General features: G+C 49.4%; 52 protein-coding genes, 2 tRNA genes, 1 CRISPR repeat array and 1 riboswitch (1 of these 56 running past the window's edge). Of the genes, 44 read left to right on the forward strand and 10 right to left on the reverse strand.

The window, feature by feature from the left end:
• Positions 1–41 precede the first annotated feature (41 nt).
• The gene (locus WH37_RS09610) at positions 42–971 is read right to left on the reverse strand and encodes a tyrosine-type recombinase/integrase (RefSeq protein WP_269431293.1); all 930 of its coding nucleotides are present in this window, start codon (positions 969–971) and stop codon (positions 42–44) included.
• A 387-nt stretch (positions 972–1,358) separates the two neighbouring features.
• Between WH37_RS09610 and WH37_RS09615 the strand changes: the two genes are divergently transcribed.
• The gene (locus WH37_RS09615) at positions 1,359–3,347 is read left to right on the forward strand and encodes an AraC family transcriptional regulator (protein WP_052736907.1); all 1,989 of its coding nucleotides are present in this window, start codon (positions 1,359–1,361) and stop codon (positions 3,345–3,347) included.
• 464 nt (positions 3,348–3,811) lie between these two features.
• Here the strand turns inward: WH37_RS09615 and WH37_RS09620 are convergent, their stop codons facing one another.
• The gene (locus WH37_RS09620) at positions 3,812–4,213 is read right to left on the reverse strand and encodes a hypothetical protein (protein ID WP_052736908.1); all 402 of its coding nucleotides are present in this window, start codon (positions 4,211–4,213) and stop codon (positions 3,812–3,814) included.
• 241 nt (positions 4,214–4,454) lie between these two features.
• Here WH37_RS09620 and WH37_RS35485 point away from each other — a divergent pair, with 241 nt between their 5' ends.
• From WH37_RS35485 to WH37_RS35490, 3 genes are all read left to right on the forward strand, one after another.
• Positions 4,455–4,628 carry a hypothetical protein gene (locus WH37_RS35485; RefSeq protein ID WP_156182289.1) on the forward strand — a complete coding sequence of 58 codons (174 nt, stop codon included), beginning with the start codon at positions 4,455–4,457 and terminating at the stop codon, positions 4,626–4,628.
• 108 nt (positions 4,629–4,736) lie between these two features.
• Positions 4,737–5,912 carry a glycosyltransferase family 2 protein gene (locus WH37_RS09625; protein WP_052736909.1) on the forward strand — a complete coding sequence of 392 codons (1,176 nt, stop codon included), beginning with the start codon at positions 4,737–4,739 and terminating at the stop codon, positions 5,910–5,912.
• A 48-nt stretch (positions 5,913–5,960) separates the two neighbouring features.
• Positions 5,961–6,122, forward strand: coding sequence for a hypothetical protein (locus WH37_RS35490; protein ID WP_156182291.1), 162 nt, complete (start codon positions 5,961–5,963; stop codon positions 6,120–6,122).
• A 174-nt stretch (positions 6,123–6,296) separates the two neighbouring features.
• Here WH37_RS35490 and WH37_RS09630 read toward each other — a convergent pair.
• The 3 genes from WH37_RS09630 to WH37_RS09640 all read right to left on the reverse strand — a co-directional run bounded on the left by WH37_RS09630 (position 6,297) and on the right by WH37_RS09640 (position 6,779).
• Positions 6,297–6,370, reverse strand: a tRNA-Pro gene (locus tag WH37_RS09630).
• Between the two features lie 9 nt (positions 6,371–6,379).
• Positions 6,380–6,455 (reverse strand) — tRNA-Thr (locus WH37_RS09635).
• 114 nt (positions 6,456–6,569) lie between these two features.
• Complete coding sequence (locus WH37_RS09640; protein WP_046230376.1) at positions 6,570–6,779, reverse strand: YrzA family protein; 210 nt, start codon at positions 6,777–6,779, stop codon at positions 6,570–6,572.
• 163 nt (positions 6,780–6,942) lie between these two features.
• A riboswitch (cyclic di-GMP riboswitch) is annotated at positions 6,943–7,026 on the forward strand.
• 154 nt (positions 7,027–7,180) lie between these two features.
• Between WH37_RS09640 and WH37_RS09645 the strand changes: the two genes are divergently transcribed.
• The 5 genes from WH37_RS09645 to WH37_RS09665 all read left to right on the forward strand — a co-directional run bounded on the left by WH37_RS09645 (position 7,181) and on the right by WH37_RS09665 (position 12,159).
• Entirely contained in the window at positions 7,181–8,887 is a 1,707-nt protein-coding gene (locus WH37_RS09645) for a methyl-accepting chemotaxis protein (RefSeq protein WP_177217869.1), read from the forward strand.
• 167 nt (positions 8,888–9,054) lie between these two features.
• On the forward strand, positions 9,055–9,429 hold the full coding sequence (locus tag WH37_RS09650) for a GntR family transcriptional regulator (RefSeq protein ID WP_046230378.1): 375 nt from the start codon (positions 9,055–9,057) through the stop codon (positions 9,427–9,429).
• 19 nt (positions 9,430–9,448) lie between these two features.
• The gene (locus tag WH37_RS09655; RefSeq protein WP_046230379.1) at positions 9,449–10,147 is read left to right on the forward strand and encodes an ABC transporter ATP-binding protein; all 699 of its coding nucleotides are present in this window, start codon (positions 9,449–9,451) and stop codon (positions 10,145–10,147) included.
• A complete protein-coding gene (locus WH37_RS09660) occupies positions 10,144–10,887 on the forward strand; it encodes a hypothetical protein (protein ID WP_046230380.1) in 744 nt (247 codons plus the stop codon). Before WH37_RS09655 ends, WH37_RS09660 begins: the two co-directional genes overlap by 4 nt.
• A 102-nt stretch (positions 10,888–10,989) precedes the next feature.
• The gene (locus WH37_RS09665; RefSeq protein WP_143088350.1) at positions 10,990–12,159 is read left to right on the forward strand and encodes a sn-glycerol-1-phosphate dehydrogenase; all 1,170 of its coding nucleotides are present in this window, start codon (positions 10,990–10,992) and stop codon (positions 12,157–12,159) included.
• 213 nt (positions 12,160–12,372) lie between these two features.
• A CRISPR array of direct repeats spans positions 12,373–12,669; the repeat unit is 32 nt; unit sequence GTCGCACTCTGTGTGAGTGCGTGGATTGAAAC.
• An 870-nt stretch (positions 12,670–13,539) separates the two neighbouring features.
• Here WH37_RS09665 and WH37_RS09670 read toward each other — a convergent pair.
• On the reverse strand, positions 13,540–13,908 hold the full coding sequence (locus WH37_RS09670; protein ID WP_046230381.1) for a DUF6713 family protein: 369 nt from the start codon (positions 13,906–13,908) through the stop codon (positions 13,540–13,542).
• A 290-nt stretch (positions 13,909–14,198) separates the two neighbouring features.
• On the opposite strand from WH37_RS09670, the gene WH37_RS09675 reads away from it, so the two are divergent.
• The 13 genes from WH37_RS09675 (at position 14,199) to WH37_RS09735 (ending at position 27,490) form a co-directional block, all read left to right on the forward strand.
• Positions 14,199–15,608 (forward strand): sensor histidine kinase, encoded by a 1,410-nt coding sequence (locus tag WH37_RS09675; protein WP_046230382.1) that lies wholly within the window; start codon positions 14,199–14,201, stop codon positions 15,606–15,608.
• A 50-nt stretch (positions 15,609–15,658) separates the two neighbouring features.
• Positions 15,659–16,351 (forward strand): response regulator transcription factor, encoded by a 693-nt coding sequence (locus tag WH37_RS09680; RefSeq protein ID WP_046230383.1) that lies wholly within the window; start codon positions 15,659–15,661, stop codon positions 16,349–16,351.
• Positions 16,352–16,436: 85 nt separating this feature from the next.
• Positions 16,437–18,062 carry a DUF2339 domain-containing protein gene (locus tag WH37_RS09685; RefSeq protein WP_046230384.1) on the forward strand — a complete coding sequence of 542 codons (1,626 nt, stop codon included), beginning with the start codon at positions 16,437–16,439 and terminating at the stop codon, positions 18,060–18,062.
• A 197-nt stretch (positions 18,063–18,259) separates the two neighbouring features.
• A complete protein-coding gene (locus tag WH37_RS09690; protein ID WP_046230385.1) occupies positions 18,260–18,859 on the forward strand; it encodes a nitroreductase family protein in 600 nt (199 codons plus the stop codon).
• A gap of 203 nt (positions 18,860–19,062) precedes the next feature.
• On the forward strand, positions 19,063–19,737 hold the full coding sequence (locus tag WH37_RS09695) for a lytic transglycosylase domain-containing protein (RefSeq protein WP_046230386.1): 675 nt from the start codon (positions 19,063–19,065) through the stop codon (positions 19,735–19,737).
• 93 nt (positions 19,738–19,830) lie between these two features.
• The gene (locus WH37_RS09700) at positions 19,831–20,985 is read left to right on the forward strand and encodes a cysteine desulfurase family protein (protein ID WP_046230387.1); all 1,155 of its coding nucleotides are present in this window, start codon (positions 19,831–19,833) and stop codon (positions 20,983–20,985) included.
• A gap of 1 nt (position 20,986) precedes the next feature.
• Positions 20,987–22,216 carry a tRNA uracil 4-sulfurtransferase ThiI gene (gene thiI / locus WH37_RS09705; RefSeq protein WP_046230388.1) on the forward strand — a complete coding sequence of 410 codons (1,230 nt, stop codon included), beginning with the start codon at positions 20,987–20,989 and terminating at the stop codon, positions 22,214–22,216.
• A 176-nt stretch (positions 22,217–22,392) separates the two neighbouring features.
• The gene (locus WH37_RS09710) at positions 22,393–23,070 is read left to right on the forward strand and encodes a TerC family protein (RefSeq protein WP_046230389.1); all 678 of its coding nucleotides are present in this window, start codon (positions 22,393–22,395) and stop codon (positions 23,068–23,070) included.
• 202 nt (positions 23,071–23,272) lie between these two features.
• On the forward strand, positions 23,273–23,755 hold the full coding sequence (locus WH37_RS09715) for a hypothetical protein (protein ID WP_046230390.1): 483 nt from the start codon (positions 23,273–23,275) through the stop codon (positions 23,753–23,755).
• A 58-nt stretch (positions 23,756–23,813) separates the two neighbouring features.
• On the forward strand, positions 23,814–25,655 hold the full coding sequence (gene typA / locus WH37_RS09720) for a translational GTPase TypA (RefSeq protein ID WP_046230391.1): 1,842 nt from the start codon (positions 23,814–23,816) through the stop codon (positions 25,653–25,655).
• A 32-nt stretch (positions 25,656–25,687) separates the two neighbouring features.
• Complete coding sequence (locus WH37_RS09725; RefSeq protein ID WP_046230392.1) at positions 25,688–26,011, forward strand: YlaH-like family protein; 324 nt, start codon at positions 25,688–25,690, stop codon at positions 26,009–26,011.
• Between the two features lie 96 nt (positions 26,012–26,107).
• Entirely contained in the window at positions 26,108–27,199 is a 1,092-nt protein-coding gene (locus WH37_RS09730) for an LCP family protein (RefSeq protein WP_231594178.1), read from the forward strand.
• An 81-nt stretch (positions 27,200–27,280) separates the two neighbouring features.
• Positions 27,281–27,490 (forward strand): hypothetical protein, encoded by a 210-nt coding sequence (locus WH37_RS09735; protein WP_046230394.1) that lies wholly within the window; start codon positions 27,281–27,283, stop codon positions 27,488–27,490.
• Positions 27,491–27,493: 3 nt separating this feature from the next.
• Here the strand turns inward: WH37_RS09735 and WH37_RS09740 are convergent, their stop codons facing one another.
• Complete coding sequence (locus tag WH37_RS09740; RefSeq protein WP_046230395.1) at positions 27,494–28,084, reverse strand: YhcN/YlaJ family sporulation lipoprotein; 591 nt, start codon at positions 28,082–28,084, stop codon at positions 27,494–27,496.
• A gap of 117 nt (positions 28,085–28,201) precedes the next feature.
• On the opposite strand from WH37_RS09740, the gene WH37_RS09745 reads away from it, so the two are divergent.
• On the forward strand, positions 28,202–29,533 hold the full coding sequence (locus WH37_RS09745; protein WP_046230396.1) for a PhoH family protein: 1,332 nt from the start codon (positions 28,202–28,204) through the stop codon (positions 29,531–29,533).
• 41 nt (positions 29,534–29,574) lie between these two features.
• Here WH37_RS09745 and WH37_RS09750 read toward each other — a convergent pair whose 3' ends face one another.
• The gene (locus tag WH37_RS09750; RefSeq protein WP_046230397.1) at positions 29,575–29,859 is read right to left on the reverse strand and encodes a hypothetical protein; all 285 of its coding nucleotides are present in this window, start codon (positions 29,857–29,859) and stop codon (positions 29,575–29,577) included.
• Between the two features lie 137 nt (positions 29,860–29,996).
• Here WH37_RS09750 and WH37_RS09755 point away from each other — a divergent pair, with 137 nt between their 5' ends.
• On the forward strand, positions 29,997–31,271 hold the full coding sequence (locus WH37_RS09755) for an extracellular solute-binding protein (RefSeq protein ID WP_046230398.1): 1,275 nt from the start codon (positions 29,997–29,999) through the stop codon (positions 31,269–31,271).
• Here WH37_RS09755 and WH37_RS09760 read toward each other — a convergent pair.
• Both WH37_RS09760 and WH37_RS09765 read right to left on the reverse strand, forming a co-directional pair.
• Positions 31,266–32,363: a hypothetical protein gene (locus WH37_RS09760; protein ID WP_052736910.1), complete on the reverse strand. Its 1,098-nt coding sequence runs from the start codon at positions 32,361–32,363 to the stop codon at positions 31,266–31,268. The genes WH37_RS09755 and WH37_RS09760 overlap by 6 nt on opposite strands.
• Before the next feature lie 219 nt (positions 32,364–32,582).
• Positions 32,583–32,819: a DUF2626 domain-containing protein gene (locus tag WH37_RS09765; protein ID WP_046230399.1), complete on the reverse strand. Its 237-nt coding sequence runs from the start codon at positions 32,817–32,819 to the stop codon at positions 32,583–32,585.
• A gap of 364 nt (positions 32,820–33,183) precedes the next feature.
• Between WH37_RS09765 and WH37_RS09770 the strand changes: the two genes are divergently transcribed.
• From WH37_RS09770 to ftsA, 20 genes are all read left to right on the forward strand, one after another.
• A complete protein-coding gene (locus WH37_RS09770) occupies positions 33,184–33,837 on the forward strand; it encodes an RsfA family transcriptional regulator (protein WP_046230400.1) in 654 nt (217 codons plus the stop codon).
• Between the two features lie 98 nt (positions 33,838–33,935).
• Positions 33,936–34,943 (forward strand): ketopantoate reductase family protein, encoded by a 1,008-nt coding sequence (locus tag WH37_RS09775; RefSeq protein WP_046230401.1) that lies wholly within the window; start codon positions 33,936–33,938, stop codon positions 34,941–34,943.
• Between the two features lie 13 nt (positions 34,944–34,956).
• Positions 34,957–35,352 (forward strand): DUF3397 domain-containing protein, encoded by a 396-nt coding sequence (locus WH37_RS09780; RefSeq protein ID WP_046230402.1) that lies wholly within the window; start codon positions 34,957–34,959, stop codon positions 35,350–35,352.
• Between the two features lie 175 nt (positions 35,353–35,527).
• The gene (gene bshC / locus WH37_RS09785; protein ID WP_046230403.1) at positions 35,528–37,168 is read left to right on the forward strand and encodes a bacillithiol biosynthesis cysteine-adding enzyme BshC; all 1,641 of its coding nucleotides are present in this window, start codon (positions 35,528–35,530) and stop codon (positions 37,166–37,168) included.
• A 35-nt stretch (positions 37,169–37,203) separates the two neighbouring features.
• Positions 37,204–38,463 (forward strand): adenosylhomocysteinase, encoded by a 1,260-nt coding sequence (locus WH37_RS09790; RefSeq protein ID WP_046230404.1) that lies wholly within the window; start codon positions 37,204–37,206, stop codon positions 38,461–38,463.
• Between the two features lie 139 nt (positions 38,464–38,602).
• On the forward strand, positions 38,603–39,643 hold the full coding sequence (locus WH37_RS09795; protein ID WP_052736911.1) for a DUF4349 domain-containing protein: 1,041 nt from the start codon (positions 38,603–38,605) through the stop codon (positions 39,641–39,643).
• A gap of 189 nt (positions 39,644–39,832) precedes the next feature.
• Positions 39,833–40,270, forward strand: coding sequence for a division/cell wall cluster transcriptional repressor MraZ (gene mraZ, locus WH37_RS09800; protein WP_046230405.1), 438 nt, complete (start codon positions 39,833–39,835; stop codon positions 40,268–40,270).
• A gap of 77 nt (positions 40,271–40,347) precedes the next feature.
• Positions 40,348–41,298, forward strand: a complete 951-nt coding sequence (rsmH, locus tag WH37_RS09805) for a 16S rRNA (cytosine(1402)-N(4))-methyltransferase RsmH (protein ID WP_046230406.1) — start codon at positions 40,348–40,350, stop codon at positions 41,296–41,298.
• 20 nt (positions 41,299–41,318) lie between these two features.
• Entirely contained in the window at positions 41,319–41,720 is a 402-nt protein-coding gene (gene ftsL2, locus WH37_RS09810) for a cell division protein FtsL (protein WP_046230407.1), read from the forward strand.
• A gap of 9 nt (positions 41,721–41,729) precedes the next feature.
• Complete coding sequence (locus WH37_RS09815) at positions 41,730–44,003, forward strand: penicillin-binding transpeptidase domain-containing protein (RefSeq protein ID WP_046230408.1); 2,274 nt, start codon at positions 41,730–41,732, stop codon at positions 44,001–44,003.
• A 310-nt stretch (positions 44,004–44,313) separates the two neighbouring features.
• Positions 44,314–46,257, forward strand: coding sequence for a stage V sporulation protein D (locus tag WH37_RS09820; RefSeq protein ID WP_046230409.1), 1,944 nt, complete (start codon positions 44,314–44,316; stop codon positions 46,255–46,257).
• 99 nt (positions 46,258–46,356) lie between these two features.
• The gene (locus WH37_RS09825) at positions 46,357–47,847 is read left to right on the forward strand and encodes a UDP-N-acetylmuramoyl-L-alanyl-D-glutamate--2,6-diaminopimelate ligase (RefSeq protein ID WP_046230410.1); all 1,491 of its coding nucleotides are present in this window, start codon (positions 46,357–46,359) and stop codon (positions 47,845–47,847) included.
• Complete coding sequence (locus WH37_RS09830) at positions 47,844–49,301, forward strand: UDP-N-acetylmuramoyl-tripeptide--D-alanyl-D-alanine ligase (RefSeq protein ID WP_046230411.1); 1,458 nt, start codon at positions 47,844–47,846, stop codon at positions 49,299–49,301. The genes WH37_RS09825 and WH37_RS09830 overlap by 4 nt, the downstream gene beginning before the upstream one ends.
• A gap of 4 nt (positions 49,302–49,305) precedes the next feature.
• The gene (mraY, locus tag WH37_RS09835; protein WP_046230412.1) at positions 49,306–50,268 is read left to right on the forward strand and encodes a phospho-N-acetylmuramoyl-pentapeptide-transferase; all 963 of its coding nucleotides are present in this window, start codon (positions 49,306–49,308) and stop codon (positions 50,266–50,268) included.
• A 219-nt stretch (positions 50,269–50,487) separates the two neighbouring features.
• The gene (gene murD, locus WH37_RS09840; protein ID WP_046230413.1) at positions 50,488–51,933 is read left to right on the forward strand and encodes a UDP-N-acetylmuramoyl-L-alanine--D-glutamate ligase; all 1,446 of its coding nucleotides are present in this window, start codon (positions 50,488–50,490) and stop codon (positions 51,931–51,933) included.
• Between the two features lie 44 nt (positions 51,934–51,977).
• Positions 51,978–53,075 (forward strand): stage V sporulation protein E, encoded by a 1,098-nt coding sequence (gene spoVE / locus WH37_RS09845; protein ID WP_046230414.1) that lies wholly within the window; start codon positions 51,978–51,980, stop codon positions 53,073–53,075.
• A 170-nt stretch (positions 53,076–53,245) separates the two neighbouring features.
• Positions 53,246–54,151: a UDP-N-acetylmuramate dehydrogenase gene (gene murB / locus WH37_RS09850; protein ID WP_046230415.1), complete on the forward strand. Its 906-nt coding sequence runs from the start codon at positions 53,246–53,248 to the stop codon at positions 54,149–54,151.
• Positions 54,152–54,166: 15 nt separating this feature from the next.
• Complete coding sequence (gene murA / locus WH37_RS09855) at positions 54,167–55,453, forward strand: UDP-N-acetylglucosamine 1-carboxyvinyltransferase (RefSeq protein ID WP_046230416.1); 1,287 nt, start codon at positions 54,167–54,169, stop codon at positions 55,451–55,453.
• Positions 55,454–55,538: 85 nt separating this feature from the next.
• The gene (locus WH37_RS09860; protein ID WP_046230417.1) at positions 55,539–56,288 is read left to right on the forward strand and encodes a cell division protein FtsQ/DivIB; all 750 of its coding nucleotides are present in this window, start codon (positions 55,539–55,541) and stop codon (positions 56,286–56,288) included.
• A gap of 256 nt (positions 56,289–56,544) precedes the next feature.
• Positions 56,545–57,671 carry the 5' portion of a cell division protein FtsA gene (gene ftsA / locus WH37_RS09865; RefSeq protein WP_046230418.1) on the forward strand. 121 nt of this gene lie beyond the right edge of the window, so the window shows 1,127 of its 1,248 coding nt (coding positions 1–1,127); its start codon is at positions 56,545–56,547; its stop codon lies off the right edge, out of view.

The raw sequence follows: 57,671 nt of genomic DNA on the forward strand, positions 1-57,671 counted from the left end.
CAAAACCTCCAAATAATTTATAGTTATTAGGAGGTTTTTTCTCAGATTTCAAGGCTGTTTCTTGGGTTATATTTAGTTAGCACTTGTTTTTTACGTTCGATGGACACTTCGGTGTAGATTTCGGTGGTGCTGACGCTGGAATGGCCGAGTATTTCTTGGACGGAGCGCAAATCGGCGCCGTTATTGAGCAAGTGAGTAGCAAACGTATGACGCAAGTAATGCGGTGTTGCTTTTTCATTGATTTTCGCTATATCCCTGTACTTATAAAAAATATCCTCAATCGCATAGATGGATAAAGCATTGCCGTATTTGTTAATGAAAAAAGCTTTTGCTTTAGGTTCCAGCTGTGACCGAAGCGATAGCCAGCGCTCCAGCTTATGAATCACCTCATGGCTTGCTATGTAGAGCAGGCGTTCTTTTCGGCCTTTGCCGTAAATCAGCAGCGTTTGCTCTTGAAGATTAAGATCCTCAAGCTGAATGCCAACTAGCTCCCCAATGCGTATTCCTGTGGCAAATAGGAGCTCTATAATGGCGGAATTGCGGCTGCTCATAATTTTGCGATAATTAGTGCGCGGATTTAGCATTTCTTTCTCTGTCGTTTGTAGTAAGGTAGTCACATCTGCTATCGTTAAAGTTTTGGGAATCCGCTTTGAAAGCTTGAAGCTGGATCTGCCAATGGCACTAGGTAATTCAAAGGCAACACCTTGTGTAGTCAAATATTTGATAAAAGCTTTTATGGAAAAATGCTTACGTTTAATGCTCGTTTCTTTCATTTGCTTAGCCTGCAACGATTGGAAATACGAATTGACATGCTGGGGCTCGATATCGCCTTGAGCGGAATCGCTAATCCATTTAATGAGGTCGCTTAGATCATAATAATAGGCCTTTATCGTTTTGTCGGTTAAATTGCGTTCCATCTTAATTTGCTGCAAATAAGATTGTGCATAGGCAGATAGATCGGTGACGTTCAAAGTTGCATTCCTCCGCTAGTTGTCGATTTTGCTATTGTAACACCCCGCATAGCCTTCTGTCGTTTAGCCATAGGAATGTATCGCTCAAATCGGAAATTTAGCAGAGCAAGTAAAATAAATTCCTCCTGAAAAAAGGTATCTCCCCAGAAGCTTTCACTAGGGAAATGCCTTTTTTGTATATTCGTTTAATGCTTGTATAGCTTGACGATCCAAGGTGGACGAAAAAGAGAATATCTCTGGCTAGTGGGCAGCATGGGTAGGAGGTGCTATCGTTTTTGGCGGACGCTAGTGGTATCTCATTAATATCATTGCACATAAGAATCGTTATCAGTAGTATATAGGGAGAAGTCGAAAAATCATCGACGCAACGCAACGGGTGGTGACGGAGTGAAATTAAACGAACATATGTTAATTTGGACGTCTGCTTCAGTTAAACTGATGGATGTCAGACATATAAAAATAACCAGTGACGGTGAGCTCAGGTCATATCTGCTGCCTGCCAACGGGTTTCTTTTTGCTATTCGCGGTTCAGCACAAATTACGCTTGATGATGTGGATTATGCCGTGAGCGGCATGTTTGTGCTGCATGGCGGCAAAGGAATGTGCCTGGACATCCAGCCAAAGGAAGGGCGGTTCGAATATTATCTTATATTGTACAAAGCTTGGATTCCGCCACAAACAAGCCCTGAAATTCGCAGTATCATGACCGCGGGAAATCCTTTGCAGATTCAATACGGTTATGCTCCTTTGTATCCATTGTCATTGTATGACAAGCTGGAGCGAACGGCCCAAGAGTGGCTTACGCCTGGCGATCTCGAGCTGCTGCATGCAAGGACGTTGTTTTATCAATTTGTATATGAGCTTGTAAGCCAATTACGCGAACAGGATGTTCGAATCCTTCGGGCAGACCCGGCTGAGCAATTGCTAAAATATTTGCATGAGCATTATACTGAGCCGCTGACGATGGAATTGCTGGCATCGATGCTGGATTGCAGTCCTAGCCATTTATCGCGAATGTTCAAGCAACGCACGGCATGCAGCCCCATTGAATATATGATTCGCTTGCGGATTACCAGAGCCAAAAGCCTTCTTGAAAACACAGAAGCGACGCTGCAAGAAATAGCCTTGAACATCGGCTATACGGATGTGTATTATTTTAGCCGTATCTTCAAAAAACAAACCGGGCAGTCTCCCGTTCACTATCGTCAAACCTGTCATGATTCGAACACTAAGCAGCATAATCCATCCCTCATGCTAAGATCATCCATTGTTCCTAATAAGCTTAGACGGTATATTAATAAGCGCAGTGATAATCATTATCAATATACAAATAAGGGAGCTTTTGAATTGATCAGAAACAGGAAACAATCAACCGCGTTAACTCTGCTGCTTAGTTTTACTCTACTTCTAAGCGCATGCTCAGGGTCAGTGAACAATACCAATTCAGTTGCAAATTCTGGTTCAGCCTCGAGCGCAGCAGTCAGTGGAAGCAACGGACAGGCGGACACGAATCAGAATCCGACAGCTTCAGCAATGGTAACGTACACAGGAGCAGATGGCGAAGTCGAGATCCCCCGAAACCCGCAAAGAATAGTTGTTTTGACTCATGCCTACGTTGGATATTTCATGGCGCTTGGCATTAATCCGGTTGGAGCACCAACAATGACGATGGGAAATCCTTATTATAAAGGACAGATCGACGATGTAGAGGATATTGGGTCTCCGGGTGCTTTTGATGTTGAGAAGATTATCACCTTAAATCCGGATCTTATCATTGCCATTAAAGGTACAGATAAACTAGAAGAAATGAGTAAAATCGCGCCAGTCGTAACGATAGAATACGGTAAGAAAAACTATAAAGAGCAATTGCTTGAATTCGGCAAATTAACGAATCGTATAGATAAAGCCCAGCAATGGGTCGATGCTTGGGAAGAGAAAATTGCCGAACATAAACCACAGGTTCTAAAGGCAGTCGGTGACCAAACCGTATCTGTGCTAAGCCAGTATGATAAAAGTGTATATGTTTATGGTGAAGGCTATGGACGGGGAACGGAAATTTTATATGATGAATTCGGACTACAGGCCCCTCCAGCATTCGATCTGAAGCTTGGTTGGGCGGATATATCGCTTGAGAAGCTCCCCGAGTTTGCTGGCGACTATATCTTTACATCACCGGATGCGACCGGATCCGCAGATACAAGCCCTATGTACAATAGCGATTTGTGGAACGGACTTCCTGCAATTAAAAATAATCGGGTGTTTTATCTCGACAAAGATTCTGCAGCCTTCAACGATCCCATCACACTGGAAGCAATGCTGCCCATTATTGTCGATAGCCTGACTTCTGCTGCTGGGAGAACAACTGATCACAAATAATTAGAGCGGCTCAAAAATAACTGGGCTTGATGATGAGACAGCATATTGCTAGCGAAATCATAGTCAAAGCGATAAGAAATGGTGTTGCAGAGATTGCTTCTGCAACACCATTTCTCTGTTTCGGGCAATTCCCATATCGAAGCAACCAGCAACAGATTTGAAACCTTGATGCTTTTCCACATGAACCAGCAGTAGTCACTGGGCAACAACATCTTAAAATCATTGTTTGAATTTTGGAAGCTTACCGGTTTTAATCGTTTTGTCGGTCAAATGGCGTTCCATCTTGATTAGTTGCAAGTAGGACTGCGTGTAGGCAGATAAATCACTGACGTTTAGCGAAGGGGATGGGGGCAAAACGCTTAACAGATTGCGACCCTTTCACTTAAAAAAAGAAGGTATCTTCCCAAAAGCTTGCGTTAGGGGAGATACCTTCTTTCTCATCGTACAGCTATCAGTTTATTACCCTATCCTACTGTCGTCCTACCCCCAGAGCGGCTGCTCGAACGCTCTTTAATCAGGTCGGCCGTAAGCTGGCCCGGCAGGGTGAGCATTGGCACGCCGCCCCTGGGATGGGTGGAGCCGCCGACAAAATACAAATTGTCGAGCAGCTCGCTTTTGCTAGGGATTTTGAAGCCGCCGTTCAGCTTGCGGTCGGTTACGGCGCCATAGATGGAGTCGCCGTTTGCACCATATAGCTGCTCCAGATCATAGGCCCTCAGTCCTCGCCGGGCTTCAGCGGAGGAGCATGGGACAGCACGAATAAATTTTTCTGCCCCGCTGACGCTTGTGTAGCGTCGGAAATGCTGGATGCCCCGATGTAGACTGTAGTCGGTCGGATCTGGGAAAGGGATGCCGGTGACGAACACATCCTGAAACTCCTGCTCTGGGTTGCGCAAGAACAGGAAATTGTGGTGATGAAGCTGATCCTAGGTTTTGTCTATGCCGAGCAGCAGCACGAGGCCGGATACGGTTCTTCCTCCCTTTTTACTAAAAGCCAAATGTATATTTTTAAAAAATGGTTATATAAACGAAAAAGATGTTTTATAAAATACCGTATGGTTAATTAATATTTAGATAGCTTTGAATCTAGCAGGTGTTGGACTGCCTGTGCGGGACAGAATTCAACGTATCCGCTCGGTGCGCCAGCTGCTCGTCCGCGATTTGGCAAGTGGCTTGCCGCTGGCGGCTCAGCTTGAAACGGGAAGCTGCTCGATTAATGATGTTGTACGCTATATTGGCAACATGCACCTGCCTTTTGCCGCTCAAAGTCTGTCATGGTGAATGCTGGACGCAAAAGCTCGCAAATCAATTGGTTTCCTTATCGGGAGCACGCATTCAGCGGACTTAAGCAGACTATTAGATATATGTACGGGAGAAAGAAGGGAAGTTATGAGCCTCTCTATGATGTGGGCCGTTATCGGCTGGCTGTGTGGTTGGCTGCTGCAAAACCGGGTAAGCCGCCTGCCGGAATGGGACGTTCATGAGGTATATGAATGGAATGGGGTAAATGGTGCGAATGGAGCAGGCATGAAAAATATCGTTGCTCCGGCTCCGATCCCGCTCTCTGTCATTATTCCTGCGCGCAATGAAGCCGCTAATATCGGCAAGCTGCTGAACTCCTTACTTCAGCAGAAGCTGTCCAATGTAGAAATTATCGTTGTCGATGACGGCTCGGAGGATGCAACGGCCAGCCTTGCTGCTTCGAATGGCGCCTGTGTCGTTCCGACGGAAGAGCTGCCGGACGGCTGGATCGGCAAAAGCTGGGCTTGCTGGACGGGAGCCAAAACGGCGCAAGGCGAGCTGCTTGTCTTTCTGGATGCTGATGTAGAGCTGGCAGATGATGCTTTACAGCTGCTGGCAGCGAGCCAGCGGGTGAACGGGGGACTCGTGTCTGTACAGCCTTACCACCGAATGGAGCGAGCTTATGAGCAGCTGTCTGCTTTCTTAAACCTTATTGTCGTCGCTTCGGTTGGCGACGGCGACAGCCGATCGGGAGCGTTCAGGCCTTGCCTCGTATGCCGCCGGGATGACTATTTCCGTATCGGGGGGCATGAGGCGGTGCGAGGCAAAGTATTGGAGCATTTCGAGCTGGGGAGAGCCTTTAGCTCCGAACAAATACCGGTGTCCAATTTTATAGGTTACGGCAAAATTATCTTTCGAATGTACCCGGATGGCCTGGGCAGCATGTTCCGCGGCTGGAGCAAACGCTTCGCGGCAGGCGCTGCATCCACCGCGCCCTTCGTAGCTTTCGCTGTATCGTTGTGGCTGGCCGGGGCCATCTCTGCTGTATCCCTTGTGCTTTCTCCGCTTGCGGGGCAGATGCAAGTAGATGATTGGCTGCTGGGCATGGGCGTCGCAAGCTATGCGGCGTACAGCTTGCAGCTGGTACTTTGGCTGCGCAAAACGGGGAGTTTTAAGTGGTGGACGGCACTGCTGTACCCACTCCCGCTCGGTTTGTTTATGTTATTTTTCGCCTATTCGCTGTTTACGACCTTCATCAGGCGGAAGGTTACTTGGAAAGGGCGAGTCGTTTCAATGGGTAGGCGTGAACGAGGCAAGCTATGATGGCAGTTTTTTATTCCACAAGGGATTTCAGAAAAAAGGGCTTGCCCATTGAACGGCTTATTCCTGGCTGATCATGTTATTTCGTTCGCGGATTTGCATGGATTGTGGTTTGCGGGCGGAACGACCCATCCCGGCGGTGGGGACGCCGATGGTTGCGATGTCAGGGCTGCTCACTGCAGCGGCGATGATTCGGCAGCATTTTTGATTTGATCTAATTTGGCAAAAGAAAAGCCGCGCTTAGCTGGGAGCAGCAATGCATTCAGCTAGGCGCGGCTTATTTTTTATAACATTCCAGTCGGGCTCATGCCTGCGAATAAAAAAAGGCTGAATAAAATAAAAAACCCTTCTAAGTTAGAGGGCCTGCTTGAAACAACTTATGAAATATCGGGACGACACGATTTGAACATGCGACCCCCTGGTCCCAAACCAGGTGCTCTACCAAGCTGAGCTACGTCCCGGGAAAAAAATGGTGCCGTCGAGAGGACTTGAACCCCCAACCTACTGATTACAAGTCAGTTGCTCTACCAATTGAGCTACAACGGCGCGGTTATGTATCGGACACAAGATGTATTATGCCACAGAACTTTATGAGGATGCAATACCTTTTTTAAATTTTTTTGAAAAAAATTCGGGCAGCAATCAATTGCCCGAATTGGCCTATTTTTTAACCTTGAAATGAACGACTGCGGTGTACAGCATTTTCCCGCGATCGGGATGAAAGACCGCATGATGACTAATGGCATGAACTTGTAAAAGCAGTGCTTTATTGGCTTCAATTTGCTGGTCAATGTGCTTCTCCAGCGTTCGTAAGTCAAAAGCCTCAAAAAACTCGATTTTATCCTCAATTAAATCTAGTCGAAAATCCATCATATACCCCCTAAAACTCTTTGATATCTAGCTTTCGCTAATATTATAACGTTGTTAGGCACTAGTTTCAAAGTATCATGTTAGCTAATCCTGTTTTTTATAATTTACAAAAGCGTTTTCCTAAATTATACTTGAAAAGTGTCGAAATAAATAGAAAATTACATACTGAAAAAGGCAAACTTATTGAAAAATAAGGGCGCAAAGTTATGGGCCTAAGGTATTGAACTATGGCCGCCAAACTACCGGTACAGGACTATAGGCTGATTCAGCTATTCAACTCGTAACGGTGGTTGAATAGCTTTTGTTTTTTTCAGTGTAATAGGAGAGATGGAGAGAAGATGATGATTAACCGATTGAGAGAGGCAAAATGGTTAAAATGGACATCAAAGATTTCTGATTTCTTGAAGAAACAAAAGGTTACAACGAAGCTGCTTCTCATCACCTCATTAATCACTTTGTTCAACGTGGTAGCTGGCGGGTGGATTTTTGTGCAAAATGCTTCGGTTAGAAGTGCAGTGAAAGCTTCAAATGAGCTTCAGGAGGCCAAAAAAGAATATCAGGGCGTATCGGATTCGATGCTGCGAACGCTGCTTTCGATGATTGATGCCGTAGAAAACGGCAACACCGGCGATGATGGCATCAATTTGGCACTTAAGACGATGCCGGAACGCGTAGAAAAGCTGAAGGTTACACTAGCGTCCCTTGATGCGAAATATCCTCACGGTGATAACGGCAATGCCTATTCGAACCAAGGCAATGTGTTTGGCCTTGCTCTGGAGCAGCTTAATAAAGAAAACGGCGATCATAGTCTGCTGACGATTGAAGACCGCTCCGCCAAGGTTAAACAGCTTGTCAGTACATATACGATTGTTTTAAGCTTTGCTAATGAAACGGTAGAAAAATGGCTTGAAGTGGATTCAGTCGCTACACAGGAGGCATTGAATAGAAATATTGCTTCTGCCAATTCGATTATAATAATCAATATTGTAATGCTTGCCGTTCTGCCGTTCCTTATGTCATATTCGTTAAGCCGCAATATTAAAAAAGGAATCGTAGGCTTAATGAAGCGCATTGCCTCTTATCAAAATAGCGATTTCACGTATGATGTGAAGCTGAATCGCCAAGATGAATTTGGACAAATTGACCGTTCGCTGGAGCAAATGGGAAGTGCGCTTCGTGACACGCTTCGTTCGACTGTGGATGTAAGCACCGTTGTTCTGCAAGCCTCGCGCAATATGGGCGATATGATTGTTCGCAATCAGAATGCTTCCGAGCAGGTGAAGGAAGAGATTGGCCGCGGCAAAACGATTTTGATGACCCAGTATGATGATGCGACTTCTATCTCGGCCGTAACGGAGCAAATATCGGCAAGCTCGCAGCAAATTGCCGCTTCAACCGAATATATTAACCGCGATATGAAAGAAATGAGGGAGTCGTCTCGTACTGGCTCCACCGATATGAAGGGCGTTGTGCAAATGGTCAATCAGACGGTTCAGCAATTTGCCCGTGTAACCGAGTCCTTTGACCGGATCAATGAGCGCTATAACAATGTAACGAAGTTTTTGGGCGGCATTCAGGATTTGAATACACAGACGAATTTATTGTCGCTGAATGCTTCGATTGAATCGGCGCGTGCAGGCGAGCATGGCAGAGGTTTTGCCGTAGTAGCAGAAGAAATTCGCAAGCTGTCGAGCCAGACCGATATGATTTCCAAAGATATTACGAAGGAGCTTAAGCTTATTCAGAATGATTTTGCAGACAGCAGCCAGAGCTTGAGCAGCTTCTCCGAAGTGATTGAAACGACGAAGCAGGCATCGGTGACGGCGAGCGAAATGTTTAACGGCCTGGAAAATCAAACGAGCGTATTGTCCGAGCAAATGAGTGAAATCTCTGTCGGCATTGATGAAATTACGAAAGGCATTACCGATATCGTTGGCTCGGTAGACAAGCTGCTGCAAACCTCCTCCGAGGTGAATGGCAAAATGGAGCAGATGAGCGGGCTGTCTGAGGATCAATTCGAGGTATCGATTCAGCTTCAAGAGCTGGCTGAGAAATTACAGGGATCTTCAACTAATTTGCGCGAAAAAGCGGCTGTATTCCAAGTATAAGCTAGCTTTTTAATGGGATTAGAAAATTGAATATTTGAAATGAAATAGCTGCTTTCAGCGCCTGTGGGCGATTGGAGGCAGCCTTTTTTTTATCCAGCTCTTTACAACAGCAGAATACTAGTGTACTATTTAGATATAACACTAACACATTGACACGGAGGTGACTTATGCCGATTGAATTTGACAACAACCAGCCAATCTACATCCAAATCATGAACTACATTAAACAGCAAATTATTAGCGGGAAGCTTAATCCCGGCGATAAAATCGATTCGGTGCGCGAGCTTGCAGTGGAGCTGCAAATCAATCCGAATACAATTCAGCGTACTTTTCAGGAGCTGGAGCGTGAAGGCATCGTTGAAACAAGGCGCGGGCTTGGAAGATATGTAACGAGCGAGGAGGTGGCAATTGTGAGCATTAAGAAAGAGATGGCGGCTGATTTACTTGGTCGTTTCATTCAGGGGATGCGCGATTTGGGCTTCAAGCAGGATGACATTGTAACGATTGTATCGGAAGCGGTCAGCAAGGAAGAGCAGAAATAGACGGGGGGAGAATAAACGAATGAAGAAGATTGTTGAACTGCAAGCCGTAACGAAAAACTACGGATCAAGAAAAGCGCTGCATAATATTAATTTGAACTTGGAAGCTGGCAAAATTATTGGTCTGCTCGGCAGTAATGGCAGCGGCAAGAGTACGCTCATGAAGCTGGCCGCTGGACTCATTCAGCCAACCTCAGGAACCATTCGGATTTGCGGGGAGCCGATTGGCATCGGGACGAAGGCGGTCACGTCTTTTATGCCGGATCAACCGGTAACCGAGTCATGGATGCGGGTTAAGGATGCGCTTCGTTTTTTCAGTGATTTCTATAAGGATTTTGATCAGGAAAAAGCGGGGAGCATGCTCGATTTTTTGAAGCTGGATCGCAATGATCGAATTAGCTCCTTATCGAAGGGGATGAATGAGCGGCTGCAGCTCACGCTGGCGATGTCGCGTCAGGCTAAGCTTTATTTGCTCGATGAACCGATAGGCGGTGTTGATCCGGTAGCAAGAGGCAAAATTTTGGACGCCATCGTTAAATTTTATAATGAAGACAGCTGTGTGCTTATCTCGACGCATTTAATTACCGACATCGAACGGATTTTCGATGAGGTACTCTTTATTCAAAACGGTGAAGTTTCGCTGCGTCAGGATGTGGAGAGCATACGCTCCAAGCATGGTAAAAGTGTAGATGAACTATTCAGGGAGGTATTTTCAGAATGATTAATTTATTGAAATATGACTGGAAACGCAATGCGAATTTAATTATGGGCTCGGCTGCTGCGCTTATTATTTTTCAGGTGGCGATTTCCTTTTTTGGTGTGACTCGTAATTGGCCTTCTGCATTGCCGCTTACATTTATGTTTATGGGCTATTGCTTCGCGGCCCTCATGCTGATCATATTTTCCTTCAAGACGTTCTCCCACAATCTTAAATCGTACGGTCGCCGGTTGCTGCCAGTGGCCTCGTGGAAAACAATCGCCTCGCCGCTTCTGCTGCAATTCGTGTTATCGGCTGGGCTGAGTGGGCTTGTGCTGCTTCATATCTGGCTGTTTAAATGGCTGTCTCCAAGCGCCTCGCTGGATGCACTGGTTCCGCCAACTTTAAAGACGGGTGTCCTGTTTTTTATTTTGATATTTTGGATGGTCCTATTTTTGATGCTGCTGCTCTATTTTTCGATTACAGTGGGGAATCTGTTTAATAAGAAGCTTATGCCATGGGTGGCAATAGCGGTCTTCGTCCTGTTGCAATTTGTCATTAGCTATGCGGAAAAATTTTTATTTAACGATGATTTATTCGGCGCGGTGGACTCAGAGCTTTCATCTTCAAGCATGTCCATCTTCATGTCTTCAACAGGCGATATTTCGGTTGGGAACTGGGGCGTTATGGCGTTTGAAATCGTGATTGGCGCTATCCTTGTGAACATTATGCTGTACTTGCTGAACAAAAAGCTGGACGCTTAGCAGGACGGGCGGCGAAGCCTGCAAGCCGAAGGTTGACAAACCTGCCATTAGCGCGTGACAATGTTTGTATACAACTTCCAAGATAGAAGGGACAACGAACTCATGACGCTAATGGAAAAATTCAAGCTGGCCGCCGCAGGCTATGACACCACCGCCGTTCAGTCCATCGTAATTGAACCGCTGCTTATTGAGCGTGGAGCCATTAAACAGGTCGCACCTTATTTGCAAAAGAAGGGCTATCGCAAAGTTTTAATCGTGTCCGACAGCATCACGTACGAAGTGTCTGGAAAACAATTGGAAGCGGCAATTGCTGCTAATAATATTGCCGTTAAGGCAACGCTGATTAAGCCTGACAAACAGGGAGATGTTATTGCGGACGAAGTATCCATTGTGCAACTGCTGCTTGACATTCAGCATCACGGTGCGGAAGTGGTCATTGCGGCTGGTTCCGGCACGCTTCATGATATTACGCGCTATGCGGCCTATACGGCGGGAATACCGTTTGTATCCGTGCCGACGGCCCCTTCTGTAGACGGCTTTAATTCCAAGGGAGCGCCGATCATTATTCGTGGTGAAAAGATTACGATCGCCGCGATTGGCCCGGATGCGATTTTTGCCGATCTGGATGTGCTGACGCAGGCGCCTGTAGCGATGGTCGCCGCAGGCTTTGGCGATATGCTCGGCAAATATACGTCCTTGTTCGATTGGTCCTACGGCTCGCTTGCGGGCGAGGAAGCTTATTCGGATATCGTGGCGACTATTACGCGTGACGCTTTAATGCAGTGTGTGGAAAATGTGGAGCTGATTGCTTCGCGCAGCGAAGAGGGCATTCGCGTGCTGATCAGCTCCTTGATCGAGTCGGGCCTTGCGATGCTGCTGTTCGGGCAATCCCACTCGGCCTCGGGCGCGGAGCATCATTTGTCCCATTACTGGGAGATGGAATATATCCGCCTCGGCAACCGCCAGCTGCTTCACGGAGCGAAGGTCGGTGTCGCTTGCGCGGAAATTTCGGGGCTGTATCATCGCCTTGCGGCTGAGCAGGTGCCGGCAATTAGCGGGACAGAGCATGCGGAACGCATTAGCCAACAGATCGCGGAAATTCCGAATGAGGAGACGATTCGCGGCTGGCTGAAGCAAGTTGGTGGGCCATCCACAACGGCTGAGCTAGGTGTGAGCGACGAGCTGCTTGCCCGCAGTTTGAGCGAGGCTCATTTGGTGCGGCCTAATCGTTATACGCTGCTGAGAGCGTATAACGAAGGGGCAGGAAAGTAATGTTTTTTAGATGAAAAAGAGATTTGCGTCGCGGTGCGAATGTGAAGCTCCCATAAAAACCCTAGGAGATTCGCACCTCGAAATTTGTCGATTTATAGCTAAAATGAGTCGATTTTTTAAAAGTCAAGATATTTCTACGAACGTTTTAGTATTATTTTCTTGTGAGTTAGATAAATGAATGCCATATTGGTACCAATTTATCTATTTTTCGCTGTCGCACTCTGTGTGAGTGCGTGGATTGAAACTCTAAATCGGGGTTAACGGTGCTGTATTGATCAACGTCGCACTCTGTGTGAGTGCGTGGATTGAAACCACGTAAGCGTTACTTTGCTGTCTCCAGCAACACCGTCGCACTCTGTGTGAGTGCGTGGATTGAAACTTAAGAGCCTTCGGCGCTTCCGGCAGCGCCACGTGTCGCACTCTATGTGAGTGCGTGGATTGAAACCAGCTGGCACAATCGTCGGTAACGGCATGCTGGGTCGCACTCTATGTGAGTGCGTGGATTGAAACGACAACCAATCTAAACTTGTCCTGGAGACTCGATGTCGCACTCTGTATGAGCGCGTGAAATTTCACGTATGTAAGAGCACTATCCTAAAAGAGTAGGGGCACCTACGATATCTGCTCACAGTTCCATTATTAACAGCTCAAGAAGCCTTGGTATATAAGGCTTTTTTCTGTTTTTGTAACATTACTAAAATACATATTTTACTTCTCAAATAGGTGACACTATCTTTTTAAATTAGAAGCTCGCTGGAAGGTTTACATTTGGGCAATATGCCACATGGTTTTCGAATGATGTGCACTTTATTGTGTCGTTGGAGCTATTACACTGGTTGTTATACTAGGTTGTGTATACAAACGATAAGGGAGTATCAGGAACTTGGCGGACACAGAATCCGCTATTTAACCGGTTATAGGTTTATCGAGAATTAGGCGGACTCAGGAGCCGCTAATGCTTCGCCAATCGCCATTTTGACATGATTATGAGGGCAATAGCGGATCTCCTGTCCGCTTACGGGCTAAAATCGTATAAAAAGCTAAAATAGCGGAACCTCAGTCCTTCAAAAAAGGAAACAGTTCCCATCTGTGCCGTCAAAGACATAATCGCCTCCTTCTGTCCCCAGCCTCGCATAATTAGAATAGGTTTGCCTCGATTAAAAGCTCAATGCCATGAGGAGCAGAGCGACATGGGCTTGAATACAAACCCTTAGTCCAAATTCCCGTTCAAGTAATGATTAACGATCATCAAATGAACAAAAAAAGGACCGCAAAAGGTCATAGGCGGTCAGGTCTTTCTTAAACTATACGTATGGTCTCCCCTATTCGTAATAACTTCAAACCTCGCTGAACCCCTACATATCCGAACATATTCGACACTCAATTAATAACCATCAACAACACATGAATCGCCGCAACAATCCCCATTGGATAAATAAAGGCTCGGGAGAACGTATTTTTGAAGCCGTTGCGGGGATGCTTTTCAAAAAAGAGATGCAGAACCGCATGGATGATAAAAAATAAATCCAGCACCCAAAACGTAATGGTCTGATAATCACTGAAAAGCAGAGCGAGTATGATCGTGTACATCGGAAGATGAATAAAGGTGAACACCTTATAGGCTTTAGAATCCTCCATATCCTTCAGCACGATAAACAATCTCCATTCAGAATGGCGTATCGCATCCATTTCGTGCAACAGAAATAAAGATAGATTGAACAAAAATAGCACAAGCAAAAAATCGGACATATGTGACCTCCTGCAATTTTATAACGACATAGTATTTCAGATACTACAGCTTTATAAATGAAAAATATAAATAAGCCGCCTTTAATATACGTATAAATGACGACAACGTAGCAAAATAACCATTTTGAGGTATGTACAATACATGCTTGAACGGTTAATTTCATGAATAGGCGGGCAGTCCTATGCCAATCGCCGCACATATTTTCTCAGAGGGTTGACGCTTTCCGCGCTCCGCTATATGGTTAGAGCAGAGCATAAAAGAGAGCATATAGAGAGAAGAGGGCTGCGGCGTGTTATTTGTCCTAATTGCCTTATGGGGAATTGCTTTAATTTTGGTGCTGTCCGACCCACGCTCTGTTGTGAGCAGGCGGCTTAGCGGGGTACCTTTTACGGGCGGAGCCGGGGCGATGTCTGTCGTGCTGGATGAGCGAATTAATCCTTATGTAAGTCAACATTATATGAATGAAACGGCTGACCAGCTGCTTTATATGCTGCAAGCATTTTGTTCGCTGCTGTCCTACTACGGCTTGCCGTACACCTTCCTATTGTTTGCACTGGCCTATCGCCCAATCGACCGATTGCAGCCTTATGAACGTGTTTTGCCGCTGCTGCTGTTTATTCCGATTGCGGCCTGCCTGCTTTTTACACCGGGCTATAATGAAACGTATCCGATTACATTTTCGGTCGTCGTCTGGTGGGCTGTGCCTTATGTGGCAGTGGGAGCGGTGAATATTTTACTGAAAAATCCGGGTTATTTGGCCCAAGCGAGGCGCCATTGGATCGTATGCACGTCGGTGCTGACTCCGGTGCTGTTTAGCGCAACGATGAATTATGTGCTGCCAAGCCTCGGTTTCCTGCGGATGTGGGTGTACAATACATGGTTCGTAGGCATAGGGGCGCTGGTATTTGTTATAGGCCTGTTTACCTACGGCTTTCTAGGGGTACGTGTTTTTATCGACCGTCGCCGCCTTGATTCGACGCTGCGGGCAGTTACATCGGGCACGGCTATTCTTAATCATGCGATCAAAAATGACGTTGGCAAAATGCGTCTCTTCGGTGAGAAAATGCGCGCATACGCGGCATCCACGAACCAGGAGGAGCTGCTTGCCGATGCGGAGACGATGCTGCGGACGACGCGGCACATCCAGGAAATGATTGGCCGTGTCCATCATGGCACCGAGGATTTGGCGCTGAAGCCTGCGCGGGAAGAGCTTGGCGAGCTGCTGCTCATGACGCTTGAGCCGTATAAGCTGCTTGCCGAAGGCGTCCATTTCAGCAGCAGCCTGCAGGAGGGCTGGAGCTGTATGATCGACCGCGCGCAGGTTGCCGAGGCTCTCGGTAACTTGATCTCGAATGCAATTGAAGCAATGGACGGCAAAGGCGCGCTGAGCCTTATAATGAAAGAAACGAAACGCGATATCATGATAGAGGTGCGCGATACGGGGCCGGGTATGGATCGTGCGCAGACGGCTAAAGCGTTCGAGCCCTTTTATACGACCAAACGCGGGGGCAGTACGAATTTCGGGCTTGGCCTGCCGTATGCGTATCATGTGATGCGCAAGCATGGCGGCTCTTTGCATATTCAGAGCAAGCTGGGAACAGGCACGCTCGTATCGATGATATTCAAGAAAAAGGCGATTCAGGCACAGCAGGTATTAGGGGCCGATTCCGCATCCGAACACAAAGAGTCAGAGAGATAAAGAGAAATAGATAGAGACAGAGATAAGGCTGAGAGAAGGGGAACATACCGATGGATAACATACAAGTATGGATTGTGGAGGACGACAAGGATTGGCTGCGCGGGCTGAAAGCTTTTCTGGCGGCCCAGCCGAACATTGAAGTCGTATTCACTTCGGATAATCCGCAGGAGGTACGGGAGGCGCTCGCGGGCGAGCTCAAGGCGCCAGATGTTGTACTAATGGATATTATGCTCGGTGACGAGCCGGCAGGCATTGAACTGGCGGAGGCAACGGCGATGTCGACGGGAGCAAGGGTCATTATGCTGACGTCGATGGAGGAGAAGGAGCTGATTTTGCAAGCTTTTCAGGTGGGGGCGATCGATTACCAGATCAAATCTGACTTTGAATCGCTGCCTGCGGCCATTGCGGCGGCGGCAAAGCGCCAGTCTCCGATCAGCGCGGCGGCGGCGGAGCAGATGCGCGAGGAATTCCGCAGGCTGAAGCAGCTGGAGCGGGATTTTGAAGTGAAGAAGGTGCGCGATCTGATTACGCCTGCGGAGCTGCAATTGCTGGAGCTGGTCGATCAAGGCTATTCGCAGTCGCAGATGGCGGATAAGCTGTTCGTTTCTATTCGAACGGTCAAAAACCATATTAACCATATACTCAAGAAGCTGCAGCTGGGCGGCTCGAAAGAGGCTGCGCAGCAGGTGAAAGCACTTGGTTTATTAGAAAAAGAAAATAAGGATGGAAATGGTACCACGTAAAGTTGGTACTATTTTTTTTGCCCTATTTTTCTAAAATAGAACTAAGACCAAGTCATAAAAATGCAGCTAAACGGAGGTACAACCAATGAATATATGGATTCGCAAACAATGGACTTTGCTGCTCGGCGTGTTATTCGTCCTATCAGCGTTCGTCACTTTGTTCAAATATACGGTGGAGCAGGGCTGGGTAACGAATGCGATGAAAATCGGGCTGGGACTGCTGAGCGGCGCAGGTTTTGCCGCAGCAGGGTTTTCGCTGATTAAGCGGGAAAAATGGCCGATCGTCGGCGAGCTGCTAATCGGACTAGGCGCCTGCCTGCTGTATACGACGGCTGCTTTTGCTGGTGTCTATTATGAAATGTGGGACTCGATGACGGTGCTGCTGGGCATGACAGCCGTTACTGCGGCGCTTACGGTTTACGCTTACCGCTTTGAATCGCGTCTGCTGATCAATATTGCTTTGATGGGCGGCTTGCTGTCGCCACTGCTCATGCGTCCAGAAACGGATCAAGTATTTACTTTATTTCTGTATATGCTCGTGCTCAATTCCGCTTTTTTCTGGCTCAGCACGGTGAAGAGCTGGAACGAGCTCAGACTTACATCTTTTATTGGAAGCTGGATGATGTATATCGTCTACTTTTTCACCTTCGATCCTGTGGTGGAAGGGGTATGGAATTTGCCGCTGCGCTATGCGCTTGCCGCATTCCTGTTTTATCAGATCGGCTTCCTGCTTGCGTCGCGGGCAAATAAGCAAAGCTTTGACGGGATGAACATGTATGCGGGACTGTCCAATGGCGTTATTTTTGGCTTCTGGTCGCTGCTGCTCATTCATGGTGAAGTGCATTATGGTTATCCGCTGGCATTTATCGGCTTTGTGCTGCTGCTTGCCAGCTGGTTTATCCACTATCATGTGAAGCGTATGGAGCCGGCCTCGGCTACGTATGGTTCTGCTGGTGTGCTGCTGATGCTGCTTGCGCTTAATCAGGTTGGCAGCGGTCTAGCGGTCAAACCGATCTTCAATGTATTTCTATGGTCGACGGTGGCCGTGCTGCTTGTCTGGGTGGGCAAAAGGTTCCGCTGGCAAGCTTTGAATCTGGCATCGCTCATTATATGGTTTACAACGGTATGCTATTGGTACGTAATTACATGGTTTACACCGCGCGGCGAATGGTTCGGCGTCTTCATTCCGTTTCTGAATTGGGGCGCGATGGCATGGCTTGCGCTTGCGTTATTGGGCTTCTATTATTCGGCGAGGCTGAAATTTGCGTCGCTTGGCGATTCAGGCAATCGCGTGATGGGTAACATGTATGCGTTGTGCTCGCATTTTATAATCGGCGGCTTGCTGACCGTTCAAATGATTCGGTTGTTTCAGGAGCATTTTGACTATCTGCCATACTTCTATGTGCAGCTCAGTCTGTCGGCTTCATGGGGCGTATATGCGCTGCTGCTCGTATTGTGGGGCGCCAATCGCGGACAATCGGTGTTCCGCTGGTTCGGCTTCTCGGTTTTAGGGCTGACGGCCATTAAAGCGATTTTCTTCGACCTGAACGGCCAGGAAAGCTTGTACAAGGTGCTAGTGCTGCTATTGCTCGGGGGAATCTCCTTCCTCATCGCTTGGATCAACGGCAAATGGAATAAGGTGAAAGAGCTTGGCGAGCAGTCTTGGGAGCAAGCGGGCGAGGAGAAGGATATTAAGAAAGATAACATGTAAATTTCGGCTAATGAAAGCAGAGCAATTGGGGCAAGAATAAAGCGGTGTGAAGGGCTCCTGCAATAAAAAAGCCAGGGGAAAAGCTTGACAAAATGTGGGTAAATATATTATTGTTACTTACGTAAAGTAATTAATATTACTTTGGTTCGTATCTACTCAAGCGTTGAATTAAACCATTTAACTGGAGGTATTTGATTATGTCACAAAGCTTTTTGGAATCTGTGCAAGCAAGACGTACTTATTACGGAATTAGTAAAGAATCTGTTGTTTCTGATGAGAAAATCGTAGAATTGGTTAACGAAGCCGTTAAACATTCGCCTTCATCCTTTAACTCTCAAAGTGCTAGAGCAGTCGTGTTGCTCGGCGAAAATCATGATAAATTGTGGAGCATTGTGCTGGAAGCTCTTCGCGCAATCGTTCCTGCTGATCAATTTGCTTCGACAGAAGGCAGAATTGCTTCTTTCAATAATGGCTACGGCACGATTTTGTTCTTCGAGGATCACAATGTTGTTGCAGGTCTGCAGCAGCAATTCCCTTCGTATGCCGACAACTTCCCGCTTTGGTCGCACCAATCCTCGGGCATGCTGCAATTTGTAGTATGGAACCTGCTGGAAGAAGTGGGCTTCGGCGCTTCCCTGCAGCATTACAACCCGCTGATCGACGAAAAAGTAAAAGCGACATTTGGCCTGCCAGAATCGTGGGGCCTGATTGCGCAAATGCCTTTCGGCAAGCCTACAGCAGAGCCTGGCGAAAAAACATTCCAGCCGCTTGAAGATCGCGTCAAAGTATTCAAATAAGCTTTTATGGAACTGACTAACCTCCGAAGCTCGCTTCGGAGGTTTTTTGTGCCTCTGCTCGTGGCTCCTTAAAGCGAATAAACTTGCGTATTTTAGGATTTGCTGGCGAATAGGGGTAAAAACATGTACAATAAAAACCGATACATCATTATAGAGCTTTTTTAGACCAGCAGAGCCAAGCGATTTGGTTCAAGGAGGAAATTATGAGTATCGATCCGCGCATTATGAAGCAAATGATCAAGACGCAGCTTGCTCCTAATCTTGACTTTAAGACAGTAGCGAATCCGCTAGGCACGAATAAAGACAAAAGTGTGACTTCGTTGTTCGACATGCTGCTGTCCCAATATATGCATGAAGCTTCGAACGGCTCAAGTGAAGGCACCGACGTATCCGTTCAAGCGTCCGAGGCGCTGGCGCAGCTTGCCAGCTTGAATAACGCTTATCAGGCTGAGGGCGAGTCGTTTGCAGCTGGCTCGACTGACTACGATGCGATGATTGCACAGGCAGCAGCCAAATATGGCGTAGATCCCGCTTTGATCCGCGGTGTCATTCGCACAGAGTCCGGTTTCCAGCCAGATGTCGTATCCGGCGCAGGCGCCAAAGGGCTCATGCAGCTGATGGACGCGACGGCACGAGGCCTCGGCGTGACAGATTCCTTGAATCCGCAGCAAAATATCGATGGCGGAACCCGTTATTTATCCTTTTTGCTTCGCAAGTACAATGGCAACGAGCAAGTAGCATTAGCCGCGTACAATGCCGGCCCGGGTCGTATCGACCGTCTAGGTATTACGACAGACAGCGAGCTGCTGGCAAATTTGGACAAGCTTCCTGAGGAAACGCAGCGCTATATTGTGAAAGTACAAGCAGCACGCTACTAAGCTGTTAAAGCATTTCTTTTAGATCACGAATGGCAACCCGCTTGCCGTCGCTGATCTTTTTATTTTTTCTAGTAGGAAAGGAACGTTTGTATTATGTTATATTTTGATCATTGCGCATCGACACCGCCTTACGAGGAGGTTATTGATACGCTGGGTGAGGTGATGAAGGCGCATTATGCGAATCCATCATCGATTCACCATGCCGGCGCAGACGCAGATAAGCTCATCTCCCGCTCGCGTTCGCTGCTTGGCGAGCTGTTCGGCGTGAAGGCTGAGGAGTGGCTGTTCACTTCTGGTGGCACGGAGAGCAATAATCTCGCGATTAAAGGAGCGGCAAAGCAGTACCAGAGCCGTGGCAAGCATCTTATTACGACCCAAATAGAGCATGCCTCCGTCTACGATACGTTCAAGCAGCTGGAGCAGGAAGGCTACGAGGTCACTTATTTGCCCGTTGACCGGGCGGGTCAGGTTGAGATTGAAGCGCTGCGGATGGCGCTGCGGGAAGACACGATTCTCGTCAGCATTATGCATGTTAATAATGAAGTAGGCAGCGTTCAGCCGATTGCAGACATTGGCAAGCTGCTGCAAGAGTATCCGCGCACGCTGCTGCATGTGGACGCGGTGCAAAGCATCGGCAAGCTGCCGATTGATTTGCAAGGCTGGGGTATTGATCTGCTCAGCGGCTCTGCGCATAAGCTGCGCGGGCCCAAGGGGATCGGCTATTTATACGTCCGGGAGGGCGTAAGCCTGACGCCGCTGCTTTCCGGCGGCTCGCAGGAGCATGGCATGCGCGCAGGGACGCAAAATGTGCCCGGCATTGTGGCATCGGCCAAGGCGCTGCGCATGGCGATGCAGTCGGCACAGGAGCGGCGCGAGCGGATGTACCGTCTGCGCCAGCAATTGACGGATTTCGTTGAGGCCGCGCCGGAGCTGATTTTGAATGGCGGGGCGCCGGAGAGCATGGCGCCGCATATTGTCCATTTTTCCTATCCGGGCATGAAGCCGGAGGTTATCGTTCATATGCTGGAGCAGCATGGCATTATCGCTTCTACGAAGTCGGCCTGCTCCTCGCGTGACAATAAGCCGAGCCGGGTGCTGCTTGCGATGGGACTCGGGCAGGAACGGGCAGCCAGCGGCGTCAGAATTAGTCTTGGCGACGAGCATACGGAGCAGCATATTTTGCAGCTGTGCGAAATGCTGCGCCTGACGATAAGCAAGCTTAAGCCGCTTGAAAGGAGCGCAAGGTAAAGTGATGTATGATAAAATTATCATTCGCTACGGCGACCTGGCTATGAAGGGACGCAACCGCGGGATGTTCGAGAAGCGGATGCTCCAGCAGCTTCAGCTGCGATTGAAGGATTTTGCCGCGCTGACGTATTCGAGAATGTTCGGGCGGCTTTATATTAATTTGAACGGGGAAAACTATGCGCTTATCGCGGAACGGGTCAAAGATATATTTGGCATTTCGACCTTTAGCCCGGTCGTAAGCGTTCAGCCGGAGCTGGAGGAAATCCGCGCAGCTGCGCTTGCGCTCATGAAGGCGATGGAGCAGGAGCCTGCCACTTTTAAAGTAAGCGCAAAACGCGCATGGAAGAAGTTTCCGCATACGTCGCAGGAAATGAATCATTTGGTGGGGGCCCATGTGCTGCGGGCGATGGAAAATTTGAAGGTTGATGTGCGGGGGCCTGAGGTGGAGCTGAAGGTCGATATTCAGGAGGAAGCAGCTTACATTTTCAATGAAGTTGTGAATGGACCTGGCGGCTTTCCATTCGGTACGAACGGCAAGGCAATGCTGCTGCTGTCTGGTGGCATTGACAGTCCGGTTGCAGGCTGGATGGCGATGCGCAAAGGGCTGGAGCTTGAAGCGGTTCATTTTCACAGCTATCCGTTTACAAGCGAGAAGGCGAAGGAGAAGGTTATTGAGCTGGCGAAGCGGCTTTCTTATTACAGCGGCGCCCCGCTCAAGCTGCATCTGGTGCCTTTTACGGAAGTTCAGACGACGCTTGCCCAGTCGGGACAGGACCCGCTTATTATTACGCTGATGCGCCGCGCGATGCTGCGAATTACGGAGCGTCTTGCCGAGATCAATCACGCTCATGGCATTGTGACAGGCGAAAGCCTTGGCCAGGTAGCGAGCCAGACGCTCGTCAGCATGGACGTCATTGGACGGGCGACCGTGCTGCCGCTGTTAAAACCGCTTGTGATGATGGATAAGCAGGAAATTATTAATGAAGCGGAGCGTTTGGGCACGTTTGCGACATCGATTTTGCCTTATGAGGATTGCTGTACATTGTTTTTGCCAAAATCCCCGAGCATTAAGCCGAATTTGCGGTTTGTAGAAAAGGTAGAAGGTTATCTGAATCAGCAAAAAAATCTGGAGCAGCTGCTGGATGAAGCCGTTAAGCAGACGGAAGTGCTGCTGCTTACACCGGAAGACCCCGAGCCGGAGGCAAGTGCCGGCGAAGACCGCTGGTTCTAAAAAGTAACGTTTAGCAGCTTGTCACAAGCCGCTCTTGAGGATAGGCCGTCTCACCATGATAAGGGTGGGCGGTCTTTATTTTGTAAGAAGCAGGAGACCAGAGTGGCCCGTTTTAGGCTTTCCGTCATATTCGCCCCAGCTTGGACATACAGGTGGTAGTATAGGGGGCGAGTACTATGGACAGCTTTTTCATATTTATGCAGATCATTCTGATTAATCTTCTGCTAAGCGGCGATAATGCTATTGTAATTGCAATGGCGAGCAAGCATCTGCCAGAGCATCAGCGCAGGCGGGCGATCTGGTGGGGAACAACGGCTGCTGTTGTCCTGCGCTGCGTGCTTACCCTGGCGGCGATTTCCTTGCTGCAGACGCCGTTCTTGCAGGCCATTGGCGCCGTGCTGCTGTTTTATATTGCTGTAAAATTGCTGGCCGATGCGGGTGAGTCCAGTGAAGCGGGCGGAGCATCGCATAAGGTGAAGCGGGCGACTTCGCTGCCTGCTGCGATATGGACGATTGTGACGGCTGATTTTGTAATGAGCCTCGACAATGTGCTGGCGATCGCAGCTGTGGCGAAAGGGCAGACGATGATGCTGCTGCTCGGCATTGCACTGAGCATACCGATGATTATTTGGGGCAGCCAAATGCTAACGAAGCTGCTGCAGAAGTTTCCTTCACTTATTTATATTGGGGCGGGTTTGCTCGGTTTTGCGGCAGGAGGCATGCTTGTCCATGACCCGGGCGTGCATCGCCTGCTGTTCAGCAGCTCTGCAACCGCCATCGAAGCGATTCCACTGCTCAGCATCCCGTTCGTCATTATTATCGGCATTCTGATGCGCCGCTCGGCGCTGACTTAAGCATCCATCCCTGTCGATAAGCGGCAATGAAGCGAGTTAGAATCAAGCAGCGAGCGGCCATTATAAGCGGTTTGCTAATTTTTTTTTCATGTTGCACTTGTTGCACTGGTATTTTTACTTCACTTCCTTTAAACTAGTAAAGATAAAAACTGTCGTCTTTCGTCAGGATATGCGTAAGGCGTTGTAAGGAGCGGAAGCGCGGATGCCTAACAACAAATATTCCGCTGGAATTATTGTGCTGCTGGCTGGTATCGTAATATTGCTTGGCAAACTGGGTGTGTTCAGCTTTTTGGGATCCAATTTTTGGCCGCTTCTCGTTCTTATTCCGGGAATTCTGCTGCATGTGCTGTATTTCGGCAGGTTGTTTCCGGCAGTTGTGCTTATTCCGGGAGGCATGCTGATCGTTTATTCGATTTTGTTCATGCTTTGTATCATGTTCGGATGGGATACGCTCAAATATGTTTGGCCGCTGTTTATAACGGGTGTAGCGGTTGGGCTGTACGAGTACCACTTGTTCGGCGCATCCCGCGAACGCGTTTTTTTTAACGCCTCCGCCATTCTCGCTGTTACATCGGCTGTACTGCTGATTTTGGCGCTCGTTTGGAGCTGGGGGATATATGCGATTGCTATTATCCTGATTGCGGCCGGAGCATGGATGATGATGGGGAAACGATCCCGCTGGTAGACGGCAAGCAATCGGTTAGGATTATACAAAATTAGACAAATGGAGTGGATTATTAGTTATGCAAGCAAGAGAGAACATTCGGAACATCGCGATTATCGCGCACGTTGACCACGGCAAAACAACGTTGGTTGACAAACTGCTTCAGCAATCAGGAACTTTCCGTGAAAACGAAGCGGTTCAGGAGCGTGCGATGGATTCCAACGATCTAGAGCGTGAGCGCGGAATTACCATTTTGGCGAAAAACACTGCGATTACGTACAAAGATTATTTGATCAACATCGTTGATACACCAGGACATGCTGACTTTGGCGGCGAAGTTGAACGTATTATGAAAATGGTTGACGGCGTATTGCTCGTCGTTGATGCTTTCGAAGGCTGCATGCCGCAAACGAAATTCGTATTGCGCAAAGCATTGGAATCGAACCTGAAGCCAATCGTAGTATTGAACAAAATTGACCGTCCTAATGCTCGTCCATCAGAAGTTGTGGATGAGGTGCTTGACCTGTTCATCGAGCTAGGTGCAAGTGATGAGCAACTGGAGTTTAATGTCGTTTATGCTTCCGCATTGATGGGTACTTCGAGTCTTGACCCTGACAAACAAGATGAGAACATGGAAGCGATGTATGAAACGATCATCAACCATATTCCTTCGCCAACAGAGAACGTAGAGGAGCCACTGCAATATTTGGTGACGCTGCTTGACTATAATGAATATTTGGGTCGTATTGCGGTTGGCCGTGTAAACCGTGGTATCGTTCGTCAAGGACAAACCGTTGCCGTTATGACGCGTGATGGCGGCAAGAAACAGGCTAGAATCGAGAAGCTGTTCGGCTTCCAAGGTTTGAAACGAATTGAAATTGAAGAAGCAGGCGCTGGCGATATTGTAGCGATTGCAGGTATTAAAGATATTAACATCGGTGAAACGATTGCTGATCCAGCGAATCCGGAAGCTTTGCCGGTTCTGAAAATTGACGAGCCTACGCTGCAAATGACGTTCCTTGTCAACAACAGTCCTTTCGCGGGTCGTGAAGGTAAATGGGTTACATCGCGTAAGCTTCGCGAGCGTCTGTTCAAAGAGCTTGAGACAGATGTCGCTTTGCGCGTAGATGAAACAGAAAGCCCGGATGCATTTATCGTATCGGGACGCGGCGAGCTTCACTTGACGATTCTGATCGAGAATATGCGTCGTGAAGGCTTTGAGCTGCAAGTATCGAAACCGGAAGTAATCGTTAAGGAAATTGATGGCGTGAAGCAAGAGCCTTACGAGGGTCTGATCATTGACGTGCCGGAAGAAAGCATGGGCGCTGTTATGGAGAGCCTTGGCTCCCGTAAAGCTGAAATGGTCAACATGGTGAACAATGGCACAGGCCAAGTTCGCTTGGAGTTCATCATCCCAGCTCGTGGCTTGATCGGCTACCGTACTTCTTTCCTTACGCTTACACGCGGCTACGGCATTATGAACCATGCGTTTGACAGCTACGGTCCGCTTGCTGGTTCCGGTGTTGGTGGACGTCACCAAGGCGTGCTTGTTGCTACGGAGAATGGCATAACGACTTTCTACGGCATGATGGGCGTAGAGGATCGTGGTATTCAGTTCTTGGAGCCAGGTACTGAAATTTACGAAGGCATGATCGTTGGCGAGCACACGCGTGACAACGATATCGTCGTTAACATTTGTAAAGAAAAGCAATTGACGAATATTCGCTCCGCTGGTAAAGACGATACGGTTAAGCTCAAAACTCCTCGTCTGTTCTCCCTGGAGAGCGCGCTTGAGTATTTGAACGATGACGAATATTGTGAAATTACGCCGAAGTCGATTCGCCTTCGTAAAAAAATCTTGAACAAAAGCGAGCGCGAGCGTGCAGAAAAACAACGTAAAACATCACAAGCGGGCGTTTAAGGCGCTAGCCGCCTGATTGGAGGTTTAACGGCATGCAGCAATGGTTTAGCGAACATTGGGTCGTTTCTTATTTGCTCATATTAGGATTCACGATCTATATTTTCAATACCGTGTTTCGGGCGAATAATGCGAAGCTGCCAATTCTAAAGGAAGTACTGGTTTACATTTTGATCGTATTCGGTTCTTTCGTACTTTGGATTTTGCAGGTGGATTCGCTGCCGATTATTCAATGTATGGGAATTGCTGTATTAATGATGCTTATGCTTCGCGGTCGCCAGCTGTATGACAAGCTGCAAAGTAAACGGGCAGGCAAGCACGCTGTAAAGGAATCAGACTCCGGAAGTAACGGCATATGAGACGTTAGCGTGTTCTTAAGATCGGATCTGCCTTCTACAGCAGCGATATCCGCGAGAATTCGTGGGTATCGCTGCTTCTTTGCGTAATGAGGACAGATGCGAAATACAAAGGATTTGAAGGTGGTTGCTATGACCGAAGGCTCCAAAGGATTACCCCCTAGAACGGCTGCAAGCAGGCCGGGTGGTGCGAAGAAAACAGCTCCAAAGCCTAAGAAGAAAAAGAAAAAAGGCAGCGTTTGGATTAAAATTATGTTCGCTGTGCTTTCCGTTCTTATTTTAATTATGCTATATGTCGGATATCTTGCTTACGTGGCTACAAATGCAGTTGATACGATTGGAACAGCGAACAATATTGTAGTGCCGGAAGAGGAGTCCGTTAAGAAAAAGTCTACAGGCATGGTGCTGCTCGGTATTGACTCGCGTGAAAAAGGCGGCGGTTTAAACACCGACGTTATGCTGGTCGCTATTTTTAATCCGAATACAAAAACAGCATCCGTCGTCTCGATTCCACGGGATTCGGTGCTGCAAGTAGACGGCTATCGCGAGCGGAAGGCGAATGCGAATTACAGCACTTTTTTCAACAATGCCCGTTCGGAAAAGAACATGGACAAAGAAGCGGCAGAGGCAGATGCGAAAAAGGAAATTCGCGAAATGCTGTCCAAGTATTTTGGAGTTGAGTTGAAGTATACCGGTATTATTAACTTTAAAGGTTTTACGGATGTTGTTGATGCGCTCGATGGCGTTGAGGTGAATGTCGAGATGGACATGCGTTACCGGGATACGGCCGATGGCACGAACATTAATTTGAGCAAGGGCCAGCAGGTGCTTGATGGGAAAAATGCCCTCGATTATGTACGCTATCGCAAATCGAATCAGGGAACAGCCGAATCAAGCGACTTCGACCGCAATCGTCGGGAAATGGAAGTTATCGGCGCGATTTTTGATAAAATGAAATCGTTCGGCGGCGTTACGAAATATGATAAGGTCATCGGAGCAGTAGGTAATAATTTGACGCTCGATATGCCTCCGTCAGAAATTAAAAATATGCTCAGCACATATTTGGGCATGGGCAGCTCCGATATTACGTTCCAAGCGTTAAACGGAACGTGGAAGAGCCCATATGTATATGTTGATTCAACATCGCTTGAAGAGGCGCGCGCGGCACTTCAGGCAAAAATGGCTGAATAACCATAGACGCTGGATTCATTAATGGCTATAATAGGAACTAAGGATACCGAATGCAATTCCTGTTAGAAGGAGGTCATGCTGATGACCGTATTCTTAGCCGCCAATTTCGAGCAACTTATCGAAGCTGATTGCATGCCTCGTTTTAAACGTGGTTCTGCTGGTGTGGCTATGACGGCAGCAGCTTGTCCAAACATCGTTTCGGTTATCTGTACTTCTCGTGAACAAGTATGTACTTCTATAAGAAAGCCTGACGATCACTCGATCGTCAGGCTTTCTGTGCGTTTGCGCTAGCGGTTAATGATTGTCCACATTCGTTGCATGTTTTTGGATATGCCGTTGTTGCGTCTGCATCTGAGTTTGAGTCTGTTCAGGCTGGTGTGACGTCACATTGCGTGGGATTTGCGGTACGATACGGCTAATAATATCGGCCATCTCTTCGGCAAAGCCTGTTACCGGCTTTCCGCGCTGAATATCGGCCCCCATTTCCTTCAGCCGCTGTGAGATGTCCATATCGGCTGTCACGACAGCGTTCATCCCGTAGGGATCTTTATGGAAAGCTTCGGCTACGGAATATTTAATCGTTCCGACACGGGAGCGATCCAGCTTGCTGTCGATATCAATGCCGACAACGGCTGTTTTTCCGAGTACAACGCAATGAGCATTGTTTACGCCGTGAACGCCTTTAGCAAGATTTTCAAGATGATCAGCGACTTCCTTATTCGTTTTTAATGGTTTAACGGAATTTTCCGCAAGCTGCTGCGCCCGAACGGCGCCATTCGCTTTATTTAGCTGTGGAGAGGGTGATGCCATTTCGTTTCGCTTGACGGTGCTGCAACCAGCCGCAATAACAGCGATTGCGATCAAAGCCAATAACCATTTGTACACGTGAGCCACCTCGTCTTTCTTGTTGCAGATCGTTAGTCTAAACCTAGTGTGCCCGCAGTATAGTTTGGCTATGTATATGCCTTTCAATTGAATGTCCAACGCCGGGAGGGTTTTTTCATGAAAAAAATATTCGTGCTCGATACAAATGTGCTGCTTCATGATCCGCAAGCGATCTTCGCCTTTGGCGATAATGAAGTAATCATTCCCGCGGTGGTATTGGAAGAGATTGACTCTAAGAAAAGATTGGCAGACGAGCTTGGCCGCAACGCCCGCTCTATCTCGCGCACGCTCGATAAAATGCGTGAGCAAGGACGGCTTCACGAAGGTATTCCGCTGCCTGGCGGCGGCGTTCTCAAGGTAGAATTAAATCACCGCAGCTTTGTGCGGGTGCAGGAAATGTTCGGCGAGATGTCTAATGACAACCGAATACTGGCAGTTGCGCTGAACTATCATTTGGAGCAATTGGATCGCCAGGAAATAAGCTCTGTCGTGCTGGTGAGCAAGGACGTGCTCGTCCGCATTAAAGCGGATGTGCTCGGACTGATGGCAGAAGATTACATGTCTGACCGCATTGTAGCCCCTTCTGACGTTTACGCCGGGTATGTGACGTTGTTTGTTCATCCTTCGATTATTGATGAGTTTTATTCGTACCGGTTTTTGACGGTGAAAAATTTGCAGCTTGGCAGCAGGCTGAATCCGAATGAATTCGTTATTTTACGGGATGAAATGGGCACCTCCAAGTCCGCGCTGCTCAAAGTGTCGCAGGATGGGGTTAAGCTGGAGCCGCTGTTCCTCAGCAATGATCCAGTGTGGGGCATTACGGCCCGAAATGCGCAGCAGCGCATGGCGCTGGAATTGCTGCTTAACGACGAAATTCCGCTCGTCACCTTAACGGGTAAAGCTGGCACAGGCAAAACGTTGCTTGCTCTAGCTTCGGGCCTGCTCAAGGTGGAAGACGAGCATAAATACAAAAAACTGTTAATTGCCCGCCCAGTCGTTCCAATGGGTAAAGATATCGGCTATTTGCCAGGTGAGAAGGAAGAGAAGCTGCGTCCTTGGATGCAGCCGATTTACGACAATTTGGAATATTTATTCGATACGAAAAAATCCGGAGATATTGAAAAAATATTGATGGGACTTGGCAGTATTCAGGTAGAAGCGCTGACCTACATTCGCGGGCGTTCCATTCCTGGCCAATTCATTATCATTGATGAGGCGCAGAACTTGACCAAGCATGAGGTGAAGACGATTGTATCTCGCGTCGGCGAAGGCAGTAAAATCGTCCTCATGGGCGACCCAGAGCAAATCGACCATCCGTATTTGGATGCGACAAGCAACGGCTTAACGCATATTGTGGAGCATTTCAAAAACGAGGGCATCAGCGGCCACATGACGCTGGAGAAGGGCGAACGCTCCAAGCTGGCCCAGTTGGCAGCAGATTTGCTCTAAGCTGTGCTTCTTGTTCTCAGGTCTCTGAGCTGTGGTATGTTCTAATTTCTTTTATGGAGCGGAGCAACTAAGCCGAAAATTAAATCGTAGGTTTGTGTAAGCGGACTGCGCCGATTATAGCGCAGTCCTTTTCTCTGCGCTTTCCCATTTGGTGAAAATGGCAAAGCGGAATGAAAGGTTTGAGCTGTAGAAGCGGAGCGTTCGCCTAAAGCTTTCCGTAGGAAAGCAGCTTCGTAAGCATCAGCCTTTGCCCTGAAAATAATACCGCTGAGCGGATTTATTCCATTATTTCCAGGGCAACAGCGATCGAAAGCCAAACCTTTCATGCAGCGCCGCTCCTTTTTCACCAATTCTCCGTTCTCTACTATTTTGGACAATACTTGCATTAATTGCTATGATATAAAATGTGCCCAGATGAAGGTAGAGGGGAAGGGTTGCAGTGTCGATTAGGAAATACGCTACAATGACAGCGGTTTTGGCCTTATTCATTATTATTTTTCTTCTATTAAACTTTAGCGATAGGACCCTTAACCGGGCTGAAAATTTAAATAGAGATACGAATGCCGAGCCGGCAGGCGGAGAAGAGCAGGCAGATCAATCGAAGACACTAAATGTAACCGTTTCCATGGATGCGGATGAATTTTCAATGCTGAAGGAAGCTACGAATAGCTATCAAATGAAGCATGCCAATACAATGGTCAAGCTGACAAATATTGCGGATGAAGGCGATGGCTATGTACAGTGGAAAAAAGCGCTGGAGCTTGGAGCAGCGCCGGATATTATGCTCATGGACAGCGAATGGGTACGCGAGTTTGCTGTACGCGGCTGGCTGAATCCCGTCGATGCGTCTAGCACCTCGGATACGATGTCAGAGCGGCCTGCCAGGCTGCTTGACCCGCTCAAGTGGAACAGTTATTTGTGGGGCATTCCAGTTGATGCAAACCCTTATGTGACGGTGTGGAACAAGGCTTTGCTCGCTGATGCGGGCTTATCGAAGCCTCCAGCGGATTGGAATGCTTTTAGCAATCTGCTTCATAAGCTGGAAAGTGGCGGCAAAGATTGGAAGGCGCTATACCTAGAGCCCCATGATGTCGCATCCTTGCTTGTCTGGTTGGATGAGTGGACAGCAGAGGGAGAAGAAGCTGGAGCGGCATACTTGCATTTTGACAGCAAGGCTGTGCAGGAACAGCTAAAACGTCTGGAGTCGATATCCGGGCGAATTACGTCGTCAGCTCTGGCAGACTATAGCTTGTCCACAGGCACACAAATGGAGGAGCAGCATATCGCCGCTGCGAGTATTCCTTGGTCCATTTACAGCAAGCTTGCTGCGAAGGAGCAAAGCAAGCTGCTGCTTGATAAAGGTGCGATGCATGATGTGTGGCTCGGAAGCAGGAGCTATGTCGTGGCGGGAACGAGTAAAATAAAGGAAGAAGCGTTTACGTGGATTAAAGAAATGGTGGAAATTGGCGGTCGGCAGCAAAGCTATGCCACAACAGGGAAGCTGCCGGCCAAAAATTCCTTGTATACAGGGCCCGATAATCTCCAGGAGAGCGGGACCGCGCAAGCCGGCAGTCCGCCACAGTGGTGGCTCAAGGTGCTGAATGGCGAGCCTGCCGCTCAGCCGCCGGACCCAAGCTGGCACGAGCGCTGGATGCATACGCAGCAGCTTTGGCAGCAATATGCAGAAGGAGAAATAACGATGAAAGCATTCGTACAAGCTATAGGGACATCCCTATAGCTTGACTTGTAAGGTGACGATAAGCTCACCGTCTTTAATTTCTACATCAGTTGCTTGAAGGAAGGAAACAATGAAGGAGGGATAGAAGCCAAGGTCGAACTGCTTCTCCAGCTCCTGCTTAGTCGTGTCAGGCAACGATAGACCATTGAACAGCAGCTCGTCTACATGAAAAATAATGCCATTGCGCGGCTCTTGCTCAACCGTATAATGGCCGGTCACGCTTAATTCCAGTGCATCCCGCTTGCCATGTGCGGTCAAAGAGCCATCTTCAAAGGAGAAGGAAAATTGCTGAAAGCGTTCATCTTGTTCCCGCAGAAACGTATTCAAGGCATCTTCGGGAATGCGAATCGTGTAGGTTAGGCCACTCGTTTCCATATACTGCTTATTATTTTGCAGCCACTCAGGCAGCTTCTGCATCGCTTTGGATAAGGCGCTGAAATGTTGTTTGACTTCATAAAGGCCAATCGACTCCCAGTACTTGGTCAATTCCTCCATCATAAGCCGCAGCTTGTCGGCATCCGAGCGTCCGGCAAGTCCGCCTTCAATCTGCTCCTGCAGCGTAAGCACTCTGGCACGCTGCTCTTTAAGCCGCTGCTCAATTGAGGCAAGCTCTTGCTGCTTCTTGCCAAGCTGCTCAATCCCTTTCGTGAGCTGGGCATATTCCTCCTTGTACAGCTTCATCACATCGCGATCATGCGCGAAAATCAAATCCGCATATTCCATGACCATCAAAAAATCCGATAATGATCGTGAGGATAGCAAAGCAGTCAGCCAAATATCCCGATCCCCCATATAATAAGCGCGCAGTACTTTACCAGCTTGCTCGCGCTTGTGAGCGATTTGTTGCTCCTGTTCTTCGAGCGCTTGCTTGGCGTCCGCTGTTTCTTTGGTCAAGTCTGCCTGCTGTACCTGAACGCGCTTGATTTCATTATCGATTTCGACGACTGACAGGCTTTTTTCCAGCAGCAGCCGAGTTTCCTCGCTATTAGAGGACGCGGGCTCGGCGAATGCAGGCATCACGCACCAGAGGGACAGCATGCCAGCCATCAGCGCGATTAGCGCGAACCGTGTAGGAAAGCTTTGAAATGCCACTCTCGGCCTCCTCTCTTCTTGGCAGCGTAAGGTTACATCCGTACCCTACAGCCACCATTATATGCGGCGAATTATTCTATTATATCTTACATTTGGAAAAGCATGAACAGGACTATAGGGCAATTATCGCGGCATTTCTGTGTATACGCACCGTTCAGCACATCAAAAAACGGCGGACCCATGAGGATCACGCCGTTCTTCCCAATATTCAAGCGGACATTAAAAAGGATTGCCCATTTTGAACACGGTCCAATATGTAAAGCCTCCAAATGCGATAATCATGTAGCCCCAGAACATAACGATGTACGTTTTTTCTGTAAAGTTCAAGTAACCTAAAAATACGAAAGCTACTGCTTGGGCGAAAAACAATAATGCAAATTCTGTCATATGTCCAGCAAACGCCATAAGGCCAATGACAAGGGTCCAGAAACCCAAAACCCGATACATACGTGCCATATCTGTATATCCCCCTTTCGCTTCAGACACGATTTTCTACAGATTATTATAACGTTTGTACAAATAGGTGTAAACCTGCTATTTCAAAATATAAGCATTTATAAGTTTACACCTATAAATACGCTTATATTTCTCGGAGTGAAACGCGCCGCCAGAGGACGGCGACAGCCGTTTCACCTTGGCTGAGGACAACATTTTTTGCGTAGAAAGTCTGTTTTCTTCATAAGTTTGTACCAGAATCAGGCCGAATATGTATGAGGGCTTGAAAAAATGGTTATACAATTTAGTATCCAATAGATTCTATGAACTCTACCAAGGGCATAGAGATAAGGTAAGCGTCTTTACGTTAGGAGGTTTTGGTTGCATGACAGCAGTCAGACAAGATGCGTGGAGTCCAGACGATGATTTAATTCTCGCCGAAGTGACCCTGCGCCATATTAGAGAAGGCAGTACCCAGCTTGGAGCTTTCGAAGAGGTAGGGGAGCGGATTGGCCGTACGTCCGCAGCATGCGGATTCCGCTGGAACAGCTGTGTTCGCAAGCGCTATGAAGAAGCTATACAGATTGCCAAGCAGCAGCGGCAGAAACGCAATTATTTGAAAAAACAAGCGATAGTGGCAACCCCGCAAGTATCTTCGCTGTCCGCTTATGAGGCGACAGAGGAGAGAGGTTTCAAGGCGGAATCGCAAGCAACAGAAGAGCTGCTTTCCATTGATTCGGTTATTCGTTTCTTGCGTCAAATCAAGACAACGTACCACGATGTAGGACGCCAGCTCAAGTCGTTCGAGAAAGAGCTGAGAGAGAAGGAAGAGGAGCTTGGACGTTTGCGGGGCGAAAATGAAAGATTGTCTCGTGAGGTGAACAACGCTCAAAGCGATTACCACACCGTTAATGATGATTACAAAACGCTGATTCAAATTATGGACCGCGCCAGACGGCTTGCCGTGCTGACGAATGATGAGGAAGCGAAGCCGCGCTTCAAGATGGATGCCAATGGCAACCTGGAACGAATTGAATAGAATCGATAACAGCCCGCCGGATGCTTCGGCGGGCTGTTGGCGTCTTTATAGGATATGCGTATAATGAAAGAAAGCGCAGGAAGCAGGAGGTAGAGGGAATGCATATCGCCATAGTAGGCGGAGGGGCTCTGGGGCTGCTTCATGCAGCGAAGCTGGCCTCTACAGAAGCAGAGGTTACGGTATGGACGCGCACGGAGCGTCAGTCCGTTCTACTGGCGGATGAAGGCATTCGCTTGCTGGAGCTTGACGAAGCGGGCGCAGCTGGGGAAGCGTCACGGCAGCCTGCAAAGATAGCAAGGGTGAGCAGCAGAAGCTTAAGTGCAGCAGCAAATGAAGCAGAGGCTGGCTGCGAGGGGCAGCAGCAGGCGCCAGATTGGATACTCGTCACCGTCAAGCAGGCCGATTTGACAAGGGAGCTGCTTCGCGCTCTAAGGAAGCTCGCGGCGGCGCATACGGCTTTTCTTTTTTTGCAAAATGGCATCGGACATTTGGAGCTGGCTGCGCAGGAGCTTCCGGAGCTCCCTTTATTTATTGGAGTTACGACCGAAGGGGCGCTGCGCCAAGATGGAAGGACGGTCCGGCATACGGGCAGGGGACAGCTATGGCTCGGCCGAGCCTCTGGAAAAGGACAAGCAGCAGGCAAAAAGGATGAAAATCAACAAATTATGTTGCAAAATACCTTGCAATTGGCAGGATTTACGGTGTTGCTGTCGAAGACAATGAACAATCGAGTTTATGAGAAGCTCCTCATTAATGCTATCATTAATCCGCTTACAGCTATATTTGATGTGACGAACGGCGAGCTGCCTCAGCATTCGGCAAGGCTGCGGCTCATGCGCGCTTTATATGAGGAAACGAATGAGATTTTACGCGTGGCAGGCGGCGCGGAGCTTGGAGAGGGCGCTTGGGAGAGAGTGCTCGCTGTCTGCGCGGCTACTTCAGCCAATGTGTCATCGATGCTTAGCGATGTGCGGGCAGGCCGTCCAACTGAAGTGCAGTGGATTAATGGCGGCGTTTCCAGCCTTGCTAGACGTGTGGGCATGAAATCGCCGCTGAACGACGCCATGAGCGAAATGGTACGGCATTTGCAGGATGATCGGCGATAGGGAGGCGATACGGATGGGGATAATATGGGAGAGTATCAAGCATTTTTATGCCTATATGGCGGTTATTCCGGTAATACCTTTTCTCCTGATTTATTTTGGCTACGGAGCTATTATACAAGACCGCAAAAAAGCATTTCGTCTGGCGATGGATGTGACGACTGCGCTGCTGATCGGCTGCGTGGCTGTATTGCTTGATTCCTTGTTCCATAATTCTTTTGGCTTGTATGGCATTTTATTGTTTATGCTGATTGGCGGTGGCTTGCTGGGCAACGCCCAGTTCCGCAAACGCGGCAGCGTCAATGTGAAAAGAATATTTCGCGCCGTATGGCGGCTTGGATTTTTCACGATGAGCATGCTCTATTTGCTGCTCATGTTTATTGCCATTGGGCAATCTATATTTTCGATATAATGGCGGGATGCGAGCAGGCTGCGGGCTGCTTCAAAACGGGCCTTTTTACAAAGGGCCTGTTTTTCTTTTTGACGTGCGCCCTATATCTTGTGTACAATCAATTTGTCTGTTACAGGCAGAATCATAAGCATTTAAGCTTAAATATATGGTCTTAATTAGGAGGTAGGGGTGGCATATGTCTACCGAAACTTATTCATTACCAAGCACCCAGCCGCTCACGGACGCCTATGTTAACCTAACGGACTCAAGGCTTGAGTCCTTGTTTGGCTATCATCCGGGTCGCAAGGGCGATTGGGAGCTGCGTGCCAAGCGGCTTGCTGAATCAGCGGGTGCAAGGGTCGATGCGGCATCAGTCGCTGCTGTGCTGCGTGATTACAATAGCAAATGGAATGCTGCGCCCGAGGCGCTTGCTGCCATTGATGCGATTGCGGAAGGAGCGCCAGTTATCGTTGGCGGCCAGCAGGCTGGACTATGGTCTGGACCTCTTCTCGTTATACATAAAGCCGTATCGATAATCGGTGCAGCCCGCCATGCTGAGCAGCTGCTTGGCAGAAAGGTCGCTGCCGTATTTTGGATTGCTGGAGAGGATCATGACTGGGACGAAGCAAACCATGCCTATGTGCTGACCGCTGACCAAGGGCTGCGCAAGCTGGCGGCTGCCCGTCCGGAAGGTGCAAGAACATCGGTTAGCCGGACGGCTATCGATTCGGGTACGTGGGCCGAGCTGCTGGCCGAGCTGGAGCAGGCGCTGCCCAATTCCGATTTTAAGCCGGAAATTCTTCAGCAGCTGGGGCAAATTACGGAGCAAGCACAATCGTTATCGGAAATGTTTGCAGGTGTAATCAGCTGCTTGCTGGGCAAGCAAGGCCTAGTTATTATGGATGCCGATGATCCGCAGCTGCGCAAGCTTGAAGCGCCTATGTTCGAGAAGCTGATCACGCATAACGACGAACTGGAGCAGGCGTATACGGCTGCAGCCAACCAGGTGAAGGAGCATGGCTATCCGCTGCAGGTTGATGTTACGCTTGGAAGCGCCAATCTGTTTGTTTTCCAGACAGATAAAGGCCAGGAGCGGACGCTGCTTTATAAGCAAGGAGGAAGCTTCCAGAGCCGCAAGGGCGATTTTTCGCTAACCGAGGAGCAATTGCTGGACATTGCACGGCAGCAGCCGGAGCAGCTCAGCAACAATGTGCTGACACGTCCGCTGATGCAGGATTATTTGTTCCCGGTGCTAGGAACGGTGCTGGGCGCAGCGGAAATTGCTTACTGGGCGATTACCGGAGAAGCTTTCCGCAAGCTGGATATGGAAATGCCGATTGTATTGCCGCGCATATCCTTTACGCTTATTGAAGGTACAGTGGCCAAGCATATGGGCAAATACGAGCTGACGCTTGAGGATGTGGCGGTGCGCTTCGAGGAGCGCAAGCAGCAGTGGCTAGCGGAGCAGGACCAGCTGGCCATTGATGAGAAGTTTGCCGCAGCGAAGCAGGCGTTTGAGGATTTGTACGCGCCGCTGCTTGACCTAGCTGCTTCGGTACAGCCGGGGCTTGCCAAGCTTGGCGATACGAACCGTCAGAAGATCATCGAGCAAATCACGTTTCTTGAGACACGCACGAAGGATGCCCATGAGAAGCAGTACGAAGCGGCTATTCGCCAGCTGGACCGCATTGCCTTGTCCTTGTGGCCAAGCGGCAAACCGCAGGAGCGGGTGCTGAATATGACCGCTTATTGGAACCGTTACGGAACCTCGTGGCTCGACAAACTGCTGGAAGCCCCCTTTTCACCGCTGGGCGGTCATCAAATCATTTATTTATAAACTTTAAATTTTAAATTTGGAGGATGAATATATACATGAGCACAATCGATAAAAGCATTATTCGCGACATTAAGCTTGCCCCGGAAGGGCATTTAAAAATTGACTGGGTTAGCGCCCATATGCCTGTGCTTTCGAGCATTCGCGAGCAATTTGAGAAGGAACAGCCATTTAAAGGCTTGAAAGTATCGATTGCCCTGCATTTGGAAGCGAAAACCGCTTATTTGGCTAAAGTAGTAAAGGCCGGCGGAGCGGAAGTTACAATTGCGGGCAGCAACCCGCTGTCCACGCAGGATGACATTTGTGCGGCGCTCGTAGAAGACGGCATTACCGTTTTTGCGAAGCACAATCCTAGCCCGGAAGAGTACAATGAGCTCATTATTAAAGCAATCGAATCGAAGCCGGATCTTATTATTGACGACGGCGGCGAGCTGATTACGCTATTGCACAAAGACCGCCCGGATTTGCGTGAAAATCTTCGCGGCGGCGCGGAAGAAACGACGACGGGCATCATTCGTCTGAAAGCGATGGAGAAAGACGGTACGCTGCAGCTTCCGATGGTTGCGGTTAATGATGCCTACTGCAAATATTTGTTCGACAACCGTTATGGTACAGGGCAATCGGTATTTGATTCGCTGAACAAAACGACGAACCTTGTTATTGCAGGCAAAACCGTTGTAGTTGTAGGCTACGGCTGGTGTGGCAAAGGCGTAGCGATGCGCGCCAAAGGCCTTGGCGCCAAAGTAGTCGTAACTGAAGTGGACGCGATTCGTGCGGTTGAAGCGCATATGGACGGCTTCACCGTGCTGCCGATGATGGAAGCTGTTAAGCTTGGCGATGTGTTCATTACGGTAACAGGCAACCGCGACAACATTCGCGGCGAGCATTACAAGGTGATGAAGGGCGGCGCGATTTTGGCAAACGCCGGACATTTCGATGTGGAATTCAACATTCCGGAGCTTAAGGCGCTTTCGACTAACGTGCGCACGGTTCGCAACAACATTGAAGAATATCAGTTGGAAGATGGCAGAAGCATTTATGTCATTGCCAAAGGACGTCTGGTCAACTTGGCCGCAGGCGATGGTCACCCTGCAGAAATTATGGATACGACTTTTGCGCTTCAAGCGCTGTCGCTCCGATATGTGAATGAGCAATATAAAGCACTGGGCAAAAAAGTGGTTAATTTGCCGTATGAGCTGGACGAAAGCGTAGCACGCATCAAGCTGGAATCGCTGGGCATCAGCATCGATACGCTTACAGCAGAGCAAATTGCTTACCAGGATAGCTGGAACGTCTAATCCCAGCCCCTTGTTTGATAGAAACAGCCGATGCTGCCGCTTAAATGCGGTGGTAGCGGCTGTTTTTGTTTACAAAAAGAGCAACCTTTTGACAAAATTTACGTCTAGGACGGTAAATAGAGCAAAGGGGGCCGTTTTTATGACAAAAATAGAGAAAACAAAAATGAAAGAAAGAGCCAAAGAAAGAAGCTTAAATAAAAAGCTCATTTTGCTGCCGACATCGTTCTTGTTGGCTTTTATGCTGCTGCTTTCGGCCTGCTCGTCTGCAAACAGCGATCATGCATCCGAGGGGGAAACGAGTGCAGCACAGACTTCTAGCGATAAGCTTGAACAATATAGTACCAGTTCAGACAAGAGTGAAGGTGCAGCTGCTTCTACAGAAGCGAGCGGTGCTTTAGACAATAAAGCGTTGACGACCGCACCAGCAGACAGTTCGATTGACAGCATGACCATAGGTGGAGAAGCGTTTAACCAAAAGCTGATCTATACGGCGACAATGACGATGGAGGTTGCCGACTATGAGGCGGCGGCTCAGCAGCTGCGCAATGCTATCCATCAGGCTGGCGGGTACATTCTTGCTTTTCAGGATGGGCAGTATGGCAATGAGCAGGGTGCGAACTATACGATTAAGGTGCCGGCTCAAGGGTTTATGCCATTTGTGGAGCGGCTGGAGGGAATTGAGAACAATCATCTGGAGCGCGAGCTGAAAGGAACCGATGTGACGGAGGAGTACGTCGATCTGGAGGCGAGGCTGAAGGCGAAGCAGGTGGTGGAGCAAAGGCTGCTTGCTTTCATGGATAAGGCGCAAAAAGCGGATGATTTGGTCAAGTTTTCGCAGCAGCTCGCAAAGGTTCAGGAGGAAATTGAACAAATCAAAGGGCGTACGCGCTATTTGGACAAAAATGTAGCTTTCTCCACGATCGAGCTGAGGCTATATCAGCCAATCGATAGTACGATCAAGACGGACAAGGAAGAGAAATCGCTAGGCGGCAAGATGCTGGCGTCCTTTAAAACAAGCTATGAAGGAACATGGAACGTTATTCAAGGGCTGCTCGTCTTCCTCGCAGGAGCGCTTCCTGCTCTCGTTATTCCAGTCATTATTGGACTTGTAATTTGGTGGTTTATACGTCGTTCCCGCGCCAAAACACCGCCTGCAAAGCCGGAGCCGGAGCAGCAATAAAGTGTATCAAGCTTGCTTTCCTTGCTGGATACGAAGGGTAATATGAAAATTTATTAATAAGGTCAAACATTTTAATAAAATCCTGCTCATATGAGCAGGATTTTATTGTTGTATGGCGAATTACACTATGTTATGTGGGGGGAAGTGGAGCAAAGTGGGGAATAAGGGAGAGAGGGTGGAGGCGATCTTATGTTCATGGGCGAATATCAGCACAGCGTTGATGACAAAGGTCGGCTTATCGTACCAGCCAAATTCCGTGATTCACTAGGCGCTTCCTTTATTGCCACCCGCGGTCTCGACAACTGCTTGTTTGTTTATCCAATGAGCGAATGGACAGTGCTTGAACAGAAGCTCAAATCGCTTCCGCTCATGAAGGCAGATGCAAGAGCGTTCACCCGGTTCTTTTTCTCCGGGGCAACCGAATGCGAGCTGGATAAACAGGGAAGGGTAAACTTGCCGGGACATCTTAGAGAATATGCGAAAATTGACAAGGATTGTATGGTTCTGGGGGTTTCAAGCAGGGTAGAAATATGGAGCAAGGCGGTCTGGGACGGCTACTATGCAGAGTCCGAGCAAACCTTTAATGAAATTGCCGAGAAGCTGGTCGATTTTGACTTCAACTTTTAAACGGACGATTTCGAAAACTTGCTAACGATGGAACTGGGCGACCAAGACTAGGACAACAAGAACGGGAGGGCAATTGCGTGTTTCAGCATGTAACAGTACTTATGGAGGAAGCGGTTGACGGCCTGGCCATTAAGCCGGACGGCATTTACGTCGATTGCACGCTCGGCGGGGCGGGACACAGTGAACGCATTGCGTCGAGTTTGGGCGAGGGAGGACGGTTAATCGCTTTTGATCAGGATGATATTGCGCTGAATCACGCAAAGATCAGGCTTGCACCGTATTTGGATAAAGTAACACTTGTAAAAAGCAATTTTCGTTATTTGGAACAAATGCTGCTCACCTGCGATGTGCCGGTTGTGGACGGCGTACCTCAAGTCGATGGCATCCTGTTTGACCTTGGCGTATCGAGCCCTCAGCTTGATGAGGCAGAGCGCGGCTTTAGCTATAATCATGACGCGCCGCTTGATATGCGGATGGATCAAGGCGGAGCCATGACCGCTCATGAAATTGTCAACACATGGGACGAGCGTGAAATATCGCGGATTCTTTCCCATTATGGCGAGGAGAAGTTTGCCAGATCCATCGCCAGGACGATTATCAAGACTAGGGAAAGCAAGACGATTGAAACGACGGGAGAGCTTGTAGAGTTAATTAAGCTGTCCATCCCTGCAGCGGCAAGACGCACAGGCGGACACCCTGCAAAACGTACGTTTCAGGCGCTGCGCATCGCGGTCAATGATGAGCTGCGCGCGGAGGAAGAGGCTTTGGAGCAGGCGATTCGCTGCCTGAACCCGGGCGGCCGGGCGGCTGTTATTACGTTTCATTCCCTGGAGGATCGAATCTGCAAGCAACTATTTGCGAGCCTTTTAGAAAAATGCACTTGTCCGCCGGATTTTCCGAAATGTGTGTGCGGCGGTACAGGAAAGCTTCGGTTAGTGAACCGCAAGCCGATTGTTCCGAGTGAGCAGGAGCTGGAGTCCAATCCACGCGCTCGTTCGGCCAAGCTGCGAATCGCAGAAAAATTGTGAGACCTTAAGGAGGTTCTGGAGTGGCCTATACGAATGGAAATTTGGCTCTGCAGCCTAAGAAAAAACCTGAGCAGAAGCCAGCGATTAAGCAAAACAAACGGGTGGTCGTAAAAAGAAAAACGTTAACGATGCAGGAAAAGCTGCTGTACTTGTTTACAGTAATCGCATGCGTGCTTGTTGCAGGCGTTATTATTTTCAGGTATGCCGAAATTTATAAAATGAGCGTGGAAATTAAACACGTGACCAGTGAATATGAAGCGGTGAACGTAGAGCTGAAAGAGCTGAAGAAGCAGGTTGAAATGCTGAGTGATCCGGAGTTTATTCGGAAAATGGCGGAAAGCCAGGGGATGGTCAACAATTATCAGCCAGGCATAACCGTTAATACAGGCAAAGAGGAATCGGCTACCGCAATGGGTGAGTAGGGAGGACGTATGGTAAAACGAATCAGGATGCGTACATTGTTTTTTGGAGGGGTAATTACCCTCCTTTTTCTTATTCTAATTGGTAGAATTTTCTGGGTACAGGTAATTGATAGAGACACTTGGTATACGATGGCAAAAGAGCGCTGGGCGGATACAGAGACATTAGTCGCGAATAGGGGGACCATTACGGATCGCAATGGCAATGTGCTGGCGATGGATGCACTTGCGTATAATGTGGCTGTCAGTCCGAAGCAGATTGATAGTTTGGACATTGCCGATGATGTTGTAGAAGGGCTGAATGCGATTTTGAACAAACCGCAGGATGAGCTTCGCAAAATCGTAACCGCGCAAAACGATAAAGGCGAATATTACGCGCAGCGTGAAATTCGGGACGGCGGCTGGAATATCGATAAACCGCTGGCCGATAAAATCAAGGAGCTGCGGGATGAACTAAAGAAAGAAACAAAAGTAAATGACGTTGGCATATATTTATATGATGATCAGAAACGCTACTATCCTCGCAATACGATGGCATCCCAGCTGCTAGGTTACGTGGACAAGGATGGCATAGCACTTGCGGGCATCGAATCCTTTTTCAATGACAAGCTGCAGGGTACGAATGGTGAAATCAAGTATGAGAAGGATGGCAAGCGCGTTCAGCTCGCGGAAGGCGATGTCGTTTATGAACCAGTCGTAGACGGGCAGGATATTATGCTGACCCTGGATAACGAAATTCAGCATTATGTAGAGGACGCGATCAAGGAAGTAGCAGATAAATATCAGCCTAAAAGCATCACGGCTATTGCTGCTGACCCCAATACGATGGAAATTCTCGCAATGGCGAATTATCCGACCTTTAATCCGAATACGTATTGGGATACGAACTTTGAAAATGCGTACAATCACGCCATCAAGTCCTTGTATGAGCCGGGTTCAACGTTCAAAATTGTAACGCTGGCGGCAGCGGTTGAAGAAGGGCTGTTTAATCCGAATGCAGAATTTCAATCCGGCAGCATTAATGTGCCAGGTAATCCCGTTCGTGATTCCAACCGGGTAGGTTGGGGGAAAATCTCTTATTTGGAAGGCTTAAAGCATTCCAGTAACGTCGCTTTCGTTAAACTAGGCTGGCAAATGCTCGGCGGCGAGAAGCTGGTTGATTACATTAATCGCTTTGGCTTCGGACAGCCGACAGGCATTCAGCTGGGCAATGAATCAAAGGGTGTCAACAATATCAATTTGAGCATTCCCAGTGATATTGCGCGGGCGTCGTTCGGACAAGGCCCCGTATCTGTGACGCCGATTCAACAAATTGCCGCAGTCGCAGCAGTAGCAAACGGCGGAAATTTAATACAGCCGCAAATTATTAAGCAAATTTACGATCCTAACACGAATACGACTCAGAAGTTTGAGCCGAAGGTTGTACGCAAAGTGATTTCCGAGGATACGTCGAAGAAGGTCGGCGAATATTTGGAGCAGGTTGTATCTGACCAAGTGAACGGAACCGGACGCAATGCCTACATTGAAGGTTACCGTGTAGCGGGCAAAACCGGTACGGCACAAAAAATTATTAATGGGAAATATTCCAAAAATAAATACGTCGTTTCGTTTATCGGCTACGCGCCGGTTGAAAATCCGAAGGTCGTCGTCTATATTGTCGTCGATGAGCCGAATGATCCGCTTGCGGGCGGGGGTACGGTTGCCGCTCCAGCCTTCAAGGAGATCGTCTACAAAACCTTGCGCCATATGGGCATCATGCCGGAAAACGCGACAGAGGAATCGACCACTGATAAAAAGACGCCAACCGTTCAACTGCCGGATGTCACTGAAATGAATTTGTCGCAGGCGCAGGCTGAGCTTAAAGCGCGCAATGTGACGTTTGAGGTCGTCGGCACGGGAACGACGGTAGTCAAGCAGGTTCCGGCAGCAGGGGAAAACATTGCGGGGGCCCAGCGTGTGTATCTCGTTACCGAGCAGCAGGACAAGCTAACCATTCCCGACATGACGGGGCTGTCACTGCGTGATGCTCTGGAGATTGCCTCACTGATGAATGTGCAGCTGCTGGCAGAAGGTGAAGGCTTCATCATTTCCCAGAAGGAAGACAAGCAGGGGGATGAGCGGATTTTGCGGGTACAGCTTTCGCCGCCTACTGGCGCAGAGGGTGCGATCACTGCAGAGGAAGCACTGGCAAATGCACAGAATGAGGAGGGGACGGAAGAAGAGGCCTCCTCAGGCGGCTCGATGCAGGATGATGTAGAGGATACGGAAGAAGTTCAGGAGCAGTAGCATAACGATATAAGTTGAACGAAAGAAAGCGATAGGGCAAGGGAGAAACGAAAGAGAAAGGTTGGAACTGGAGAGAGTAAAGCTTTCCGTAGGAAAGCCGCTTCGTAAGCATGTGCTCAGCGGCCGGAAGTCCAACCTTTCTCGCAGTGGCGAACATCGCCCCATGCTATTCAATCGTTCAACTTGTATAGTACAGGTAGCATAATGGACATGTCAGGGGCTTGTTCTATCTCCTCCACCGAATGAATAGGCTGGGAATGAGCGTCAGTGTACGCTCTGCCTTAAGCAAAGGGCGGAGGAGGAGCAAGCGATGAAAGTATCAAATGTGACGGTGCGCCGTCGATTGTTTATGGTGCTTATTTTTGGAGTAATTGCATTTGCCGCTTTAGGTGCGCGGTTAGGGTATGTCCAGCTTTGGAAAGGCAGCGAGCTGGCGGCCAAGGCGGAAAACTCGTGGCGCAGGGACATTCCCTATATGGCGAAGCGGGGAGAAATTTGGGACCGCAATGGCGTCAAGCTGGCCTACAATGTAACCTCGCCTACCATTTGGGCGATTCCTGCGCAAATTAAAGACAAGCGGGCGACGGCTGATGCGCTCGCGCCGCTGCTGGATATGACGGCAGATGAGCTGTATGGCAAAATCAATACGAAAAAATCAATGCTCGTCCAGCTGCGTCCCGGCGGCCGCAAAATGACGCTGGAGAAGGCGCAGCAGGTTCGGGAGCTTGCGCTTCCTGGCATTGTAGCTGCCGAGGACAATAAGCGTTTTTATCCTTTTGGCAGCTTGGCGGCACATGTGCTTGGCTTTACAGGCATAGACAACCAAGGACTAACGGGTGTGGAAGCCAAGTATAATGACGAGCTTAGCGGCATTCAAGGGAATGTCTCTTTTCTGTCGGATGCGCGCGGCAGGCAGATGCCGAATTCCTCGGATACGTATGTGGAGCCGAAGGAAGGGCTGACGATGCAGCTGACGATCGACAAGCAGATTCAAGCGATTATGGAGCGAGAGCTGGACCAAGCGATGGCGCAGCACCAGCCCGACCAGATTATGGCGATTGCGATGAATCCGAAAAACGGCGAAATATTGGGGATGGCAAGTCGCCCAACCTATGAGCCGGATAAGTACAAGGAAGTCGCATCCGAGGTGTATAATCGGAATTTGCCGATTTGGATGACCTATGAGCCGGGGTCGACGTTTAAAATTATTACGCTCGCGGCAGCTATTGAAGAAAAGAAAGTCAACCTGAACAATGAGCGTTTTTATGATCCGGGTGCAATTGAAGTTGGAGGCGCAAGGCTTCGCTGCTGGAAGAAGGGCGGCCATGGCAGCCAGACTTTTCTGGAAGTTGTTGAGAACTCCTGCAACCCGGGCTTTGTGACGCTTGGACAGCGGCTGGGCAAGGATAAGCTGTTCGAATATATTAAAAATTTTGGTTTTGGCACAAAAACGGGCATTGATATCGGCGGCGAGGGAAATGGCATTATGTTTAAGCTGAGCCGGGTCGGGCCGGTGGAGCTGGCGACGACTGCTTTCGGTCAAGGGGTTTCGGTTACGCCCATTCAACAAATTACCGCTGTCTCGGCTGCTATTAATGGCGGTACGCTGTACAAGCCGCATGTGGTGAGGGGCTGGATTAATCCGGATACTGGGGAGACGGTGGAAACCGTAGAGCCGGAGGCGGTGCGAACGGTCATTTCTGAGGAAACGTCGAAGGCGGTCAGAGAAGCGCTGGAAAGTGTCGTAGCGAAAGGAACCGGGCGAAATGCGTTTATTGATGGCTACCGAGTAGGCGGCAAGACGGGTACGGCGCAAAAGGTCGTGGGCGGCAAATATTCGCCCAACGAGCATATCGTCTCCTTTATCGGCTTTGCCCCAGCGGATGATCCGGAAATCGTCATTTACGTAGCGGTTGATAATCCGCAAGGGATACAGTTCGGGGGCCTTGTTGCGGCGCCGATCGTGCGCAATATGATGGAGGATGCATTGACGGTATTGCAGGTGCCGCAAAGAGAGAAGCAGATTGGCAAAGTGTATAAATACGGCGAAACGCCAGTTGTCACTGTCCCTAATCTGATCGGCAAGACGGTGTCCGATATTTATGAGGATTTGAATATGAACTTCAACCTGAGCTCAGCGGGAACGGGGCAGACGGTTATTCGTCAGGCGCCTGCTGCCGGCACGCGGGTAGATCGCGGCTCTACGATTCGCATCTATTTAGGCGACGAGGATGATATATCTCATACGCATTGACTATACTGGTAGACATAATAAATAATAATGAAGGACATAATGCTCGGTCAGGCAGCAAGGCTTCATGTTTGCCGAGTGATGGGAGGAGAAGATAAGCGTATGAAATTAAGCGAATTGGCAAGCAGATTAATCACTTCCAAGCTAATTGGCAGCGGTGATATAGAGATTACAGCCATCGAGACGGATTCCCGCGCTGCACAGGCGGGCAGCTTGTTTATTTGTTTGCCCGGCCATACGGTGGATGGGCATGACTTTGCACCGCAAGCGGCGGAGCGCGGCGCGTCCGCCTTTGTAGTCGAGCGCGAGCTGCCGCATATTGCGGCTCCGCAGCTCGTTGTAGGGAGCAGCCGCCATGCGATGGCGGTGCTTGCGGACTATTTTTACAAGCAGCCTAGCGGCTCCTTGCATTTGATTGGGGTTACGGGTACGAATGGAAAGACGACGACGACATATTTAATTGAGCAAATTTTGAATGATCAGGATAAGCCAGCAGGCGTTATCGGTACAGTGGAGCGGCGTTATGCAGGGAAAACCGAGCCGATGTCCGGCACGACGCCGGAAGCGCTCCAGCTTCAGCGTTATTTGGCGGAGATGCAGGGCGCTGGCACGCAATATTGCGCGCTGGAGGTGTCCTCCCATGCGCTGGAGCAGGGCCGGGTGAAGGGCTGCCGCTTCCGCACGGCGATTTTCACGAACCTGACGCAGGATCATCTCGATTATCACGGTACGATGGAGCGTTATGCTGAAGCGAAGGGGCTTTTCTTCTCACGGCTTGGCAATGTGTATGCTAGTGATGAGGCGGAGCGCTCCTATGCGGTGCTCAATGCGGATGACCCAGCCTCGGAGGCGTTTGCGAAAGGAACAGCGGCAGATACGATTTTGTATGGAATTGATCATGATGCGGATGTCCGCGCCTCGAATATTCAAATTACGGCGCAAGGCACGTCCTTCCATGTCGACACCTTCGCGGGCAGCGCGGATATTACGCTCAAGATGGTCGGCAAGTTTAATGTGTATAATGCGCTGGCGGCCATTAGTGCAGCACTAATTGAAGGCATAACGATTGAGCAAATCAAGATGAGCCTTGAAAAAATGGCAGGTGTGCCGGGGCGCGTTGAATCGGTAAGCGTTGGGCAAAGCTTTGCCGTTATCGTTGACTATGCCCATACGCCGGATGGGCTCGACAATGTACTGCGCGCGGTCAAGGAGCTTGCACCGCCGCGAATCATCTGCGTATTTGGCTGCGGCGGCGACCGCGACCGGACGAAGCGTCCGATTATGGGCGCCATTGCTGCCAAATACAGCGATTATGCGATCATTACCTCGGATAATCCGCGTACGGAAGACCCTGAGCTCATTTTGCGGGACGTGGAAGCCGGGCTTTTGAAGGATGGTGTGGACAAGAGCCGCTATGAGCTGCTCGTTGATCGTCATGCCGCGATTGAAAAAGCGGTTGAAATGGCAAGCCCCGGCGATGTAGTATTGATTGCGGGGAAAGGTCATGAAACCTATCAAATTATCGGAGGCGTTACGCATCCGTTTGATGACCGACTAGTTGCGAAAGAAGCGATAAGGGGATTATTACATTGATTAGACGTACGCTGGAACAAATAGGCGGCATGTGCAAGGCGGAATGGAATCCGGCTGCTTCCGCCGTTGCCATCACGGGCGCAGGAACCGATTCACGTAAAATTACAGCGGGGCAGCTGTTCGTGCCGCTGGTGGGAGATAAATTCGACGGGCATGACTACGTGGCCCAGGCGCTTAAGGATGGAGCTGCTGCTGCACTGTGGCAGCGCGGCCATGCCATTCCGCCGGAGCTCGCAGACGCTCCTCTGCTTCTGGTTGATGATACGCTTGCAGCGCTTCAAGCGCTTGCGAGTGTTTACCGCACCGAGCTTGCAGGGCTGCGCGTTGTGGGCATTACAGGCAGCAACGGTAAAACGACAACGAAGGATATGGTTGCCGCGGTTCTTGGCACCTCGCTTCGCGTGCACAAAACAGCAGGCAACCTGAACAATCATATCGGGCTGCCGCTGATGGTGCTGGAGCTGGATGAGCAGACAGAGGTAGCGGTGCTGGAGATGGGCATGAGCGGCTTTGGCGAAATTGAGCTGCTGACGCAAATTGCGAAGCCGGATGTTGCCATCATTACGAATATTGGCGATGCGCATATGCTTCAATTGGGCTCGCGCGAAGGCATCGCGAAAGCGAAGCTGGAAATCGTTTCCGGCTTGCAGCCCGGCGGGCTGCTGCTGTATAACGGTGATGAGCCGCTGCTCGTCGCAGGGCTTGGCACGACGGCGCTGCCAGCTGGCGCAAGACTGGAAGCTTTTGGCCTGATGGACGGAAATCGGTGGACGGCTGCGAATATGAATATAGACGCAGTATCGGCAGCCTTCGAACTGAAGGACGGAGGCGCCCGCGCGCAAGTTAATGGAGCGGTGACGGAAGCGGCTGAAACAGCTGAAGCGGCAATCTATGCCATTCCTGTGCCGGGCAAGCATAATGTCAGCAATGCGTTGGCAGCCATTGCAATTGGCCATCATTTTGGCATCTCTGGGGAGCGGATTCGCCAGGGATTGTCCAGCCTGCAGTTGACAGGCATGCGGATTCAGCCGGTAAAAGCTTTTAATGGCGCCATGATTTTGAATGATGCGTATAACGCGAATCCGACTGCGGTAAGGGCGGCCATCGATTTGCTGGAGAGCGTAAGCGGCTTCCGCAAAAAATGGATCGTGCTTGGCGATATGCTTGAGCTTGGACCAGATGAGGAGCAGCTTCACTATGACACAGGCGCTTTCATTACGCCTGCGAAGGCCGATGCCGTGCTTACTTGCGGACAGCTTTCTCGTCACACGTCACACGGCGTGAAGAGCAGCTTTGGCGCTGCGGCTGATGCAGCGGACATCATTCATTTTGAAGAGAAGGAAAAGCTGGCGGAGTGGCTCAAACAGCAGCTGCAGCCTGCGGATATTGTGCTGGTTAAAGGCTCGCGCGGTATGCGTATGGAACAGATTGTCCAAGCTTTAGAGGTGGGGTGAGAGCATGGACATGATGATTATTTTATTCACACTAGGCGTTTCTTTTTTGCTCGCGGCTCTGCTTGGGCCGATTTGTATTCCCTTGCTGAAACGGATGAAGTTTGGACAGCAAATTCGTACGGATGGACCGCAAAGCCATTTGAAAAAAAGCGGCACACCAACGATGGGCGGCATCATTATTATGCTGGCGCTGCTCATAGCCTTTTTGAATTTTGCCGATAAAACGGCGGATTTCTGGGTGCTGCTTACCGCCTCGCTAGGCTTCGGCCTCGTGGGGTTTCTCGACGATTACATCAAAATCGTCTTCAAGCGCTCGCTCGGCCTGACCGCACGTCAGAAGCTGTTCGGCCAGCTGCTGTTTTCGGTTATCGTCTGCGCGTTGCTGTACCAGATGCACCATAGCACAGAAATCATCGTTCCCGGCACGTCCTGGAGCTTCGATATGGGATGGTTTTATTATCCGTTTGTCGTCATTATTTTGTTCGCTGCCAGCAATTCGGTTAATTTCACCGATGGGCTGGACGGACTTCTCGCCGGTACAAGCGCAATTGCCTTTGGCGCATTTACAATTGTAGCGCTGCAAGTGTCGGCTTATGGCTCAGCCATTTTCTCGGCTGCGATGATTGGAGCCGTGCTGGGCTTCCTGATCTACAACGCGTATCCTGCCAAAGTATTTATGGGGGATACCGGCTCGCTTGGCATCGGCGGCGGCATTGCTGCGGTTGCGATTTTGACGAAAATGGAGCTGCTGCTCATTTTGATTGGCGGTATTTTCGTACTCGAAATGCTGTCGGTTATTTTGCAGGTCGGTTCCTTCAAGCTGCGCGGCAAGCGGATTTTCAAAATGAGCCCGATTCATCATCATTTTGAATTGTCCGGCTGGTCCGAGTGGCGCGTTGTATCAACGTTTTGGGCGGTTGGCCTCGTGTTTGCGGTGCTGTCGCTTCTGCTGATACGTGTATTTTAAAATTACTGCACACAAGCGTAAACGGCCGAAAGCCGTCCTCTGGCGGCAAAGCAACCGTTTCGCGTAGAAATATAGAGAAAGGATGGAAAAATCATATCCTTTCCTATATTTTTCAAAATAATAGGGATAGCAGCTGGCGCTTCTAGCAACGCCGAGATCCACTGCGGATCACGACGTTCTGGCGCCCGTGCTGTTGCCCTTTACAAGGAGCTGTCATTTATGGATCATCCGGCATCGTACCGGGGCCGCCGCGTTGTGGTGCTTGGCCTGGCAAGGAGCGGGGTTAGCGTCGCAAAGGTGTTTCATTCCTATGGGGCGGAGGTAATAGTAAACGATAAGAAAGAGCAGGACCAATGTCCCGAAGCGGATGAGTTGATCGCTTTGGGCATTTCTGTGCTTTGCGGTTCTCATCCAGGCGACCTCATTACGGCTGATACAGCGCTGCTTGTCAAAAATCCAGGCATCCCTTATTCGGCTCCGCCCATTAGGCAAGCGGAAGCGGCAGGCGTTGAAATTGTGACCGAGGTTGAAGTGGCTTATTTGCTTTCGCCTGCACCGATTATTGGCATTACAGGCTCGAATGGCAAAACGACAACGACAACCTGGATCGGCGAGCTGCTGGAGTCGGCGGGCAAGCATCCCATCGTGGCCGGCAACATTGGCCGCCCATTATGCGAAGCAGCGGTAGAGGCGACAGAGGGCAACTGGCTCGTTGCCGAGCTGAGCAGCTTTCAGCTTAAAGGGACAACAGGGTTCCGACCTCGCGTCGCCCTGCTGCTCAATGTAGTAGATACGCACCTGGATTATCATGGCGGCATGGAAGATTACATACATTCGAAGACAAAGCTGTTTGCCAATCAGACGAAGGAAGATACGGCTGTGCTGAACTGGGATGATCCGATTTGCCGGCAGCTGGCTGATCGTCTGACCGCCTCCATTTTGCCATTCTCCCTTTATGAAAAGCTAAGCTATGGGGTAGCGATTGAGCCTCCATATGCGAAGACAGATACAAACGCTTCTCCCGATAAAAATGAAGCTGCTGCCGCTGGTCATATCGTATGGCGTGCGCAGGATGGAACGGAAACGGAGCTGCTTGCAGCAGATGAGCTGGGCATCCCTGGCCGCCACAATGCGGCTAATGCGCTTGCAGCCATTGCAGCTTGTCTTGCAGCAGGGGCAGCGCCGGAGCAGCTTATCCAGACGCTGCGGAGCTTTAAAGGCGTAGAGCATCGGCTGGAGTATGCGGGAGAAGTGCAGGGGGTTAAATATTACAACGATTCCAAGGCGACCAATCCGACAGCTACGACGATGTCCGTTGGCTCATTGACTGCGCCAATTGTACTTATAGCAGGCGGTCTGGATCGCGGCTCGGATTACATGGAGCTGCTGCCGCTGTTCCGTGACAGGCTCAAAGGGCTTGTGGCGCTAGGCGAGACGCGCGGCAAGCTGGGTCATGTCGCGGAACTGGCAGGTTTAGCGGGCGTTCGTTTGGTCGAACCTGAAGAGAACGCCGAAGCGACCTTGCGCGAAGCGGTGCGGCAGGCAGCCGCGCTAGCAGCACCGGGCGACATCGTATTGCTGTCGCCAGCATGCGCCAGCTGGGATATGTTTACATCCTATGAGCAGCGCGGGCGCATTTTTAAAGATTCGGCGCATACCTTGTAAGTAGGGGGCTTGTCCCTACTTTTACATGCAAAGAGGTGTACGCTATGGCCAAAGCCAGGTCTGCCCCGGACGTATGGATGATCGTCTCTATTGCGCTCATTCTGGCTATCGGAATCATTATGGTATACAGCGCGAGCGCAGTGCTCGCTTTTCATGAATTCGGAGATCGCTATTATTACGTCAAGCGCCAGCTGCTGTTTGCCGGTCTCGGCGTCGGCGCGCTCATATTCACAATGAATATGAATTATCTCGTTTGGCGCAAATGGTCAAAAATCGCCTTAATCATCTGCTTCGTTCTGCTCGTCATCGTACTGATCCCCGGCGTGGGCGTCGTGCGCGGCGGAGCGCGCAGCTGGCTCGGCATCAGCTCGTTCGGCATCCAGCCTTCCGAATTCATGAAGCTGGCGATGATTTTATTTTTGGCAAAATGGCTTTCCGAGAAGCAGCAGACGATTACGCTGTTCGTCAAGGGGCTGCTGCCTCCGCTCGGGATGGCGCTGCTCGCCTTCGGCCTTATTATGCTGCAGCCGGATCTCGGCTCTGGCGCGGTCATGGTTGCAGCTTCGCTGCTGTTGATCTTTACCGCAGGCGCCCAGCTCAAGCATTTGGGCATGCTCGCGCTGGCAGGCGTGGCAGGACTTGTCGGCCTTATACTGGCCGCTCCTTACCGGCTGCAGCGCATTTCCGGTTTCCTTGATCCATGGGCTGATCCGCTTGGCTCAGGCTATCAAATTATTCAATCGCTATATGCGATTGGCCCGGGAGGACTTGTTGGGCTTGGCCTCGGCATGAGCAGGCAGAAGTTCAGCTATTTGCCGGAGCCGCAAACGGACTTTATTTTCTCCATCGTTGCGGAGGAGCTTGGTTTTATCGGAGGGTCGGCACTTATTGTGCTGTTTATGATACTGATATGGCGCGGCATTCGAACAGCGATTTACGCTCCTGATACGTTCGGCAGCTTGCTCGCTGTTGGCATCACGAGCATTATCGGCGTTCAGGTGCTTATCAATATCGGTGTCGTCATCGGCATGATGCCTGTAACGGGCATTACGCTGCCGCTGGTCAGCTATGGCGGTTCATCGCTTACGCTTCTGCTCACATCGCTGGGCATTTTACTTAATATTTCACGTTATTCAAGGTGAATGAACAACTAGGCTTTCGGCGCTTGCTCCACACAATAAGCGGGCCTTGCAGCGGGCGCTATAGGCATTTGTAACACTACCCGGACATAAGGCATAGGATACTCTTATAAATCGTGACCATCGCCGAGTGGGCCTGTTCTTCACCCTGAAGCAGAAGGAGGTTAGACAGCATGGAACATGTAGCTGAGCTGTTTGAGAATGCAAAAATTGGAAAAGTACTCGTTAATGAACGATTGGAAAATCATACTACTTGGAAAGTAGGCGGTCCTGCCGATATTCTTATAATACCGGATGGACAGGAACAAATTATGTCAGCTGTCCGGCTGCTTCATGAGCATGGCATACCTTGGACCCATTTGGGACGCGGCTCCAATATGCTGGTGAGCGACAAAGGCATTCGCGGCGTTGTCATTAAGCCGCGGGGCGGACTGGATTATGTGCGCTTCGACGGGAACACGGTTCATGCCGGAGCGGCCTATTCCTTCATTAAACTGTCTGTGATGTCCGGCAAGCAAGGACTAACGGGCTTGGAATTTGCCGGGGGCATTCCGGGAACGGTAGGCGGGGCCGTCTATATGAATGCCGGTGCGCATGGATCGGATGTGTCGCGTATTTTCAAGTCAGCCGAGATTGTGCTGGAGAATGGTGAATTGGTAACCTACGGACCCGAGGATATGCAATTTTCTTACCGACATTCCGTGCTGCATGAACGCAAAGGGCTCGTGCTGTCAGCAACCTTCGAGCTTGTGCCTGGAGACCGTCAGGAAATTGCTGCAACGCTGGCCTCCTACAAGGAGAGACGGCTGCGTACGCAACCGCTGCAGCTGGCATGTGCGGGCAGCGTCTTCCGCAATCCGCCTGGCGATTATGCCGCCAGATTAATTGAGGAGGCGGGGCTTAAAGGCTTCCGTGTAGGTGCGGCCGAAGTATCCGAGCTGCATGCCAATTTTATCGTCAACACCGGGCAAGCGACAGCTGAAGATGTGCTTACCCTCATGGCTCATATTCAAGGCGTCATTGTAGATCGATATGGGATCAGCTTGGTGCCGGAAGTGCTGGTGGTGGGTGAGCGGTAATTCGGAGGTGAGACATTGGACAAATTGGTGATTGAAGGCGGGAAACCACTCTCAGGAACCATTGTTATCCAAGGAGCGAAAAATGCCGCTTTGCCAATATTGGCAGCCAGCTTATTGGCCGAAGGCGAAACGACACTGGAACATGTGCCGAAGCTGCTGGATATCGACGTCATGCTCAGCATACTGCGGGAACTCGGATGCCATGCGGAGCATGAAGGCGATACGGTACAGCTGAACACGGAAAGCATGCACCTCTCCCATGTCCCGGAAAAGTTAATGGGGCAGATGCGCTCGTCAATCTTTCTAATGGGGCCGCTTCTTGCGAGATTTGGTGAAGTACAGGTCTATCAGCCTGGCGGCTGCGCGATCGGGCAGCGCAAAATTGATTTGCATCTGGAGGGACTTCGGGCGCTCGGGGCCGATATTGAAGAAGCGGGCAATTGCATGATTTGCCGGGCAGACCGTCTCAAAGGAGCCGATATTCATCTAAGCTTCCCTAGTGTCGGAGCGACGGAAAATATTATGATGGCCGCGGTGCTTGCTGAAGGGCGAACGATGATTACGAATGCTGCTCGCGAGCCGGAAATTCAGGATTTGCAGCGGTTTCTGAATGCTATGGGTGCCGAGATGATCGGCGCTGGTACGGATACCATTACGATAAATGGCGTGAAGTCGCTTTCTCCTTGTACGTACAAGGTTATTCCGGATCGCATTGTAACCGGCACCTTAATGGTTGCCGCGGCGGCGACGCGCGGTCAAATTACTCTTCTGAATACATGTCCCTCCCACTTGTCTTCCTTAATACACGTGCTTCGCAGATCAGGTATTCAAATCACCACCCACGATGATATAATAAAAGTTAGCTGTGCGTCCCGCCCCAAAGCCATTGAACGAATTGTTACTTCCCCATACCCTGCTTTTCCGACTGATCTGCAATCTCAAGTGATGGTGCTGCTAGCGCTTGCAGACGGAACGAGCATTATGAAGGAGACGATTTTCGAAGGCAGGCTGAAGCATGTTGACGAACTATCACGAATGGGTGCGGATATACGGGTTGATATGAATGCGGCTTTTATCCGGGGCGTTCCGCGTCTTTATGGAGCGACGGTGGAAGCAACGGATTTGCGGGCAGGAGCAGCGCTTGTAATCGCTGGCCTTGCTGCGCAAGGGAAGACGGTAGTGGAGCAAATTCATCATATTGATCGGGGCTATGATCGCATTGAAACGATGTTAAGCAGACTGGGAGCAAGGATTTCTCGCTATTCTTCTGTTCCTAATGTTCCTAATGATCCTGATAACTAGTGTATGCGAACAAGCGCCTGAATAGAAACTCCCGGCTCCTGCGATTTGGGGATCCGGATGTTTTTGGGGAAAGAAGGGACAAGTTATGAGCGCGCCGATGCCAGTGCTTAAAAATCCGGTTGGCAAACGAAAAGGTAATCGCAAGCTGCTTAGCGTGCTTGTGCTGCTGTTTATTATTTTGCTGTCCGTATTGTTTTTTAATTCTTCTATTAGTAAAATTTCGGAGATTCATATTGAAGGCACTGCCTATACGACGACTGCGGAAATTGGACAGGCTGCTGCCATATCGGTGGGCGATGCTTTTTTTGGTACAACGTCAGCGACCATCGAGGAATCGGTTAAAGCGATTCCGACCATTAACAACGTCACCGTGGACAAAGCTTTCCCTGGGAAGGTAACGATTACGGTAGAGGAGTATCCGGTAGTAGCCTTTGAGCTGTTTAGCGATGGCAATTTGACAGCGCTGCTGGCGAACGGGTCGGAGCTTCCAGCTGCAAATGAGGAGCTATTGGTCAATAAGCCTGTATTGTCTGGCTGGAAGCAGGGGGATGAATACCGCGTGAAGCTTGCGGAGCAGCTTGGCAAAATTCCGGCGAAGCAGCTGTCTGATTTATCCGAAATTATGCCATATCCATCCAAGGCGTATCCTGACCGCATCAAAATTTACACGCGAACGAAATTCGAGGTTGTAACGGCGATTTCACTGCTGAGCGAGAAAATTGAAACGATGAATGCGGTCATTGAAACGCAGGAGCCTGGAAAAATCACCCTGCTGCTAGCGGATACGTATGATTCTTTTATTAAGACAGATCCAGAAAATGAAGAGGGCAGTTGAAAAACAGACTACTCATTTTTAGAAAACAGTGATAAAATTTTATAGGTGGACTTTTAAAATGAAAGCAAAACGACATGCATGGCGCTTAAACACCATATGAGTATTTTTTAATGAAATTAAAATTCATATAGAGTTAGAAAAATAGTGCCCTTAAAAAGAGGGATACTATTAACTGCGTTGAATATGTAAAAAGGCGTTTTGTGATTAAACTGATACAAGCTGTATAATTTATAAGTTGAAACGGAGGTGCCGCGGGTTGAGCAGCAACGACATCATCGTCAGTTTAGACATCGGTACATCCAAAGTTCGTGCTATTATTGGCGAAGTGAATAACGGAGCCATTAATATTATTGGAGTTGGATCTGCCGACTCAGAGGGTATTCGCAAAGGAGCTATTGTAGATATCGACCAGACCGTTCAGTCGATTCGTAATGCGATTGAGCATGCGGAACGAATGGTAGGTATTCAAATATCAGACGTCTATGTTGGTATTCAAGGCAATCATATTGCTTTGCAAACCAATCATGGCGTCGTTGCCGTATCCAATGAGGACCGTGAAATTGGCGAAGAAGATATTGAGAGAGTTGTGCAGGCTGCGAAAGTAGTAGCCTTGCCGCCTGAACGCGAGATTATTAATTTAGTGCCGAAGCAATATTTGGTAGACGGACTGGAAGGCATATCCGATCCTCGGGGGATGATCGGCGTGCGTCTGGAAGTGGAAGCCACCATTGTAACAGGTGCTAAGACAGCGATACATAATTTGATGCGCTGTGTGGAGAAAGCAGGACTCCGCATTTCCGGCGTCATTTTGATGTCTTTGGCATCCGGCGTCATATCGCTGACGAAAGACGAGAAAATGATGGGTACCGTACTGGCGGATATCGGAGCAGGCTCCTGTACGATTACGATTTTCGAGCAGGGCGGACTTGCGGCGACTTCTACGCTTCCTATCGGCGGAGAATACGTAACGAACGATATCGCTTACGGTTTGCGTACCCAAAGTGATCAAGCGGAGAAAATCAAGCTGAAATACGGCTGCTCCTACATTGGCGATGCTGCGGAAGATGTGAAGTTCAAAGTTCTCCGTATGGGAAGCAATGTAGAAAAGGAATTTTCTCAAGTCGATTTGGCGAGCATTATCGAGCCTCGGATGCAGGAGATTTTCAGCCTGATCAAGCAAGAGGTTCGTCGTCTTGGTTATCATGACAAGGTCAGCAGCTATGTGCTTACTGGAGGAGCAGTGACAATGCCAGGCACATTGGCGCTTGCTCAAGCAGAGCTTGAATCCACCGTTCGCGTGGCACTTCCGGATTATATCGGCGTGCGCGATCCCGCTTACAGCAGCGGTGTAGGAATGATTCAATACGTATCGAAATATATGGG

Origin of the sequence: Paenibacillus algorifonticola (assembly GCF_000971975.1) — a bacterium.
GTDB lineage: Bacteria > Bacillota > Bacilli > Paenibacillales > Paenibacillaceae > Pristimantibacillus > Pristimantibacillus algorifonticola.

Excerpts from the sequence above, each read along its gene's own strand:
- WH37_RS09710 (WP_046230389.1), top strand. The coding sequence starts at position 22,393 with ATGGACAGCTTTTTCATATTTATGCAGATCATTCTGATTAATCTTCTG.
- bshC (WP_046230403.1), top strand. The coding sequence starts at position 35,528 with ATGTCTACCGAAACTTATTCATTACCAAGCACCCAGCCGCTCACGGAC.
- WH37_RS09860 (WP_046230417.1), top strand. The coding sequence starts at position 55,539 with ATGAGCGCGCCGATGCCAGTGCTTAAAAATCCGGTTGGCAAACGAAAA.
- murB (WP_046230415.1), top strand. The coding sequence starts at position 53,246 with ATGGAACATGTAGCTGAGCTGTTTGAGAATGCAAAAATTGGAAAAGTA.
- WH37_RS09825 (WP_046230410.1), top strand. The coding sequence starts at position 46,357 with ATGAAATTAAGCGAATTGGCAAGCAGATTAATCACTTCCAAGCTAATT.
- WH37_RS09730 (WP_231594178.1), top strand. The coding sequence starts at position 26,108 with ATGCGAAATACAAAGGATTTGAAGGTGGTTGCTATGACCGAAGGCTCC.
- WH37_RS09780 (WP_046230402.1), top strand. The coding sequence starts at position 34,957 with ATGGGGATAATATGGGAGAGTATCAAGCATTTTTATGCCTATATGGCG.
- mraZ (WP_046230405.1), top strand. The coding sequence starts at position 39,833 with ATGTTCATGGGCGAATATCAGCACAGCGTTGATGACAAAGGTCGGCTT.
- WH37_RS09685 (WP_046230384.1), top strand. The coding sequence starts at position 16,437 with ATGAATATATGGATTCGCAAACAATGGACTTTGCTGCTCGGCGTGTTA.
- WH37_RS09790 (WP_046230404.1), top strand. The coding sequence starts at position 37,204 with ATGAGCACAATCGATAAAAGCATTATTCGCGACATTAAGCTTGCCCCG.
- WH37_RS09820 (WP_046230409.1), top strand. The coding sequence starts at position 44,314 with ATGAAAGTATCAAATGTGACGGTGCGCCGTCGATTGTTTATGGTGCTT.
- typA (WP_046230391.1), top strand. The coding sequence starts at position 23,814 with ATGCAAGCAAGAGAGAACATTCGGAACATCGCGATTATCGCGCACGTT.
- WH37_RS09755 (WP_046230398.1), top strand. The coding sequence starts at position 29,997 with ATGACAGCGGTTTTGGCCTTATTCATTATTATTTTTCTTCTATTAAAC.
- WH37_RS09695 (WP_046230386.1), top strand. The coding sequence starts at position 19,063 with ATGAGTATCGATCCGCGCATTATGAAGCAAATGATCAAGACGCAGCTT.
- WH37_RS09815 (WP_046230408.1), top strand. The coding sequence starts at position 41,730 with ATGGTAAAACGAATCAGGATGCGTACATTGTTTTTTGGAGGGGTAATT.
- WH37_RS09770 (WP_046230400.1), top strand. The coding sequence starts at position 33,184 with ATGACAGCAGTCAGACAAGATGCGTGGAGTCCAGACGATGATTTAATT.
- WH37_RS09660 (WP_046230380.1), top strand. The coding sequence starts at position 10,144 with ATGATTAATTTATTGAAATATGACTGGAAACGCAATGCGAATTTAATT.
- WH37_RS09750 (WP_046230397.1), bottom strand. The coding sequence starts at position 29,859 with ATGAAAGGTTTGGCTTTCGATCGCTGTTGCCCTGGAAATAATGGAATA.
- WH37_RS09745 (WP_046230396.1), top strand. The coding sequence starts at position 28,202 with ATGAAAAAAATATTCGTGCTCGATACAAATGTGCTGCTTCATGATCCG.
- WH37_RS09725 (WP_046230392.1), top strand. The coding sequence starts at position 25,688 with ATGCAGCAATGGTTTAGCGAACATTGGGTCGTTTCTTATTTGCTCATA.
- WH37_RS09680 (WP_046230383.1), top strand. The coding sequence starts at position 15,659 with ATGGATAACATACAAGTATGGATTGTGGAGGACGACAAGGATTGGCTG.
- WH37_RS09625 (WP_052736909.1), top strand. The coding sequence starts at position 4,737 with ATGAGCCTCTCTATGATGTGGGCCGTTATCGGCTGGCTGTGTGGTTGG.
- WH37_RS09765 (WP_046230399.1), bottom strand. The coding sequence starts at position 32,819 with ATGGCACGTATGTATCGGGTTTTGGGTTTCTGGACCCTTGTCATTGGC.
- mraY (WP_046230412.1), top strand. The coding sequence starts at position 49,306 with ATGGACATGATGATTATTTTATTCACACTAGGCGTTTCTTTTTTGCTC.
- spoVE (WP_046230414.1), top strand. The coding sequence starts at position 51,978 with ATGGCCAAAGCCAGGTCTGCCCCGGACGTATGGATGATCGTCTCTATT.
- WH37_RS09690 (WP_046230385.1), top strand. The coding sequence starts at position 18,260 with ATGTCACAAAGCTTTTTGGAATCTGTGCAAGCAAGACGTACTTATTAC.
- WH37_RS09655 (WP_046230379.1), top strand. The coding sequence starts at position 9,449 with ATGAAGAAGATTGTTGAACTGCAAGCCGTAACGAAAAACTACGGATCA.
- WH37_RS09640 (WP_046230376.1), bottom strand. The coding sequence starts at position 6,779 with ATGGATTTTCGACTAGATTTAATTGAGGATAAAATCGAGTTTTTTGAG.
- WH37_RS09715 (WP_046230390.1), top strand. The coding sequence starts at position 23,273 with ATGCCTAACAACAAATATTCCGCTGGAATTATTGTGCTGCTGGCTGGT.
- WH37_RS09700 (WP_046230387.1), top strand. The coding sequence starts at position 19,831 with ATGTTATATTTTGATCATTGCGCATCGACACCGCCTTACGAGGAGGTT.
- WH37_RS09665 (WP_143088350.1), top strand. The coding sequence starts at position 10,990 with ATGACGCTAATGGAAAAATTCAAGCTGGCCGCCGCAGGCTATGACACC.
- WH37_RS09735 (WP_046230394.1), top strand. The coding sequence starts at position 27,281 with ATGACCGTATTCTTAGCCGCCAATTTCGAGCAACTTATCGAAGCTGAT.
- WH37_RS09670 (WP_046230381.1), bottom strand. The coding sequence starts at position 13,908 with ATGTCCGATTTTTTGCTTGTGCTATTTTTGTTCAATCTATCTTTATTT.
- WH37_RS09795 (WP_052736911.1), top strand. The coding sequence starts at position 38,603 with ATGACAAAAATAGAGAAAACAAAAATGAAAGAAAGAGCCAAAGAAAGA.
- WH37_RS09775 (WP_046230401.1), top strand. The coding sequence starts at position 33,936 with ATGCATATCGCCATAGTAGGCGGAGGGGCTCTGGGGCTGCTTCATGCA.
- murD (WP_046230413.1), top strand. The coding sequence starts at position 50,488 with ATGGATCATCCGGCATCGTACCGGGGCCGCCGCGTTGTGGTGCTTGGC.
- WH37_RS09650 (WP_046230378.1), top strand. The coding sequence starts at position 9,055 with ATGCCGATTGAATTTGACAACAACCAGCCAATCTACATCCAAATCATG.